Origin of the sequence: Streptomyces sp. NPDC005925 (genome assembly GCF_040638805.1) — a bacterium.
Taxonomy (GTDB): domain Bacteria; phylum Actinomycetota; class Actinomycetes; order Streptomycetales; family Streptomycetaceae; genus Streptomyces.
Genome location: NZ_JBEXVL010000003.1, coordinates 229,616 through 285,030, shown reverse-complemented (window position 1 = coordinate 285,030; position 55,415 = coordinate 229,616). Strand labels below are relative to the sequence as shown.

General features: G+C 70.4%; 55 protein-coding genes, 1 tRNA gene and 1 pseudogene (2 of these 57 running past the window's edge). 36 read left to right on the top strand and 21 right to left on the bottom strand.

The features are described from left to right. From ABZ354_RS06550 to ABZ354_RS06540, 3 genes are all read left to right on the top strand, one after another. On the top strand, nt 1-1,556 hold the 3' portion of the coding sequence (locus ABZ354_RS06550) for a DEAD/DEAH box helicase (protein WP_358653600.1). 250 nt of this gene lie to the left of the window's left edge; the window shows 1,556 of its 1,806 coding nt (coding positions 251-1,806); the start codon falls outside the window, past its left edge; its stop codon occupies nt 1,554-1,556. Between the two features lie 320 nt (nt 1,557-1,876). Then, on the top strand, nt 1,877-2,518 hold the full coding sequence (locus tag ABZ354_RS06545; RefSeq protein WP_358653598.1) for a helix-turn-helix domain-containing protein: 642 nt from the start codon (nt 1,877-1,879) through the stop codon (nt 2,516-2,518). 197 nt (nt 2,519-2,715) lie between these two features. Beyond that, complete coding sequence (locus tag ABZ354_RS06540; RefSeq protein ID WP_358653596.1) at nt 2,716-3,507, top strand: S16 family serine protease; 792 nt, start codon at nt 2,716-2,718, stop codon at nt 3,505-3,507. 192 nt (nt 3,508-3,699) lie between these two features. Here the strand turns inward: ABZ354_RS06540 and ABZ354_RS06535 are convergent, their stop codons facing one another. The 5 genes from ABZ354_RS06535 to ABZ354_RS06515 all read right to left on the bottom strand — a co-directional run bounded on the left by ABZ354_RS06535 (nt 3,700) and on the right by ABZ354_RS06515 (nt 8,008). Continuing rightward, nucleotides 3,700-4,662 carry a glycine betaine ABC transporter substrate-binding protein gene (locus tag ABZ354_RS06535; RefSeq protein WP_358653594.1) on the bottom strand — a complete coding sequence of 321 codons (963 nt, stop codon included), beginning with the start codon at nt 4,660-4,662 and terminating at the stop codon, nt 3,700-3,702. Beyond that, nucleotides 4,659-5,507: an ABC transporter permease gene (locus ABZ354_RS06530; RefSeq protein WP_358653592.1), complete on the bottom strand. Its 849-nt coding sequence runs from the start codon at nt 5,505-5,507 to the stop codon at nt 4,659-4,661. Before ABZ354_RS06530 ends, ABZ354_RS06535 begins: the two co-directional genes overlap by 4 nt. Then, nucleotides 5,504-6,718 carry a betaine/proline/choline family ABC transporter ATP-binding protein gene (locus ABZ354_RS06525; protein WP_358653754.1) on the bottom strand — a complete coding sequence of 405 codons (1,215 nt, stop codon included), beginning with the start codon at nt 6,716-6,718 and terminating at the stop codon, nt 5,504-5,506. The genes ABZ354_RS06530 and ABZ354_RS06525 overlap by 4 nt, the downstream gene beginning before the upstream one ends. A gap of 115 nt (nt 6,719-6,833) precedes the next feature. Beyond that, complete coding sequence (locus ABZ354_RS06520; protein WP_358653590.1) at nt 6,834-7,481, bottom strand: ABC transporter permease; 648 nt, start codon at nt 7,479-7,481, stop codon at nt 6,834-6,836. Between the two features lie 47 nt (nt 7,482-7,528). After that, nucleotides 7,529-8,008 carry an Lrp/AsnC family transcriptional regulator gene (locus ABZ354_RS06515; protein WP_358653588.1) on the bottom strand — a complete coding sequence of 160 codons (480 nt, stop codon included), beginning with the start codon at nt 8,006-8,008 and terminating at the stop codon, nt 7,529-7,531. 122 nt (nt 8,009-8,130) lie between these two features. Here ABZ354_RS06515 and hppD point away from each other — a divergent pair, with 122 nt between their 5' ends. After that, entirely contained in the window at nt 8,131-9,279 is a 1,149-nt protein-coding gene (gene hppD, locus ABZ354_RS06510) for a 4-hydroxyphenylpyruvate dioxygenase (RefSeq protein ID WP_358653586.1), read from the top strand. Nucleotides 9,280-9,794: 515 nt separating this feature from the next. Continuing rightward, a complete protein-coding gene (locus ABZ354_RS06505) occupies nt 9,795-11,210 on the top strand; it encodes an FAD-linked oxidase C-terminal domain-containing protein (RefSeq protein WP_358653585.1) in 1,416 nt (471 codons plus the stop codon). A gap of 79 nt (nt 11,211-11,289) precedes the next feature. Here ABZ354_RS06505 and ABZ354_RS06500 read toward each other — a convergent pair whose 3' ends face one another. Continuing rightward, nucleotides 11,290-11,766, bottom strand: coding sequence for an SsgA family sporulation/cell division regulator (locus tag ABZ354_RS06500; RefSeq protein ID WP_358653583.1), 477 nt, complete (start codon nt 11,764-11,766; stop codon nt 11,290-11,292). Between the two features lie 295 nt (nt 11,767-12,061). On the opposite strand from ABZ354_RS06500, the gene ABZ354_RS06495 reads away from it, so the two are divergent. Continuing rightward, nucleotides 12,062-13,636 carry an RDD family protein gene (locus ABZ354_RS06495; RefSeq protein WP_358653582.1) on the top strand — a complete coding sequence of 525 codons (1,575 nt, stop codon included), beginning with the start codon at nt 12,062-12,064 and terminating at the stop codon, nt 13,634-13,636. A gap of 105 nt (nt 13,637-13,741) precedes the next feature. Further along, nucleotides 13,742-14,428, top strand: a complete 687-nt coding sequence (locus ABZ354_RS06490; protein WP_358653580.1) for an RDD family protein — start codon at nt 13,742-13,744, stop codon at nt 14,426-14,428. Between the two features lie 106 nt (nt 14,429-14,534). Here the strand turns inward: ABZ354_RS06490 and ABZ354_RS06485 are convergent, their stop codons facing one another. Then, nucleotides 14,535-14,792 carry a hypothetical protein gene (locus tag ABZ354_RS06485; RefSeq protein ID WP_358653578.1) on the bottom strand — a complete coding sequence of 86 codons (258 nt, stop codon included), beginning with the start codon at nt 14,790-14,792 and terminating at the stop codon, nt 14,535-14,537. 371 nt (nt 14,793-15,163) lie between these two features. Here ABZ354_RS06485 and ABZ354_RS06480 point away from each other — a divergent pair, with 371 nt between their 5' ends. Continuing rightward, nucleotides 15,164-17,506 carry an immune inhibitor A domain-containing protein gene (locus ABZ354_RS06480; protein ID WP_358653576.1) on the top strand — a complete coding sequence of 781 codons (2,343 nt, stop codon included), beginning with the start codon at nt 15,164-15,166 and terminating at the stop codon, nt 17,504-17,506. 121 nt (nt 17,507-17,627) lie between these two features. Continuing rightward, nucleotides 17,628-17,966 (top strand): annotated as a pseudogene (locus ABZ354_RS06475) (hypothetical protein); the annotation flags it as partial. 146 nt (nt 17,967-18,112) lie between these two features. Here the strand turns inward: ABZ354_RS06475 and ABZ354_RS06470 are convergent. Then, nucleotides 18,113-18,700: a nicotinamidase gene (locus tag ABZ354_RS06470; RefSeq protein ID WP_358653574.1), complete on the bottom strand. Its 588-nt coding sequence runs from the start codon at nt 18,698-18,700 to the stop codon at nt 18,113-18,115. A gap of 154 nt (nt 18,701-18,854) precedes the next feature. After that, nucleotides 18,855-20,201 carry a nicotinate phosphoribosyltransferase gene (locus tag ABZ354_RS06465; protein WP_358653573.1) on the bottom strand — a complete coding sequence of 449 codons (1,347 nt, stop codon included), beginning with the start codon at nt 20,199-20,201 and terminating at the stop codon, nt 18,855-18,857. Nucleotides 20,202-20,333: 132 nt separating this feature from the next. Between ABZ354_RS06465 and clpS the strand changes: the two genes are divergently transcribed. The 7 genes from clpS (at nt 20,334) to ABZ354_RS06430 (ending at nt 25,296) form a co-directional block, all read left to right on the top strand. Further along, a complete protein-coding gene (gene clpS / locus ABZ354_RS06460; RefSeq protein ID WP_358653571.1) occupies nt 20,334-20,651 on the top strand; it encodes an ATP-dependent Clp protease adapter ClpS in 318 nt (105 codons plus the stop codon). Between the two features lie 26 nt (nt 20,652-20,677). Continuing rightward, nucleotides 20,678-21,277 (top strand): DUF2017 domain-containing protein, encoded by a 600-nt coding sequence (locus ABZ354_RS06455; protein WP_358653569.1) that lies wholly within the window; start codon nt 20,678-20,680, stop codon nt 21,275-21,277. Nucleotides 21,278-21,767: 490 nt separating this feature from the next. After that, nucleotides 21,768-23,210, top strand: a complete 1,443-nt coding sequence (locus tag ABZ354_RS06450; protein ID WP_358653567.1) for an amino acid permease — start codon at nt 21,768-21,770, stop codon at nt 23,208-23,210. 105 nt (nt 23,211-23,315) lie between these two features. Continuing rightward, nucleotides 23,316-23,738, top strand: a complete 423-nt coding sequence (locus tag ABZ354_RS06445) for a M67 family metallopeptidase (protein WP_358653565.1) — start codon at nt 23,316-23,318, stop codon at nt 23,736-23,738. 100 nt (nt 23,739-23,838) lie between these two features. Continuing rightward, a complete protein-coding gene (locus tag ABZ354_RS06440; protein WP_324612360.1) occupies nt 23,839-23,934 on the top strand; it encodes a putative leader peptide in 96 nt (31 codons plus the stop codon). A 126-nt stretch (nt 23,935-24,060) separates the two neighbouring features. Further along, nucleotides 24,061-24,339: a MoaD/ThiS family protein gene (locus ABZ354_RS06435; protein ID WP_358653563.1), complete on the top strand. Its 279-nt coding sequence runs from the start codon at nt 24,061-24,063 to the stop codon at nt 24,337-24,339. Between the two features lie 6 nt (nt 24,340-24,345). After that, complete coding sequence (locus tag ABZ354_RS06430) at nt 24,346-25,296, top strand: cysteine synthase (protein WP_358653561.1); 951 nt, start codon at nt 24,346-24,348, stop codon at nt 25,294-25,296. A gap of 37 nt (nt 25,297-25,333) precedes the next feature. Here the strand turns inward: ABZ354_RS06430 and ABZ354_RS06425 are convergent, their stop codons facing one another. Continuing rightward, on the bottom strand, nt 25,334-25,870 hold the full coding sequence (locus ABZ354_RS06425) for a type II toxin-antitoxin system PemK/MazF family toxin (RefSeq protein ID WP_358653559.1): 537 nt from the start codon (nt 25,868-25,870) through the stop codon (nt 25,334-25,336). A gap of 231 nt (nt 25,871-26,101) precedes the next feature. On the opposite strand from ABZ354_RS06425, the gene ABZ354_RS06420 reads away from it, so the two are divergent. Next, nucleotides 26,102-26,854 carry an MBL fold metallo-hydrolase gene (locus ABZ354_RS06420; RefSeq protein ID WP_358653557.1) on the top strand — a complete coding sequence of 251 codons (753 nt, stop codon included), beginning with the start codon at nt 26,102-26,104 and terminating at the stop codon, nt 26,852-26,854. A 91-nt stretch (nt 26,855-26,945) separates the two neighbouring features. Here the strand turns inward: ABZ354_RS06420 and ABZ354_RS06415 are convergent, their stop codons facing one another. Further along, a complete protein-coding gene (locus ABZ354_RS06415; RefSeq protein ID WP_358653555.1) occupies nt 26,946-28,244 on the bottom strand; it encodes a PTS transporter subunit EIIC in 1,299 nt (432 codons plus the stop codon). Between the two features lie 200 nt (nt 28,245-28,444). Here ABZ354_RS06415 and ABZ354_RS06410 point away from each other — a divergent pair, with 200 nt between their 5' ends. The 4 genes from ABZ354_RS06410 to rdgB all read left to right on the top strand — a co-directional run bounded on the left by ABZ354_RS06410 (nt 28,445) and on the right by rdgB (nt 30,709). After that, complete coding sequence (locus tag ABZ354_RS06410; protein ID WP_358653553.1) at nt 28,445-28,678, top strand: PTS glucose/sucrose transporter subunit IIB; 234 nt, start codon at nt 28,445-28,447, stop codon at nt 28,676-28,678. Nucleotides 28,679-28,769: 91 nt separating this feature from the next. Then, nucleotides 28,770-29,507, top strand: coding sequence for a ribonuclease PH (gene rph / locus ABZ354_RS06405; protein ID WP_358653551.1), 738 nt, complete (start codon nt 28,770-28,772; stop codon nt 29,505-29,507). A 135-nt stretch (nt 29,508-29,642) separates the two neighbouring features. Further along, entirely contained in the window at nt 29,643-30,047 is a 405-nt protein-coding gene (locus tag ABZ354_RS06400) for a hypothetical protein (protein WP_358653549.1), read from the top strand. A 59-nt stretch (nt 30,048-30,106) separates the two neighbouring features. Continuing rightward, nucleotides 30,107-30,709: an RdgB/HAM1 family non-canonical purine NTP pyrophosphatase gene (gene rdgB, locus ABZ354_RS06395; RefSeq protein ID WP_358653547.1), complete on the top strand. Its 603-nt coding sequence runs from the start codon at nt 30,107-30,109 to the stop codon at nt 30,707-30,709. Between the two features lie 4 nt (nt 30,710-30,713). Here rdgB and ABZ354_RS06390 read toward each other — a convergent pair. Both ABZ354_RS06390 and bcp read right to left on the bottom strand, forming a co-directional pair. Beyond that, nucleotides 30,714-30,800 (bottom strand) — tRNA-Leu (locus ABZ354_RS06390). Nucleotides 30,801-30,841: 41 nt separating this feature from the next. Then, a complete protein-coding gene (gene bcp, locus ABZ354_RS06385; protein WP_358653545.1) occupies nt 30,842-31,309 on the bottom strand; it encodes a thioredoxin-dependent thiol peroxidase in 468 nt (155 codons plus the stop codon). Between the two features lie 362 nt (nt 31,310-31,671). Here bcp and ABZ354_RS06380 point away from each other — a divergent pair, with 362 nt between their 5' ends. Beyond that, nucleotides 31,672-32,019 (top strand): DUF3618 domain-containing protein, encoded by a 348-nt coding sequence (locus ABZ354_RS06380; protein WP_358653543.1) that lies wholly within the window; start codon nt 31,672-31,674, stop codon nt 32,017-32,019. Between the two features lie 118 nt (nt 32,020-32,137). Beyond that, nucleotides 32,138-32,440 (top strand): co-chaperone GroES, encoded by a 303-nt coding sequence (locus ABZ354_RS06375; RefSeq protein ID WP_358653752.1) that lies wholly within the window; start codon nt 32,138-32,140, stop codon nt 32,438-32,440. 83 nt (nt 32,441-32,523) lie between these two features. Here the strand turns inward: ABZ354_RS06375 and ABZ354_RS06370 are convergent, their stop codons facing one another. Beyond that, nucleotides 32,524-34,983 (bottom strand): transglycosylase domain-containing protein, encoded by a 2,460-nt coding sequence (locus ABZ354_RS06370; protein WP_358653541.1) that lies wholly within the window; start codon nt 34,981-34,983, stop codon nt 32,524-32,526. Between the two features lie 179 nt (nt 34,984-35,162). Here ABZ354_RS06370 and ABZ354_RS06365 point away from each other — a divergent pair, with 179 nt between their 5' ends. From ABZ354_RS06365 to ABZ354_RS06350, 4 genes are all read left to right on the top strand, one after another. Continuing rightward, the gene (locus tag ABZ354_RS06365; RefSeq protein WP_358653539.1) at nt 35,163-35,963 is read left to right on the top strand and encodes an ABC-2 family transporter protein; all 801 of its coding nucleotides are present in this window, start codon (nt 35,163-35,165) and stop codon (nt 35,961-35,963) included. A gap of 121 nt (nt 35,964-36,084) precedes the next feature. Further along, complete coding sequence (locus ABZ354_RS06360; RefSeq protein WP_358653750.1) at nt 36,085-36,849, top strand: ABC transporter permease; 765 nt, start codon at nt 36,085-36,087, stop codon at nt 36,847-36,849. A 65-nt stretch (nt 36,850-36,914) separates the two neighbouring features. Next, complete coding sequence (locus ABZ354_RS06355) at nt 36,915-37,961, top strand: ATP-binding cassette domain-containing protein (protein ID WP_358653748.1); 1,047 nt, start codon at nt 36,915-36,917, stop codon at nt 37,959-37,961. 9 nt (nt 37,962-37,970) lie between these two features. After that, nucleotides 37,971-38,771: a DUF1707 domain-containing protein gene (locus ABZ354_RS06350; RefSeq protein WP_358653537.1), complete on the top strand. Its 801-nt coding sequence runs from the start codon at nt 37,971-37,973 to the stop codon at nt 38,769-38,771. 30 nt (nt 38,772-38,801) lie between these two features. On the opposite strand, the gene ABZ354_RS06345 is transcribed toward ABZ354_RS06350, so the two are convergent. Beyond that, nucleotides 38,802-40,139: an SGNH/GDSL hydrolase family protein gene (locus ABZ354_RS06345; RefSeq protein ID WP_358653535.1), complete on the bottom strand. Its 1,338-nt coding sequence runs from the start codon at nt 40,137-40,139 to the stop codon at nt 38,802-38,804. Between the two features lie 405 nt (nt 40,140-40,544). Here ABZ354_RS06345 and ABZ354_RS06340 point away from each other — a divergent pair, with 405 nt between their 5' ends. Next, nucleotides 40,545-41,807, top strand: coding sequence for a DUF445 domain-containing protein (locus tag ABZ354_RS06340; protein ID WP_358653533.1), 1,263 nt, complete (start codon nt 40,545-40,547; stop codon nt 41,805-41,807). A 130-nt stretch (nt 41,808-41,937) separates the two neighbouring features. Then, complete coding sequence (locus tag ABZ354_RS06335) at nt 41,938-43,473, top strand: MFS transporter (RefSeq protein WP_358653531.1); 1,536 nt, start codon at nt 41,938-41,940, stop codon at nt 43,471-43,473. Nucleotides 43,474-43,611: 138 nt separating this feature from the next. Here the strand turns inward: ABZ354_RS06335 and ABZ354_RS06330 are convergent, their stop codons facing one another. Then, nucleotides 43,612-43,914 (bottom strand): hypothetical protein, encoded by a 303-nt coding sequence (locus ABZ354_RS06330; protein ID WP_358653529.1) that lies wholly within the window; start codon nt 43,912-43,914, stop codon nt 43,612-43,614. Nucleotides 43,915-44,105: 191 nt separating this feature from the next. Between ABZ354_RS06330 and ABZ354_RS06325 the strand changes: the two genes are divergently transcribed. Both ABZ354_RS06325 and ABZ354_RS06320 read left to right on the top strand, forming a co-directional pair. Next, entirely contained in the window at nt 44,106-44,525 is a 420-nt protein-coding gene (locus ABZ354_RS06325; RefSeq protein WP_358653527.1) for an Hsp20/alpha crystallin family protein, read from the top strand. 363 nt (nt 44,526-44,888) lie between these two features. Next, nucleotides 44,889-45,314, top strand: coding sequence for a DUF2267 domain-containing protein (locus ABZ354_RS06320; RefSeq protein WP_358653746.1), 426 nt, complete (start codon nt 44,889-44,891; stop codon nt 45,312-45,314). Nucleotides 45,315-45,451: 137 nt separating this feature from the next. On the opposite strand, the gene ABZ354_RS06315 is transcribed toward ABZ354_RS06320, so the two are convergent. After that, the gene (locus tag ABZ354_RS06315; protein WP_358653525.1) at nt 45,452-45,667 is read right to left on the bottom strand and encodes a DUF397 domain-containing protein; all 216 of its coding nucleotides are present in this window, start codon (nt 45,665-45,667) and stop codon (nt 45,452-45,454) included. Next, nucleotides 45,668-46,513: a helix-turn-helix transcriptional regulator gene (locus tag ABZ354_RS06310; RefSeq protein ID WP_358653523.1), complete on the bottom strand. Its 846-nt coding sequence runs from the start codon at nt 46,511-46,513 to the stop codon at nt 45,668-45,670. It lies immediately after the preceding gene. A gap of 222 nt (nt 46,514-46,735) precedes the next feature. Here ABZ354_RS06310 and ABZ354_RS06305 point away from each other — a divergent pair, with 222 nt between their 5' ends. Beyond that, on the top strand, nt 46,736-47,368 hold the full coding sequence (locus ABZ354_RS06305) for an ATP-binding protein (protein WP_358653521.1): 633 nt from the start codon (nt 46,736-46,738) through the stop codon (nt 47,366-47,368). 50 nt (nt 47,369-47,418) lie between these two features. Here the strand turns inward: ABZ354_RS06305 and ABZ354_RS06300 are convergent, their stop codons facing one another. Continuing rightward, nucleotides 47,419-48,357, bottom strand: a complete 939-nt coding sequence (locus tag ABZ354_RS06300; protein ID WP_358653519.1) for a hypothetical protein — start codon at nt 48,355-48,357, stop codon at nt 47,419-47,421. A 237-nt stretch (nt 48,358-48,594) separates the two neighbouring features. On the opposite strand from ABZ354_RS06300, the gene ABZ354_RS06295 reads away from it, so the two are divergent. The 4 genes from ABZ354_RS06295 (at nt 48,595) to dcm (ending at nt 53,994) form a co-directional block, all read left to right on the top strand. Further along, a complete protein-coding gene (locus tag ABZ354_RS06295; protein ID WP_358653518.1) occupies nt 48,595-49,284 on the top strand; it encodes a hypothetical protein in 690 nt (229 codons plus the stop codon). Between the two features lie 21 nt (nt 49,285-49,305). Next, nucleotides 49,306-50,736: a hypothetical protein gene (locus tag ABZ354_RS06290; protein ID WP_358653517.1), complete on the top strand. Its 1,431-nt coding sequence runs from the start codon at nt 49,306-49,308 to the stop codon at nt 50,734-50,736. Next, entirely contained in the window at nt 50,733-52,550 is a 1,818-nt protein-coding gene (locus ABZ354_RS06285) for a DEAD/DEAH box helicase (protein WP_358653515.1), read from the top strand. The genes ABZ354_RS06290 and ABZ354_RS06285 overlap by 4 nt, the downstream gene beginning before the upstream one ends. A 142-nt stretch (nt 52,551-52,692) precedes the next feature. Continuing rightward, on the top strand, nt 52,693-53,994 hold the full coding sequence (dcm, locus tag ABZ354_RS06280) for a DNA (cytosine-5-)-methyltransferase (protein ID WP_358653513.1): 1,302 nt from the start codon (nt 52,693-52,695) through the stop codon (nt 53,992-53,994). Here the strand turns inward: dcm and ABZ354_RS06275 are convergent. Both ABZ354_RS06275 and ABZ354_RS06270 read right to left on the bottom strand, forming a co-directional pair. Then, the gene (locus ABZ354_RS06275; protein WP_358653511.1) at nt 53,974-54,435 is read right to left on the bottom strand and encodes a very short patch repair endonuclease; all 462 of its coding nucleotides are present in this window, start codon (nt 54,433-54,435) and stop codon (nt 53,974-53,976) included. The two genes, dcm and ABZ354_RS06275, sit on opposite strands and share 21 nt — an antisense overlap. Nucleotides 54,436-54,609: 174 nt before the next feature. Beyond that, nucleotides 54,610-55,415: the 3' portion of an SEC-C domain-containing protein gene (locus ABZ354_RS06270; RefSeq protein WP_358653509.1), read on the bottom strand. It continues 205 nt past the right edge of the window; only the last 806 of its 1,011 coding nucleotides appear in the window; its start codon lies beyond the right edge, outside the window; its stop codon occupies nt 54,610-54,612.

The following is a 55,415-nucleotide window of genomic DNA, read 5'->3' as shown; positions in this document are numbered from 1 at the left end:
TCGCGCCGACCGAGCACCTGAAGAAGCAGTGGGCGGAGGCCGCCGCGCGGATAGGGATCAAGCTGGACCCCGAGTACAGCGCGGGCCCGCTCGGCAGGGAGTACGACGGGGTCGCCGTCACGTACGCAGGTGTCGGCGTGCGCCCGATGCTGCACCGCAACCGCGTGGAACAGCGCAAGACCCTCGTCATCCTGGACGAGATCCACCACGCCGGTGACTCCAAGTCCTGGGGCGAGGCCTGCCTGGAGGCGTTCGAACCGGCGGCCCGCAGGCTCGCCCTGACCGGTACGCCGTTCCGTTCGGACACCAACCCCATCCCGTTCGTCACGTACGCGGAGGGCGACGACGGCATCCGGCGGTCCTCCGCCGACTACACGTACGGCTACGGCTCCGCGCTCGCCGACGGTGTCGTGCGGCCGGTCATCTTCCTCTCCTACAGCGGCAACATGCGCTGGCGGACCAAGGCCGGCGACGAGATCGAGGCCCGGCTCGGCGAACCGATGACCAAGGACGCGGTCAGCCAGGCCTGGCGCACCGCCCTCGACCCGCGCGGCGACTGGATGCCGGCCGTGCTGCGCGCCGCCGACCAGCGGCTCACCGAGGTCAGGAAGGCCGTGCCGGACGCCGGCGCGCTCGTCATCGCCTCCGACCAGGACTCCGCCCGCGCCTACGCCAAGCTCATCCGCGACATCACCGGCCACAGGGCCACGCTCGTCCTGTCCGACGACACGGGCGCGTCGAAGCGGATCGACGACTTCAGCGGCAGCACCGACCGGTGGATGGTCGCCGTCCGCATGGTGTCCGAGGGCGTCGACGTGCCCCGCCTCGCGGTCGGCGTGTACGCCACGACGATCTCCACGCCGCTGTTCTTCGCGCAGGCCGTCGGCCGCTTCGTACGGTCGAGGCGGCGCGGGGAGACCGCGTCCGTGTTCCTGCCGACCATCCCTGACCTGCTCTCCTTCGCCAACGAGATGGAGCGCGAGCGCGACCACGTCCTCGACAAGCCCAAGAAGGAGGGCGAGGAGGACCCGTACGCCGAGTCCGAGAAGGAGATGGAGGAGGCGAACCGGGAGCAGGACGAGGACACCGGCGAGCAGGACATGCTGCCCTTCGAGGCGCTGGAGTCCGACGCCGTCTTCGACCGGGTCATGTACAACGGCGCCGAGTTCGGCATGCAGGCCCACCCCGGCAGCGCCGAGGAGCAGGACTACCTCGGCATCCCCGGGCTGCTGGAGCCCGACCAGGTGCAGATGCTGCTGCAGAAGCGGCAGGCCCGGCAGATCGCGCACAGCCGCAAGAAGCCGGACGAGGAGGCCGACCTGCTCGAACTGCCCGCCGAGCGGCGGCCGGTGGTCTCCCACAAGGAGATGATGGAGCTGCGCAAGAGGCTCAACACGATGGTCGGCGCGTACGTCCACCAGAGCGGCAAGCCGCACGGCGTCATCCACACCGAGCTGCGGCGCGTGTGCGGCGGCCCGCCCAGCGCCGAGGCCACCGCGGGCCAACTGCGGCAGCGCATCGCCAAGGTCCAGGAGTGGGCCACCCGCATGACGTGAGACCCGTACGCCGGGACGGACCGGGGCGCGCGGGTGCGGCGGCCCGGTCCGCCGGATGTTTCGGGAGGAACAGAGCGAGTCCGCCCGTGTACTGACCGGATTCTGGACGGAGCCTTCCGCTGAGCGAACCGGCTCGCTACTGTCCCGCTACGCACACGCCCCGTGGCAGAGCCGCCGCGGAGCGCAGCCGTGAAGCGACCGGGCCGGGGACACGTCCGGGCCGTCGGCCGATCGGCGGCCTCTGTGGCGCGTCACCGACGGGACTCGGTGCCGCCCGCCGGCAGGTGGCCGCCGACCTCACCACCGAAGGAGTGGGCGTCGTGACCGCGGAGACCTCCCAGACGCTCGACAGGGGCCTGCGGGTCCTCAAACTGCTGGCCGACACCGACCACGGGCTGACCGTCACCGAGCTGTCCCAGAAGCTGGGCGTGAACCGGACCGTGGTGTACCGGCTGCTCGCCACGCTGGAACAGCACGCCCTGGTACGCCGGGACCTCGGCGGTCGTGCGCGGGTCGGGCTGGGGGTGCTGCGCCTGGGCCGCCAGGTGCATCCGCTGGTGCGGGAGGCCGCGATGCCGGCGCTGCGGTCGCTGGCCGAGGACATCGGGGCGACGGCCCATCTGACGCTGGTGGACGGTGCGGAGGCGCTGGCCGTGGCCGTGGTGGAGCCGACGTGGACGGACTACCACGTGGCCTACCGCGCGGGTTTCCGGCACCCGCTGGAGCGGGGCGCCGCCGGCAAGGCGATCCTCCAGGGCCGCAGGCAGCCCGCCCCCGACCCCGCCTACACGCTGACGCACGGCGAGTTGGAGGCCGGGGCGAGCGGGGCCGCGGCACCGCTGGTCGGCGTCACGGGCGTCGAGGGCAGCGTGGGCGTGGTGATGCTGGCGGACGCGGTACCGGAGCGGGTGGGCCGGCGGGTCGTGGAGGCGGCGCGGGAGGTCGCGGAGGCGCTGCGCTGACGCCCGCCCCGGCCGGGCGGGTTCCTCGGGCCGGGACGGTGACGTCACCCCGCCGCCCGCGCGCCGCCCGCGCCCGGACGCCGTACCGCGGGCGCCCTTCCGACCCCGGACGCCGTACCGCGGGCGCCCTTCCCGCCGGGACCCGGCACCGTGGACGCGCCCCCTGCCGCGATCGCGCGCCACGTTAGATTGATCCCGTGTTCTCTCGTCTCACGCGCCCCCGGGCCGTCGCCGTCTGTGCCCTGCCCGTCGTGGCTCTGTTCGCCACGGCGGTGTTCGCACCGCTGCCGTTCTCCGTGGCGCAGCCCGGGATGACGGCGGACGTGCTCGGCAAGAACAAGGGCGCGGCCGTGATCACCATCTCGGGCACGCCGACCCGGGACACCCGGGGCGAGCTGCGCATGACGACGATCGAGGCGACCAGCCCGGACACGCGCGTGTCGCTCGCTGACGTGGTCGACGGCTGGTTTGCGACCGACAAGGCGGTCATGCCGCGCGACTCGGTCTACCCGAGCGGCGGCGGCGTCAAGGAGATCGAGCGGCACAACGAGCAGCAGATGCGCGAGTCGCAGAACACGGCGACCCGGGCGGCGCTGACGTATCTGAAGCTGGACGACGACAAGGTGAAGGTCTCCCTGAAGCTCGCCGACGTCGGCGGGCCGAGCGCCGGACTGCTGTTCTCCCTCGGCATCGTCGACACCCTGGACGGCGACGGCAGCGGCGGCGACCTCACGGGCGGCCGGGTGATCGCCGGCACGGGCACCATCGACGCGGACGGCACGGTCGGCGCGGTCGGCGGCGTCGCCCTGAAGACGCGGGCGGCCCACCGGGACGGGGCGACGGTCTTCCTGGTCCCGAAGGCCGAGTGCGCCGACGCACGGACCGAACGCCCGAAGGGCCTGCGCCTGATCCCGGTCACCACGCTGAAGGGGGCCGTGGAGTCCCTGGTCGCGCTGAGCACGGGGAAGGGCCGGGTCCCGGGCTGCTAGAACTAGCCCCCGGATCCCGGGGTGTGAACCGGCGCCGGCAGACGGCCCCCTCCGTCCCTGTCGGGCACCCCCCGCCCGGCAGACGGCCCCCTCCGTCCCTGTCGGGCACCCCCCGTCCGGCAGACGGCCCCCTCCGTCCCTGTCGGGCACCCCCGGCTGACGGGCAGCTCCGCGGTGAGCGGGCCCGTGGGCTCACCCCTTCTTCACGAACCCCTCCTTCACCATCCAGTCCAGCGCCACCTGGTGCGGGTCCTCGCCCTTGACGTCCACCCTGGCGTTCAGGGTTCGGGCCACCGAGTTGTTGAGCTTCTTGGTGATGGGGGCCAGGATGCCGGCGATCTCCGGGTACTTCTTGAGGGTCTTCGTGTGGATCATGGGGGCCGCGTTGTAGTTCGGGAAGAACTTCTTGTCGTCCTCCATCACCACCAGATCCATCGACGTGATGCGGCCGTCGGTGGTGAAGACCTCGCCGTAGGTGCAACTGCCCTTCGCGGCCTGCGTGTAGATGATGCCGGTGTCCATCTGCGTGAGGTTCTTCGCCGGGAGGTCCATGCCGTACTTCTTGGCCATGCCGGGAAACCCGTCCGCGCGGTTGGCGAACTGGCTCTCCACGCACAGCGTCACCGCGCCCGGGTCCCTCTTCGCCAGCGCCGCCACGTCCGACAGGGTCTTCGTGCCGTACTTCTTGTAGTTCTCCCGGTTCATGGCCAGGGCGTACGTGTTGTTCAGGGGGGACGGCTCCAGCCAGGTCACGCCGTTCTTGCGGTCCGCGTCCCGTACCGCCTCCCACTGCTTGCGCGGGTCGGGCAGCGGCTCGGTGTTGCCGAGGTAGTTGATCCACCCGGTGCCCGTGTACTCGTAGTCGGCGTCCGCCGCGCCCTTGCGCACCGCCTCCCGCGAGCCGATCGAGCCCTGGATGCCGGTGCGGTCGAGGACGTTCGCGCCGGCCGCCTCGAAGGCGATGCCCATGATCGCGCCCAGGATCAGCTGCTCGCTGAACTCCTTCGAGGTGACCGTCAGGTCGACGCCCTTCAGCGGCAGGCCACGGCCGATCGTCCCGGGGGAGACGTCGTCGACCATCGGCGAGCCGCTCGTCAGCCCGCACCCGGACGCCAGCAGCAGAACCCCGGTCAGCACCAGGCAGCCGCGCCTCATGTCCCCGCCTCCAGACCCTTGGGCCGCAGCGCCACCTCGGCCAGCGACGCCAGCCAGTCCACCAGCAGCGCCAGGACCACCGTGAGAATCGACCCGAGCATCAGCACCGGCATCCGCTGGTTGGTGATGCCGGTCGTGATCAGCACACCCAGCCCGCCGCCCCCGCCGAACGTCGCCAGCGTCGCCGTCCCGACGTTCAGGACCAGCGCCGTACGGACGCCCGCCAGGATCAGCGGCACCGCCAGCGGGAGTTCGACGCGGGTCAGCACACCCAGCGGGGACATGCCGATCCCGCGCGCGGCCTCCAGCAGCGTCGGATCGTTCGCCTTCAGCCCGGCCATGGTGTTCGACAGCACCGGCAGGACCGCGTACGCGATGATGCCGATCAGGGCTGCCCTCCTGCCCGTGCCGAGCCAGATCACCAGCAGCGCCAGCAGACCGATCGCCGGGGTCGCCTGCCCCATGTTGGCGAGCGCCATGGCCACCGGTGTCGCCTTGCGGAAGGCACGGCGGGTCAGCAGGATGCCCAGCGGGATGGCGATGATCAGCACGAAGAAGGTGGAGATCGCCGTCAGCTCGATGTGCTGCCACAGTGCCTTGGACACCTGCCCGTTCGACAGGGCGTTCTCGGAGATCGCGTCCAGCTCCGCCTGCCGGAACCACAGCCAGGTCACGATCAGCACCACGACCAGCACCGAGGGCAGGAAGGTCAGCTTCTGCCAGGTGATTCGCCGCGCCGGGCGCCGGGGCGGCGCGGTGCGCGGCTCGTCGCCGGACTCGCCGGCCGGCTCGTCGTCGTCCGCGAACGCCTCGGGTTCGGGTTCGGGCCGGAAAGCGGTGCTCATGCCCAGGCCTCCCCGCCGCCCACGCCGCCCTCCTGTTCGACGTGCGTCTGCCGGGCCCTGACCTCCTGCAGCTCGGACTGCGACTCCATGGCCTCCAGCCGGTCGGCCTCCAGCATCTCGTGCACGGAGTTCATCAGCGTCTCCATGTCGACGACGCCCGTGTACTCGCCGCGCCGCCCGGTGACCGCGACCCGGCCCGCGTTGTCGGTGAGCACCGCCTCCAGGGCGTCCCGCAGCGTGGCGTCCCGGGTCACCGTGTCCTGCACGAGCGTCCCGGCCCGCGCCAGCGAACCCTTGGCGCGCATCAGGTCGCCGCGCCTGAGCCACTTGTAGGGCCGGCCGCGCCGGTCGAGCAGCAGGATCTCGTTGTTGCCGCTCGTCCGCAGCACGTTGAAGATCTCCTGGAGCGGGTCCTCGACGGTCACCGTCGGATAGTCGGTGATCTCCACGTCGCGTACCCGGGTCAGGTTCAGCCGCTTCAGGGCCGCACCCGCGCCCACGAAGCCGGAGACGAAGTCGTCCGCCGGGTTGGTGAGGATGGCCTCCGGGGTGTCGAACTGCGCGATGTGCGACTGCTCCCGCAGGACGGCGATCCGGTCGCCGATCTTGATGGCCTCGTCGAAGTCGTGGGTGACGAACACGATCGTCTTGTGCAGCTCGCGCTGGAGCCGGATCAGCTCGTCCTGGAGGTGGTCGCGGGTGATCGGGTCGACCGCGCCGAACGGCTCGTCCATCAGCAGGACCGGCGGATCCGCCGCCAGGGCACGCGCCACGCCCACCCGCTGCTGCTGCCCGCCGGACAGCTGGCGCGGATAGCGGTTGTGGAACTCGCCGGCGTCGAGGCCGACCAGGTCGAGCATCTCCTCCACACGGTCGCGGATGCGCGCCCTGGGCCAGCCCAGCATGCCCGGCACCAGCGCGATGTTCTGGGCGACCGTCATGTGCGGGAAGAGACCGGACGACTGGATCGCGTAGCCGATCTTGCGGCGCAGCTTGACGGGGTCCATGTCGGTGACGTCCTCGCCGCCGATGCGGATCCGGCCGCCCGACGGCTCGATCAGCCGGTTGATCATCTTCAGCGTGGTGGACTTCCCGCAGCCCGACGGCCCGACCAGGACGACCGTCTCGCCCGCGCGGATCTCCATGGTGACGCTCTCCACGGCGGGCCGCGCACTGCCCGGGTAGCGCTTGGTGAGGTTCTCCAGTTCGATCGTGGCCCCGGTGGTGCCACTGCCCCGGGCGGTGCCCGCGGCCCCGGCGCCGCCCCCGGTGCTGCCGGGGGCGACCGTCGCCCCGGTCGCGTCGTTGCTGGTGTCGCTGCTCGGGTCAGGCACGGATCCCCCTGGGGATGGTCAGCCGTCCGATGAGGACGTACGCGGCGTCGAACAACAGGGCCAGGATGATGATCCCCAGGGTCCCCGCGAGCACCTGGTTGAGCGCGTTCTTGCTGCCCAGGGAGCCGATGCCGCGGAAGATCTCGTTGCCGAGGCCGGGTCCGGAGGCGTACGCCGCGATGGCCGCGATGCCCATCAGCATCTGGGTGGAGACCCGGATGCCGGTCAGGATCGGCGGCCAGGCGATCGGCAGCTCCACGCGCAGCAGCCGGGCCACCCGGGACATGCCGATGCCGCGGGCCGCGTCCACCAGCGCCGGGTCGACGCCGCGCAGTCCCACGATCGCGTTGCGCACCACCGGCAGCAGCCCGTACAGCGTCAGCGCCACCACCGTCGGCGCCACGCCGAGGCCCACGATCGGGATCAGCAGACCGATCATGGCGAGGGACGGAACGGTGAGGATCGTCGCGGTGGTCGTCGTGGCGAGGCTGCCCGCCCACTCGCTGCGATAGGTCAGGACACCCAGCAGCACACCCAGCAGCGTCGCCGCCACCATGCACTGGAACACGGCGCTCGCGTGCTGGAAGGCGTCGGTGAGCAACTGCTGGTGCCGGGTGCTCACGTACTCCCAGAAATTCACATCCGCTCACCCCGGATCCGGGCCGCGCCCGGGGGCGGCGGCCTGCGTCAGGTCCGCCGCCGGTCCTCGGCGGCCTGTTCCACCAGCGGGATGATCCGCAGCGGAACGGGGTTCTCCATGACGATCGTCGTAGAGGCCCGGACAATGCCATCAAAGCCAACAACCCGGTCGATCACCCGCTGGAGATCGGCGTTCGACCGGGCCACCAACCGGCACAGCATGTCCCCGCTGCCGGTCGTGGTCAACAGCTCCAGCACCTCCGGAACGGACGCCAAGTGCCCCCGTACAGATGGGCCTTGACCTTGTCTGATCTGAAGTGTTGCGAACGCCGTCACGGGGTAGCCGAGTGCGGCCGGATCGACCTCGGGGCCGAATCCCCGGATGACTCCGTTCGACTGAAGCCGGTCGAGCCGCGCCTGCACCGTGCCCCGCGCGACCCCCAGCCGCCGCGACATCTCCAGCACCCCGATACGCGGCTCCCGCGCCAGCAGCACGATGATCCGGCCGTCCAGTTGATCGATCGCCACGCCCGCCTCCTGTGTGGTCAGCCTGTACATAAAGTCCGCTGGTCCCGCCGCCCTCCTGGGCAGACTGCCCAGTGAATCTGCAAACTATTGCGCACCTTGCGGGTGCGGGAGAACCTGCATTTATGACGCAGACCACACACCACACTCCCGACACGACCGCCCGGCAGGCCGACCCCTTCCCGGTCAAGGGAATGGACGCGGTCGTCTTCGCCGTGGGCAACGCCAAGCAGGCCGCGCACTACTACTCCACCGCCTTCGGCATGAAGCTGGTCGCCTACTCCGGGCCGGAGAACGGCAACCGCGAGACCGCCGCCTACGTGCTGGAGAGCGGCTCCGCCCGCTTCGTCCTCACCTCGGTCGTCAAGCCCACCACCACCTGGGGCCACTTCCTCGCCGAGCACGTGGCCGAGCACGGCGACGGCGTCATCGACCTGGCCATCGAGGTGCCCGACGCCCGTGCCGCGTACACGTACGCCGTCGAGCAGGGTGCCCGTTCGGTGGCCGAGCCGTACGAACTGAAGGACGAGTACGGCACGGTCGTCCTCGCCGCCATCGCCACCTACGGCAAGACCCGCCACACCCTGGTCGACCGCAGCGGCTACGACGGCCCCTACCTGCCCGGCTACGTCGCCGCCGACCCGCTCGTCGAGCCGCCGGCCCAGCGCTCCTTCCAGGCCGTCGACCACTGCGTCGGCAACGTCGAGCTCGGCCGCATGAACGAGTGGGTGACGTTCTACAACCAGGTCATGGGCTTCACGAACATGAAGGAGTTCGTGGGCGACGACATCGCGACCGAGTACAGCGCGCTGATGTCGAAGGTGGTCGCCGACGGCACGCTCAAGGTCAAGTTCCCGATCAACGAGCCCGCCCTCGCCAAGAAGAAGTCCCAGATCGACGAGTACCTGGAGTTCTACGGCGGCGCCGGCGTCCAGCACATCGCCCTGAACACCAACGACATCGTGCAGACCGTCCGCCAGATGCGCGCGGCCGGCGTGCAGTTCCTCGACACCCCGGACTCGTACTACGACACGCTCGGCGAGTGGGTGGGCGAGACGCGGGTGCCGGTCGACACGCTGCGCGAGCTGAAGATCCTCGCCGACCGCGACGAGGACGGCTACCTGTTGCAGATCTTCACCAAGCCGGTCCAGGACCGCCCGACCGTGTTCTTCGAACTCATCGAGCGGCACGGCTCCATGGGCTTCGGCAAGGGCAACTTCAAGGCCCTCTTCGAGGCCATCGAGCGTGAGCAGGCCCGACGCGGCAACCTCTGACCGACGCACGGCCGCGCGGTCACCCGGACCGCCGGCCCCGGACACCACGGCGGTCTCCGACGGCCGGACCCGGGATCACCGCGTGGGCGGGCCCTCCTGCGAGGGCCCGCCCACGCCGGTCCGGCGCCCGTCGTGCCACCGGCACCGGCAGCGGCGGGACGCAGGGGCCGGTCCGCGCGCCTCCCGGAAGTGTCGCGGCGCCACCTCCCGCTCGCCGCGCCCCCACACCGGCTGTCCGCGGCCCACACCGGCTGTCCGCGGCCCGCGCCGGAAACGCGCCCGCTCGCGCGCGTCCCGCCTCCGCTTCTTCGGCCGCTTCCTCCGCCATGTCCGTCTTCCGGCCTGATGACCGACCTTCACCGCCTCCGTGGCCTCCATGGCCCGCACGGCCTCCACGGCCTCCACGGCTTCCACGGCCTCCATGGCCGACACCGTGCGCCCCTGCGACGACCACACCCGGCGCGCGACGGCCGCCGCCGACGGGGTTCACACCGGTGGCCCCCGGGTGCGAACCTGTGATCATGAGCCGTATCGAAGCGCCCCCCGAGGACGGCACGGCAGCGACCGGCGGCCTCGTCGGCCGACTGCTCGCCGGCCTGCCCGCCGAGGCGGTCCTCACCGACCCCGACATCACCGCCGCCTACGCCCACGACATGGCGAGCTTCTGCCCGGCCGGCGTCCCCGCCGCGGTCGTCCTGCCGCGCACCGTCGAACAGGTCCAGCACGTCATGCGCACCGCCACCGAGCTGCGCGTCCCCGTCGTCCCGCAGGGCGCCCGCACGGGCCTGTCCGGCGCGGCCAACGCCTCCGACGGCTGCATCGTGCTGTCCCTGACCAAAATGGACCGCATCCTGGAGATCAACCCGGTCGACCGCATCGCCGTCGTGGAACCGGGCGTCATCAACGCCACGCTCTCCCGCGCCGTGGGAGAACAGGGCCTGTACTACCCGCCGGACCCGTCCAGCTGGGAGATGTGCACCATCGGCGGCAACATCGGCACGGCCTCGGGCGGCCTGTGCTGCGTGAAGTACGGGGTCACCGCCGAGTACGTGCTCGGCCTGGACGTCGTCCTCGCCGACGGCCGCCTGATGTCCACCGGGCGGCGCACCGCCAAGGGCGTCGCCGGGTACGACCTCACCCGGCTCTTCGTCGGCTCCGAGGGCTCCCTCGGCATTGTCGTACGCGCCGTGCTCGCGCTCAGGCCGAAGCCGCCCGAGCAGCTCGTCCTGGCCGCGGAGTTCGCCTCGGCCGCCGAGGCCTGCGACGCGATCTGCCGCATCATGGCCGCCGGGCACGTCCCCTCCCTGCTGGAACTCATGGACCGTACGACGGTCAAGGCCGTCAACGACCTGACGCACATGGGGCTGCCGGAGACCACCGAGGCCCTGCTGCTCGCCGCCTTCGACACCCCCGACCCCGCGGCCGACCTCGCCGCCGTGGGTGAGCTGTGCGAGGCCGCCGGAGCCACCCAGGTGGTCCCCGCGGACGACGCGGCCGAGTCCGAGATGCTCCTCCAGGCACGCCGGCTGTCCCTGACCGCGCTGGAGGCGGTGCGCGGCGTGACGATGATCGACGACGTGTGCGTCCCGCGGTCCAGGCTCGGGGACCTGATCGAGGGCGTCGAGCGGATCGCGGAGAAGCACGGCCTGACCATCGGCGTCGTCGCCCACGCGGGCGACGGCAACACCCACCCCACCGTCTGCTTCGACCCCCAGGACACCGACGAGTCCCGTCGGGCCCGCGCATCCTTCGAGGAGATCATGGCCCTCGGCCTGGAACTCGGAGGCACGATCACCGGCGAGCACGGCGTCGGCGTGCTGAAGAAGGAGTGGATGGCCCGCGAGATCGGCCCGGTGGGCATGGAGATGCAGCGGGCCGTGAAGCACGCCTTCGACCCGCTCGGCATCCTCAACCCGGGCAAACTCTTCTGACCCGGTCTGCGAACAATCTCCGTGGCGGTCCGCGTACCGGCCCCGGTCCGGTGGACGCGGCGACACTCCGCGGGGCGGTTCACTGCCGGCCCGGGGAGTCGTCCGACGGCCACGGGTCGCGTATCCACGGGTCGTCGGCGGAAGCCGGATCGAGCAGCTCGGCCAGGGCGTGGTCCAGGCCGAGCCGCTCGCCCTCGGCTCCCGGGGGCACCGCCCGCAGGGTCCGCTCGACCCAGGCCGACACCGGTGACCCCGGGGCCTCCAGCAGGGCCTCCCCGTCGGGGGAACTCAGCGACATCCGGACGACATCCCGGCCGCCGGCCCTGCTCGGCCACACCCGCACGTCGCCCTGCCCACACGGCCGGAACACCCCCTCCACGAGCAGCTCACGGGCGAACGTCCAGTGCACGGGCACGTCCGAGTCGACGTGGAAGGTGATGTGGACGGCGTACGGGTCGTCGCCGCGGTAGCTCAGCCGGGCCGGGACCGGGACGCTCCGCTCGGGCGACAGAACGAGATGGAGCTGCAGTTCCCGCTCGACGACGGTGGGGCGCATGGCGTGCGTTCCTCTCTCCGAAGGGTCGTGCGACCGCCGGTGGGGGCGCCCGCACAAGGAGAGAGGGGGTCGGGGGGCGGGCATTACGCGGATTCCGGGGAGTTTTCTCTCCGGGTTTCCCGCCACTCCCGCCGGGCACCGCGTCAGCCCGGCCCGGCGCGCCGGCACTCGTGAATTTTCGGTGCGGCAATGCCCGGAAAGGGGTGGGTACGACCGGACGGGCCGTGGGAGTGGCGACGGTCTGATAGATGTGGAGGTTCCCAGACGACCCCCGAGCAGATACGGGACGACGGACATGAGCGCCCCAACCCCGGCACCCGGTGACGACAGACCCCGCGAGGGCTATTACCCGGACCCGTCCATTCCCGGATATGTCCGGTACTGGAACGGAGCCGCCTGGGCACCGGGCACCAGCCGTCCCGCCCCCAAGGACGGCGAGCAGCTCTTCCCGCCGCCCGGGGTGCGCCCGGCACAGCCCGCCGTCGAGGAGACCGGGCCCCACTTCGTCGAGGAGACCGGGCCGCACTTCTTCGACGAGGACCCGGTCGCCGGACTCGGCGCCCCGGCGCCCGCCCCCGAAGACCCGGCCGACGCCGATGACTTCAGCGAGGTACCGGCCTCCGACGACTTCCAGCACGGCGGCCGACCCGAGCCGGCGTCCGCGTGGGGCGCCGACCGCTCCCGCCAGTCCGGCTTCGGCACGGACCAGGACCGCCGCGTCTCGTGGGGTTCCCCGCAGACCGCCGACCCGCAGACCGTCGGCCAGCAGACCGTCGGCCAGCAGACCGTCGGCCAGCAGACCGCCGATCCGCATGCTGCCGACCCGCGCATGACGCACGTGACCGGGGCATCGGCCCCCGACGCCGGATTCCCCCGGGGCGCGGCGGCCGACGGCGAGGGCTCGCAGACCGGCAGTACCGCACAGGGCGGTACGTTCGTCTTCCGCGGTCCGACGTCCGGGGCCGCGGGTGCCACCGACGGCACGGGGGCCGCGCCGGCCGGTGGTCCGACCGCCGCGCACGCCGAGGACGGCACGATGATCTTCCGCTCGGCCGCTCCACGGGTGGGCCGGCAGGGCGGCCGCACGGCGGGCGCCCCGGGCTCGGCCCCGGCCGCCCCGTCGGGCCCGCAGCAGGTGTTCCCGGGCATCCCGCCGCAGTCCGCCGCGCCGCACCACCCCGCACCGCAGCCGGCTTCCCCGCCGACCCAGGCCGCGCCCTCTCCCACATCCGCTTCCGCGCAGACGGCGCTGACCGGCGGCCCCGGTGGCGGCCAGTCGTCCTGGGCGCAGCAGGTGCACCAGCTCGCGAGCGGCGACGAGCAGCACGTGACGCCCTGGCGTCCCCCGGCCGACGACCCGTTCCAGGCGATGGTCAGGCGGCAGACGGCCGCCCGTCCGGCGCCCCTCGGCAAGCGGCTCGCGGCACGCCTGCTGGACACGGTCGTCCTCGGCGCCGTCACCGCGGTGGCCGCCGTACCGCTGGGCACGGCGGCGATCGACCACGTCAACGAGAAGATCGACGCGGCGAAGCTGAGCGGTGAGACCGCCACGGTCTGGCTGCTCGACGGCACCACGTCGGTCCAGCTCGGCATCATCCTCGCGGTCCTGCTGCTGGCCGGCGTCGTCCTGGAGGTGCTGCCCACCGTCAAGTGGGGCCGCACTCTGGGCAAGCGGCTGCTGGGCCTGGACGTGCGGGACATCGAGGGCCACGAGGCCCCCGGGTTCGGCGCTGCGCTGCGCCGCTGGCTGGTCTACTCGGTGCCCGGTCTGCTGGTCGTGGGAGTCGTGGGCGTGCTGTGGTGCCTGTTCGACCAGCCGTGGCGGCAGTGCTGGCACGACAAGGCGGCGCACACGTTCGTCGCGGGCTGACGGCAGACGGCCCTGGTGACGCGGGCTGCCCGTACCCGGCATTCCGGTACTCCGGACGGCCGCCCGCCGGGTGCGGAGCCGGAGGGTTCGCGGTCGACTCGGGCCATGAGCACCGAACCGCCCCCCGGCTCCGGAGGGCAGCCACCGGAGAACGACCCGTTCGGCAAGCAGCCCCCGCCGCCCGGTGACCGGCCCCCGCCCCACCAGGGCGGCGGAAGCCCTTACGGAGGCAACCCGTACGACGCGGCGGGCTCCGGCGCAGGCGGCGGGCCGTACGGGGAGGGCGGTCCTCCCGGAGGCGGTCCGTACGGCGGTGCTGGTCAGTCCGGTGACCCGCTCGCAGGGATGCCCCCGCTCGCGGAGAGCGGCAGACGCACGCTGGCCCGCATCATCGACATGCTCCTCGTCGGCATCGTCGTGTGGCTGATCAGCCTGGCGTTCGGCGTCGGCGAGTACACGATGGACGGTGACGACATCGAGGTCGGCAGGTCGTTCGGGCGGTCCGTCGTCGCGGCCGTGCTCTACATCGCGTACGACACCCTGCTGACCGCCAGGACCGGGCAGACGCTGGGCAAGAGGCTGCTGAAGATGCGGGTGGCCAACCTGGAGAACGGGGCCACGCCCTCCCTGCAGAGCTCGCTGGTGCGGGCGGCGGTGCTGTGGATTCCGTTCGCCTTCTGCTGCGCCTGCGTCTGGACGGCGATCTCGGGCGGCTGGAGCTTCTTCGACAAACCCTATAAACAGGGTCTGCACGACAAGCCGGCCAAAACGGTGGTGGTCAGCACCGGTTGAGCCGGGCGCGGGCGTCGCCGGGCCGCCGGACATGGCAGAGCGGGTGCGGTCGGGAACATGCGACGTGTTCCCGACCGCACCCGCTCTGCCGCGCGTGTGCGATGCGTCAGGCGGCGAGCTGTTCGCGCTCCGGTGACGCCGGCTCGGTCCCGCTCCGGGCCCCGGTGGCGGTCCGGTGGGCCAGGGGTGCGGGCTTCCGCCGCGGAATGATCATGGCCGCGAGCAGCCCGAGCGTGAGCGCCGCGACGGTGACAACCGCGATTGCCGGGGCCGAACTCGCCTGTGACAGCAACAGCAGGGCGAGCGTCGAGACGATCACGGTGCACGAACCGTAGGCGAGCTGTGCGACGGTCGGACGAGGCATGGCAATCGTGTCCTCGGAAGCGGGGATGCGTCGTTTCTCGACTCTATTCGGCTGCATGCCCGAGCAGGGCGGACGGTAAGCGTGACCTGACCAACAGTGCCGGGGCATGGGGGGCGCACGGAGTCATATCGTCCGCGAAGCGGACAGAATCGCGCGCCCGTTCGATGTCGCGTCAAGTCCGGCGCGAGGTTCTCGATAACCGGTTGCCCACCCCGCATAGTGCATTTGAGCTGTCCAAGTCAAGACCTGTCTTTTCTGCTTAACCTCTAGTCAAATGTCGTCACTTGACTACACGCGTTGATCACGCGCCCGCGGAACTTCCACCACCGGATCCTCCCTGCCGCGCGCGCGAACGCGGGGGAGGACATCAAGTGACCAGAAGACCCTGGACGTTCAGAGCTGCCGCGATCGGTGTGGCTATCGCAGCGGCGTCCACCACCCTCTCGGTGTCTGCGGTGGCGCAGGCCGACTCGGCCGCGCGTCCCGCGACTGTGGACCGGCACGACCCGCAGCCGGCCAAGGGGATGGCGGAGCACAACCTCGACGGGCCGCTCAGCAAGACTCAGGCGGCGCAGCGCCAGGAGGCCCTCAACCAGGTCATATCCGGCGATGCCAAGGCGGAGAAGCGCGACGGCTCGAAGGTCGTCAAGCTCAAGAGCCGCAAGGGCGACAGCAAGTACGTCGAGCTGGGCCGGGAGAAGACCGACAAGATCTTCACCATCCTGGTCGAGTTCGGCGACAAGGTGGACAGCCGCTACGGCGGCACCGCCGGCCCGCTGCACAACCAGATCGCCCAGCCGGACCCCGCCAAGGACAACAGCACGGCGTGGAAGTCGGACTACAACCAGGCCCACTTCCAGGACCTGTACTTCGGCACCGGCACCGACTCGATGAAGACGTACTACGAGAAGCAGTCCTCGGGCCGCTACTCCGTCGACGGTGAAGTCTCCGACTGGGTGAAGGTCCCCTACAACGAGGCGCGCTACGGCTCCAACGCGTGCGACCCGGACAACTGCGCGTGGTACGCGGTGCAGGACGGCGTCACCGCCTGGGTCGCGGACCAGAAGGCCGCCGGCAAGACCGACGCCGAGATCAAGGCGCAGCTCGCCGGGTACGACCAGTGGGACCGCTACGACCACGACGGCGACGGCGACTTCAACGAGGCCGACGGCTACATCGACCACTTCCAGATCGTGCACGCGGGCGAGGACGAGTCCGCGGGCGGCGGCGCGGAGGGCGAGGACGCCATCTGGGCGCACCGCTGGTACGCCTTCGGCACCGACGCCGGCGCCACGGGCCCCGAGGGCAACAAGCTCGGCGGCACGCAGATCGGCGACAGTGGCATCTGGGTCGGCGACTACACCATCCAGCCGGAGAACGGCGGGCTCGGTGTCTTCGCCCACGAGTACGGCCACGACCTCGGTCTGCCGGACCACTACGACACCAACGGTGGCGAGAACTCCACCGGGTTCTGGACGCTGATGTCGTCCGGTTCCTGGCTCGGCACCGGTGAGAACGAGATCGGCAACCGCCCCGGCGACATGAACGCCTGGGACAAGCTCCAGCTGGGCTGGCTCGACTACGACGTGGCCAAGGCCGCGACGAAGTCCAGCCACACGCTGGGTGTCGCGGAGTACAACACGAGCAACAAGCAGGGGCTCGTCGTCGAACTCCCGAAGAAGGCCGTCACCACCGAGGTGGTCACCCCCGCCGAGGGGCAGAACCAGTGGTGGAGCGGCAGCGGTGACGATCTGCGCAACACGCTGGCCCGCACGGTCGACCTGACCGGCAAGACGTCCGCCGACCTCACCCTGGACGGCTGGTACGACATCGAGGCCGACTACGACTACCTCTACACCGAGGTGTCCACCGACGGCGGCGCCAACTGGACCGCCCTCGACGGCACGGTCGACGGTCAGCCGATCCCGCGCGACGGCAGCGACAAGCCGGCGCTGACCGGCACGGTCGACGGCTACAAGCCGCTCGCCTTCTCGCTGGACGCCTACGCGGGCAAGAAGATCGACCTGCGCTTCCGCTACCAGACGGACGGCGGTGTCGCGCAGAAGGGCTTCGCGGCCGACCGCATCTCCGTCACCGCCGACGGCACGGCGCTGTTCACGGACAACGCCGAGACCGCCGACGCCGCCTGGACGACGGACGGGTTCTCCCGGATCGGCGCGTCCTTCAGCGACGAGTACGCGCAGTACTACATCGCGGAGAACCGCCAGTACGTCTCGTACGACCAGACCCTCAAGGTCGGCCCGTACAACTTCGGCTTCTCGACGACCCGTCCGGACTGGGTGGAGCACTACCCGTACCAGAACGGCCTGTTGATCTGGAAGTGGGACACCTCGCAGGCGGACAACAACACCAGCCAGCACCCGGGTGCCGGCCTGATCCTGCCGGTCGACGCGCACCCGAACGTGCTGAAGTGGTCCGACGGCACGCTGATGCGCAACCGCGTCCAGGCGTACGACTCGCCCTTCAGCCTGTTCCGTACGGACGGCATCACGCTGCACAACGCGGACGTGGCGACCAGGATCCCGGCGAAGAAGGGTGTGTCGGTCTTCAACGACCACACGCACACCTACTACGACGTGGCGAACAAGACCGCCGGTGTGAAGGTCACTGACACCAACACCACGATCAAGATCGCCAAGGAGGCCTGGAACGGCTCCACGATCTCGGTCCAGGTCGGCCCTGCGGTGAAGTAAACGATATTTCTGCAGGTCACAGCATGATCGGCGGCGACCCCCTGGCGGGTTGCCGCCGATCGTGTTTAGGTGCGTCCTGTGATTCCCTTATTGACACCGGACAGCACGGGGGTGTGACCGCATGGCCGCAGGAGGTTTCTGCAAGCTGCCGAACGGCACGGTGGTGGTGGCGATGAACCTGCCCAGGCCCGCCGCCGACGACCCCGCCCGGGTGCGCGTCCTGGTCCATGCCCACAACCGTTCGCGAGCCCTGACCAGGCTGCGCAACCTGGGTCTGCGTGCCGTCTACCTGCGGGGCAACACCGCCCCGCCCACCCCCGACGAGGTCACGGCCGTCCTGCACCATCCGGACGGCCTGATATGGCGCACGGCGCCCGACGCCGGGGCCGTGCCGCAGCCGGAGGCCGACGCGTCGCCCGAGATGTGGCGCCCGATCCGGGCCCTGTTCCGGGGACCGGCGCGGCAGGCCGAGCCCCGGTCGGAACCGGGGCCCGAGCTGTGCCCCCGGATCTTCCCGCCGGCCCGTCTTCTGCCGCAGGAGTGGCCGGCCGTGGGGCCGGTGTAGGACGCCCGGACGACGACCGGGGCTCCGCCGACCCGCGGGACCTACCGGACGACGGGCTTGCCCGAGAGCTCCACGCCCGCCTCGCGCATCTCCCGCACGGCACGCTCGGTGGTCTGCGCGGCCACCCCGGCGGTCAGGTCCAGCAGGACCCGCGTACGGAAGCCCCCCCGCGCCGCGTCCAGGGCGGTGGCCCGCACACAGTGGTCCGTGGCGATGCCCACCACGTCGACCTCGTCGATCTCCCGGTTCCTGAGCCAGTCGGCCAGCGCCACGCCGTTCTCGTCGGTGCCCTCGAATCCGCTGTACGCGGCCGTGTGGGCGCCCTTGTCGAAGACCGCGTCGACGGCCCCGGAGGCGACTGCGGGCGCGAAGTTCGGGTGGAAGCCCACCCCCTCCGTCCCGGCGACGCAGTGCGCGGGCCAGGAGTGCGCGAAGTCGGGGTCGTCGGAGAAGTGTCCGCCGGGGTCGATGTGGTGGTCGCGCGTGGCGACCACGTGCCGGTAACCGGCGGGCGCCTGCCCGACCAGTTCGGTGATGGCGGCGGCCACGTCGGCGCCGCCGGACACCGCGAGGCTGCCCCCCTCGCAGAAGTCGTTCTGCACGTCTACGACGATCAAGGCGCGGCGCATGGTCGGTGTCCTTCGACTGGAGCGGCTGGGGGATGGGGCGGCCGGAGCTGGCCGGCGAAGCGGGCCGGCGTCCGGTGGTGTTGTGAGCCTATTGATTTCGGGTGGGGGAGGGGAGAGGCCGGGCGCCCGCGAGTCGGCGCCCGGCCCGGCCCCCTCAGCCGTCCGCGGGCCCGTGCGCGTACTCCGTCGGGATGACGGGCTCCCCGCGGGAGAGCTGCGTGGCGGACAGCGGCAGGTCGGCGCGTGCCGCCGCGTGCCGGTCCCGTACGGCGTCCAGCGGCTCGCGGCGGACGACCTCGCCGCCCCGGACCAGCTCGACCAGCAGCTGCCGGCCGGCCAGCTCCTCGGGCACGGGACCGGTGCCGATCACCTCGGCCTGGGCGACGCCGTCCTCGTCGTGCCGCCGCGCGGCCCACTTGCGGCCACCGACGGAGGTCTTGCCGCCGCTGGACTTCTTCGCGACCGGCTCCAGCGGGGCGTCCGGATCGGCGGACGCGGCGCGCGCGACCAGCTTGTAGACCATCGAGGCCGTCGGGTGCCCCGAGCCGGTGACCAGCTGCGTACCGACGCCGTAGGCGTCCACGGGCGCCGCCGCCAGCGAGGCGATGGCGTACTCGTCCAGGTCCGAGGTCACGATGATCTTCGTGTCCCGGGCTCCCAGTTCGTCCAGCTGCTGACGCACCCGGTGCGCGACCAGGAGCAGGTCACCGGAGTCGATGCGTACCGCGCCCAGCTCGGGCCCGGCGATCTCGACGGCCGTCCGGACGGCCTCGGCGACGTCGTACGTGTCGACCAGCAGCGTCGTGCCCCGGCCGAGGGAGTCGACCTGGGCGCGGAAGGCGTCGCGCTCGTTGTCGTGCAGCAGGGTGAAGGCGTGCGCGGCGGTGCCGACGGTGGGGATGTTGTAGCGGAAGCCGGCCGCGAGGTCGGAGGTGGAGGCGAAACCGCCCACGTAGGCGGCGCGGGACGCGGCGACCGCGGCGAGTTCGTGGGTGCGCCGGGCGCCCATCTCGATCAGCGGGCGCCCGGCGGCGGCCGACGCCATCCGGGAGGCGGCGGCGGCGATCGCCGAGTCGTGGTTGAGGATGGACAGGATCACCGTCTCCAGCAGCACGCACTCGGCGAAGGTGCCCTCCACGCGCAGGACGGGCGAGCCCGGGAAGTACACCTCGCCCTCCGGGTAGCCCCAGATGTCGCCGGTGAAGCGGTAGTCCGCGAGCCGGGCGAGCGTCGGTTCGTCCACGACCCGCCGCTCGCGCAGGAAGGTGAGGACGTCCGGGTCGAAGCGGAAGTTCTCGACGGCGTCCAGGACACGCCCGGTGCCCGCGACGACGCCGTAGCGCCGCCCCTCCGGCAGCCGCCGGGCGAAGACCTCGAAGACGCTGCGGCGCTCGGCCGTGCCCGCCTTGAGGGCGGCCTGCACCATCGTCAGCTCGTAGTGGTCGGTGAACAGCGCCGTCGAAGGAACCTCGACGGGCAGCCCCAGGTCCGCTGTGTTCATGACCACGATGCTACCCCCATCTCGTCACTCTGACGATTTCGGTGCGCGTGGTCCCCGTCACCCTCCCCCCGCGTTCCCCGCCGCGTACCCCCGAGCCGCGCGTTTGTGCCCCCACCCCCCTCCGGTGGCAGCATGGGCCCTGTGACGTCACCCGCACCCCTAGAGATCGAACGCACCGAGTCGGTGGAGGAGGAATTCGCCGTACCCGAGCCGGACGTCCCCTGGGTCACCATCGTCCACAACGACCCGGTCAACCTCATGAGCTATGTGACGTACGTGTTCCAGGCGTACTTCGGCTACTCCAAGGACAAGGCCACCAAGCTCATGCTCGACGTCCACCGCAAGGGCCGGGCGGTCGTCTCCAGCGGCAGCCGTGAGGAAATGGAACGCGACGTGCAGGCCATGCACGGCTACGGCCTGTGGGCCACCCTCCAGCAGGACCGCAAGTAGCCCCCGCCCACCAGCGAAAAGACCTCATGCCCGGACAATTCGAACCGCTGCCCGGCGACGGCGCGGCCGTCGCCCTCGACGAGATCGAGATCTCCATCATCCGGTCGCTGGCCGTCCAGCTCCTGGAGCTGATCGGTCCCGGCCCCGCCGAGGACGCGCAGGGCGACCCGCTCGCCGAACTGTTCGCCGAGGGCCCGAGCGAACCGCCCGCCGACCCGGTGCTGCGCAGACTCTTCCCCGACGCCTACAGCGACCCCGAGCAGACCGCCGCCTCACCGCGGGACGCCGAGGAGCGGCGCGCGCACTCCGCCGAGTTCCGCCGCTACACCGAGAACGACCTGCGGGCAGGCAAGCGCGAGAACGCCCTCGCGGTGATCCGCTCCCTGGACGCGCTCGCCGGGGACGGCGGAGCCGTGCTCAAGCTGTCGGCCGAGCAGTCCCGCCAGTGGCTGACCTCCCTCAACGACCTGCGCCTCGCGATCGGCTCCCGTCTGGAGATCGACGACGAGGAGGACACCGAGCTGCTCTACCAACTCCCCGACGAGGACCCGCGCAAGCCGATGGTGATGGCGTACCTGTGGCTGGGCGGCCTCCAGGAGAGCCTCGTGTCCACGCTCATGCCGTGACACGCCGGGGCGTGCGGCGCCCCGCCCGGGCTTCCGCCACCGAACGCGGCCCGGGCCCCCGCGGCTGATCCCGGCCCGGGTTCGGCCGCTGTACTACGCGGTCCGGGCTCGCGCCGCTGACCGGCCCGGTCCGAAGGGGCCGGGCCGGTGATCCCGGCCTCCCCCTCCTCGCGCGCGGAGCGCCCGCTGTTCGCTCAGGGGATCCTCAGATCCGGATAACGATCACGTCACCGCGGCCATCACCTTTGCCGATGGCCGCTCCTTATGTCCGCATCTCCCGGTAATTTGCGCCACAATCGTCCGGAGTGATCATGCTGCGTGCGTGATACACCTTCACGATCGCCCGGCGGACGCCACCCATGTCCGTAAGCCGGGTGCGCCACCGAGCCGACAACCGTCGGCCAGGCAACCACTCCAGCAATCCGGGGGGATCGAGACCCGATCCGGGGGCCGACAAGAGGCCCGGGTCGGCATGGAGAAAGGCGCACACATGACATCGGCGCAGGTCGCCAAGGAGCACGAGGGCGGCGAGGGCAACCGCCCCGAAGAGGGATACGAGCGCGGGCTCGGCAGCCGCCAGGTCCAGATGATCGCGATCGGCGGTGCCATCGGCGTCGGCCTCTTCCTGGGAGCCGGGGCCAACATCGCCAAGGCGGGCCCCAGCCTCATCCTCATGTACGCCCTCGCGGGCGTCATCATCTTCTTCATCATGCGGGCGCTCGGCGAGCTCCTGCTCTACCGCCCGGTCACGGGCTCCTTCGCGGAGTACTCGCGCGAGTTCCTCGGCCCGTTCTTCGGCTACTTCACCGGCTGGACGTACTGGCTGATGTGGGTGGTCACCGGCATGGCCGAGCTGACCGCCGCCGCGATCTACATCAACTACTGGTTCCCGGGCATCCCCCAGTGGGTGACCGCCCTGGTCTTCCTGATCGTGCTGTTCGTGGCCAACCTGATCTCGGTGAAGCTGTTCGGCGAGATCGAGTTCTGGTTCTCGATGGTCAAGGTCACCGCCATCCTCGGCATGATCGTCATCGGGCTCGGCGTGCTCACCCTCGGCTTCAGCCAGGCCGGCGACACCGCCGCCGTCTCCAACCTGTGGGCCTTCGACGGCTTCTTCCCCAAGGGCGTCGGGTCGTCCCTGATGACCCTGCAGGGCGTGATGTTCGCCTACCTCGCCGTCGAACTGGTCGGCGTCACCGCCGGCGAGTCCGACGACCCGGAGAAGACCCTCCCCAAGGCGATCAACACCCTGCCCTGGCGCATCGCCCTGTTCTACGTCGGTGCCCTCACCGTCATCCTGTGCGTGGTGAAGTGGACCGAGTTCGCCGACGAGGGCAGCCCCTTCGTGAAGGCCTTCGAGGTCATCGGCATCCCGGCCGCCGCCGGCATCGTCAACTTCGTCGTCCTGACCGCCGCCCTGTCGTCCTGCAACTCCGGCATGTACTCCACGGGCCGCATGCTGCGCACCCTCGCCGAGAACGGCGAGGCCCCCCGCGTCTTCCGGAAGCTGTCCTCCACCAAGACCCCGGCCCTCGGCACCGGCGTCTCGGTGATCTTCATGGGCATCGGCGTCGTCCTCAACTACACGGTCCCGGAGAAGGCGTTCGGCTACGTCACCTCCGTCGCCACCGCGGCCGGCATCTGGACGTGGCTGATGATCCTCGTCAGCCACGTCAGGTACCGCCGTGCCGTCGTCGCCGGACGGCTGCCCTCCTCGGCCTTCCCGGCCCCGGGCGGCGCGAAGCTCAGCTGGGTCGCCATCGTGTTCCTGCTCTTCGTGACCGGCCTGATCGCGTACGACGCCGACGCCCGCGTCTGCCTGTACGTGATGGGCGGCTGGTACGTGGCCCTGGTCATCGGCTGGTCCGTCCTCAAGCGCCGCGACCCGCAGGTCACCGCACGCCGCCGCGAGCCGGAGTTCGAGAAGCTCTGATCCCGGCTGCCCGGCCCCGACCCGGACAAGCTGGGACATCCCGGTATGTGGGCAGCCTCGTACCACCCCTCGGTACGGGGCTGCCCTTCTGCTTATCCTGACGCCATGCTGACCATCACCCAGGCCCTCCACGACCGGATCGTCGCCCACGCCCGCGAGGACCACCCCGACGAGGCGTGCGGCGTCGTCGCGGGGCCCGTGGGAACCGGCCGCCCCGAACGCTTCATCCCCATGCTCAACGCGGCCCGCTCGCCCACCTTCTACGAGTTCGACTCGCAGGACCTGCTCAAGCTCTACCGCGAGATGGACGACCGCGACGAGGAGCCGGTGATCATCTACCACTCCCACACCGCGACCGAGGCCTACCCCTCCCGCACCGACATCTCCTACGCCAACGAGCCCGGCGCGCACTACGTCCTCGTCTCCACCGCGGACACCGACGGCGCCGGCGACTTCCAGTTCCGCTCCTTCCGGATCGTGGAGGGCAAGGTCAGGGAGGAGGAGGTCAAGATCGTCGAGGCCCACTGAGCTCTCCGCCGGACCCATCCATCTCATGATGCGAACGAAAGCCGTCCGGACAGCGGGATCACACTCGGGAACCGGCACCGGGAATCGATACGATGTGCGCATGGTTTCCCACGACGTGAGCGAAAAGACGCCGGGCACGCTGCTCGTGGCGCGGCTGCACGTCGACCTGTGCAGGCTCGCCAGCGCCATCTGTTGACGCCGCCCCCTGCCGCCGCACGGCCGTGAGCCGCGGCGCCCACCTGCGTACGGGCACCCGTACGACCACGCACGTCCGCGCCGCCGCGCGCCCCGATCATTCACCTCCCGACAGGAGCCCCGAGTCATGGCCATCGAGGTCCGCATCCCGACCATCCTCCGCCAGTACACCGACGGTCAGAAGGCGGTGGAGGGCAACGGTGACACCCTCGCCGCGCTGTTCGCCGACCTCGAGACCCGGTACGCGGGCATCCAGGCCCGCATCGTGGACGGCGACCAGCTGCGCCGCTTCGTCAACGTCTACCTGAACGACGAGGACGTCCGCTTCCTCGACGGCATCACCACCAAGGTCTCCGACGGGGACAGCATCACGATCCTGCCGGCCGTAGCCGGCGGTATGGCCTGATCGGCGATGCGGTACGACTCCCCGCTGGCCGCGGTCGGCAACACCCCCCTGGTGCGGCTGCCGCGGCTGTCGCCGTCCGCCGACGTCCGCATCTGGGCGAAGCTGGAGGACCGCAACCCGACCGGTTCGATCAAGGACCGTCCGGCCCTGCACATGATCGAGCAGGCCGAGAAGGACGGCCGCCTCACCCCGGGCTGCACCATCCTCGAGCCCACCAGCGGCAACACCGGTATCTCGCTGGCCATGGCGGCCAGGCTCAAGGGCTACCGCATCGTGTGCGTGATGCCCGAGAACACCTCTCGGGAACGCCGCGACCTGCTCGCCATGTGGGGCGCGGAGATCATCTCCTCCCCGGCCGCGGGCGGCTCCAACACCGCCGTGCGCGTCGCCAAGGAACTCGCCGCCGAGCACCCCGACTGGGTGATGCTCTACCAGTACGGCAACCCGGACAACGCCGGCGCCCACTACGCCACCACCGGTCCCGAGGTCCTCGCCGACCTCCCCTCCATCACGCACTTCGTCGCCGGCCTCGGCACCACCGGCACGCTCATGGGCGTCGGCCGCTACCTGCGGGAGCACAAGCCGGACGTGCGGATCGTCGCCGCCGAACCGCGCTACGACGACCTCGTGTACGGCCTGCGCAACCTCGACGAGGGCTTCGTACCCGAGCTGTACGACGCCTCCGTCCTCACCACCCGCTTCTCCGTCGGCTCCGCCGACGCCGTCACCCGCACCCGTGAACTCCTCCAGCAGGAGGGCATCTTCGCGGGCGTCTCCACCGGGGCCGCCCTGCACGCCGCGATCGGCGTCGGCAAGAAGGCCCTCAAGGCGGGGGAGAGCGCGGACATCGTGTTCGTCGTCGCCGACGGAGGCTGGAAGTACCTCTCCACCGGCGTCTACACCGCCGCCACCACCGAAGAGGCCATCGAGACCCTCCAGGGCCAGCTCTGGGCATGAGCCCCGGGGCCGGCTCCGGGCGCGGATCCTTCGGCCGTCACGTCGCGAGGTGACGGACCTGGTCCCACAGGACCGGGTCCATCACCCCGACCCGCCGGCTGAAGTCCCGCACCGGCACGTCCCGCAGCGCGTCCGTCTCCAGGTAGCTCGCCCGGCCCTGCGCCCCGCCGACCGAACCCGGCGGCAGGGGAATCACCCCCGCTTGCTCGTCGCGGTACGTGCTGGTGATCTCGGCGACCACCGCGTGCCGACCGTGCACCGCCAGCACCAGACACGGCCGGTCCTCACCGCGCGGCCCCACCGCGTCCACCGGCCCCAGCGGCTCACCGCCCTCACCGGACGGCACCCGCGCCCACCAGATCTCCGCCGGCCGGGGCCGGGACGACCCCGCCCGCAATCCTCGCTGCCGGGGCGCCCCGGGCCGGGACGACGCAGGCCGTGACGGCGCAGAGCCGGCCGCCCCGGGCCGCGCGCGGCCCCGTCCGCGCCACCCCCGGCCCCCTCCTTCGACGAGCGCGGCGGCCAGCGCGAGCAGCACCACCGCCGCCAGCACCGGCCACCAGGACGCGTCCATACCGACGACGGTACCGGCGTAGTCCCACTCCCGCGCGCCTCCAATTCACCTCAAGCGCCCCGTTGCCAGCCGAACCGGTGACACCGCAGGTGAGTTCCCCCACAACCGCCCTTGGCGGAGGAGCGACAGGACGTTTTGCGCCTTACGCTCGACGGACCGCACACTGCACGACCCCCTGTCGCTCCCCCATCAGGATTTCCTGTCGTTCCCGTCAGCGGAGGTTTCTGCTTCATGAAGCTCACCGTCGTCGGCTGCTCGGGGTCGTTCCCGTCCGCGGAATCGACCTGCTCGAGCTACCTCCTCGAGGCCGACGACTTCCGGCTGCTCCTCGACATGGGCAACGGCGCCCTCGGCGAGCTGCAGCGTCACTGCGGTCTCTACGACCTCGACGCGATCTACCTCAGCCACCTGCACGCGGACCACTGCATCGACATGTGCGCGTACTTCGTGGCCCGCTACTACCGGCACGACGGCGGCCGCTGCGCCCCCATCCCGGTCTACGGCCCCGAGGGTACGGAACACCGTCTGACCACCGCCTACGGCGACACCCCCTCCGCCTCCTCGATGAGCGAGGTCTTCGACTTCCACACGGTGAAGCCCGGCACCTTCGACATCGGCCCGTTCACGGTCCACACCGAGCAGGTCGCCCATCCCGTCGAGGCCTACGGCATCCGGGTCGAGCACGGCGGCAGGACGCTGACGTACTCCGGCGACACCGGCGTGACCCCGGTGCTGGACGAACTCGCCCGGGACGCCGACCTGTTCCTGTGCGAGGCCGCCTTCACGCACGGCAAGGAAGACATCCCCGACCTGCACCTCAACGGCCGCGAGGCGGGTGAGACCGCCGCCCGCGCCGGCGCCCGGCGCCTCGTCCTCACCCACATCCCCCCGTGGACCGACCCGCAGGTCAACCTCACCGACGCCCGCGCCGCCTTCGACGGTCCGGTGGAACTGGCGACGCCGAGAGTCTCGTACGAGATCTAGGCCCCGCCCGCGACGGACGAGGCCCCCGACGGACGAGGCCCACGGCCCCGAAGACGCCGGGCTTCTCCCACGGCGGCCGGGCCGCCGCGCGCTACACCTTCGTGACGTCCTCGACCTCCTCCGCCGGCTCCCGCCCCGGCGTCTTCAGATCGAACGTCGTGATCGCGAACCGGAAAATCACGTAGTACACCGCCGCGAAGACCAGACCGATCGGAAGGATCAGCCACGGTCGCGTCGCCAGGTTCCAGTTGATGACGTAGTCGATCAGTCCCGCCGAGAAGCTGAACCCGTCATGCACGCCCAGCCCCCACGTCACCGCCATCGACACACCGGTCAGGACGGCGTGGACGGCGTACAGCGCCGGTGCGATGAACAGGAACGAGTACTCGATCGGCTCGGTGATGCCCGTCACGAACGACGTCAGCGCCACCGACAGCATCAGACCGCCGACCTCCTTGCGCCGCTCCGGCCGCGCGCAGTGCGTGATCGCGAGCGCCGCCGCCGGCAGCGCGAACATCATGATCGGGAAGAAACCCGAGGTGAACTGACCCGCGTCCGGGTCGCCCGCCAGGAACATGTTGACGTCGCCGTGCACCGTCGAACCGTCCGGCTTGGTGAACGTCCCGAACTGGAACCAGATGGGCACGTTCAGGAACTGGTGCAGCCCGATCACCAGCAGCGCGCGGTTCGCGACACCGAACACCCCGGCGCCCCAGGAGCCCGAGTCGCTCAGCCAGTCGCTGAAACCCTCCAGCGCGTCACCGATCGGGGGCCACACCCACAGACACAGCGCCGCGAACGCGATCGCCACGAACGCCATGATGATCGGCACCAGACGCCGCCCGTTGAAGAAGCCCAGCCAGTCCACCAGTCGCGTCCGGTGGAACCGCTGCCAGAAGTACGCCGCGAGCAACCCGATCACGATGCCCCCGAACACCCCCGGATTCTGGTACGTGAACACGCTCACCGTGCCGTCCGCCGCCTGGCAGCCGACGCCCGACGCCGGCTTCGCCCCGCTCGGGCAGTCCTCCGGGAACTGGCGCAGCACGTTGTAGTAGACGAGGAACCCCACCACCGCCGCGAGCGCCGTCGAGCCGTCCGCCTTCTTCGCCATCCCGATGGCCACACCCACACAGAACAGGAGGGGGAGCCCCAGCGAACCGTCCAGCAGCGCGCCGCCCGCGCCCGCCATCACCTTCGAGACGTTCGTCCAGCCCAGCCCGTCGTCCCCGAACACGTCCGGCTGCCCCAGCCGGTTGAGGATGCCCGCCGCCGGCAGCACCGCGATCGGCAGCTGAAGGCTGCGCCCCATCTTCTGCAGCCCCTGGAACAGGCTGTGGCGGCGGTCACGGGCCGGGCGGGCCGGGCGGGGCGCGCTGTCGGTGCTCATCCGGGCCCCCTTGCTGGGAATCGCTCGAAGGCGGGTGCGGCGGCCGTCCGGCCCGTGCTGTGGACCCGTCGCGGACGGCTCCGTCGGCGGGACGCCCTCATGTCCGTACGTACGTTTCCGCACGGACAGAATCACCGCTCGCGAAGCTGGGCCAACTGTGGGTTACTGCGACAAAGCGGCTCGCATCAGGGAGAAGGAACATGGCCAGCAAGGCTGAGAAGATCGTTGCCGGGCTCGGCGGCCTCGACAACATCGAAGAAGTCGAGGGCTGCATCACCCGCCTCCGCACCGAGGTCGTCGACCCCTCCAAGGTCGACGAGGCCGCGCTGAAGGCCGCCGGCGCGCACGGCGTCGTCACGATGGGCAACGCCGTCCAGGTCGTCATCGGCACCGACGCCGACCCCCTCGCCGCGGAGATCGAAGACCTGATGTGAGGGCCCCGCGCCGCACACCCGCCTCACCCGTGAGGGGCCCGTTCCCCTCGCCGGAACGGGCCCCCCGGCACGTGCGGCTAGGCTCGACCGCATGTCACGCATCGACGGCCGCACCCCCGAACAGCTCCGCCCCGTCACCATCGAACGCGGCTGGAGCAAGCACGCCGAAGGCTCCGTCCTCGTCTCCTTCGGCGACACCAGAGTCCTCTGCACCGCCTCCGTCACCGAGGGCGTCCCCCGCTGGCGCAAGGGCAGCGGCGAGGGCTGGGTCACCGCCGAGTACGCCATGCTCCCCCGCGCCACCAACACCCGCGGCGACCGCGAATCCGTCCGCGGCAAGATCGGCGGACGCACCCACGAGATCAGCCGCCTCATCGGCCGTTCCCTGCGCGCCGTCGTCGACTACAAGGCCCTCGGCGAGAACACCGTCGTCCTCGACTGCGACGTCCTCCAGGCCGACGGCGGCACCCGCACCGCCGCCATCACCGGCGCCTACGTCGCCCTCGCCGACGCCGTCTCCTGGGCCCAGGGCAGGAAGCTGATCCGCGCCGGCCGCAAGCCCATCACGGGCACCGTCTCCGCCGTCTCGGTGGGCATCGTCGCCGGAGTCCCCCTCCTCGACCTCCGCTACGAGGAGGACGTCAAGGCGGACACCGACATGAACGTCGTCTGCACCGGCGACGGCCGCTTCGTCGAGGTCCAGGGCACCGCCGAGGCCGAGCCCTTCGCCCGCGACGAACTCAACACCCTGCTCGACCTGGCCGTTTCCGGCTGCACCGAACTGGCCGCCCTCCAGCAGAAGGCACTTGATACGGTCGCCGGAAAGTAAAGGGCGCCCCAAGACGGGGCGGCGGAGGAAGCAACCGGGCCACCCGCCCCGGCGTCCTATCCGACGGGCGTACGGCTCACCGCCGTGCGCCCGCCCACGGGCCGCCGGGCCCACACCGAGGGAGGGATCGCATCCATGGCCGCGAGCCGACGCCGCCGTAGCCGTATCGCCATCGCCACCGCAGCGATGGCCGCCGCCGCACTGACGGCAGGCCTGACCACCGGCTGCGACGCTGTCGGCAAGGCGCTGGACTGCGTGCAGACCGCCGACGCCATCGCCGACAGCGTCACCGGCCTCCAGCAGGCCGTGGAGAACGCCTCCAACGACCCGACCCAGCTCGAGGAATCCCTCGACTCCATCGAGAAGGACCTCGGCGACATCGGCGACAAGACCGACGACGCCGACGTCACCAAGGCGGTCGACGACCTCCAGAAGGCCGTCGAAAACGTCCGCACCTCCGTGAAGAACGGCGACGAGACCCCTGACATCAGCCCCGTCACCGACGCCGCGGGCGAACTGACGAAGGTCTGCACGCCGTAACCCCCGGGCCTGGCAAGGGTGGCGAGACACGAGTGACGGAGGGCAGGGATACTGCCCCCATGACCCGCTTGATCCTCGCCACCCGCAACGCCGGAAAGCTCGTCGAACTCCGCGAGATCCTCGCCGAGGCCCGACTGCCCCACGAACTCGTCGGCGCCGAGGCCTATCCCGAGGTGCCCGACGTGAAGGAGACCGGCGTCACCTTCGCCGAGAACGCCCTCCTCAAGGCCCACGCCCTGGCCCGTGCCACCGGCCTGCCGGCCGTCGCCGACGACTCGGGCCTGTGCGTCGACGTCCTCGGCGGTGCCCCCGGCATCTTCTCCGCCCGCTGGTCCGGCCGGCACGGCGACGACAGGGCCAACCTGAACCTGCTCCTGGCCCAACTGTCGGACATCGCCGACCCGCACAGGTCCGCGCACTTCGCCTGCGCGGCGGCGCTGGCTCTTCCGGACGGCACGGAAAGGGTGGTCGAGGGCCGGCTGAGGGGCACCCTCCGCCACACCCCGACCGGCACGAAGGGCTTCGGCTACGACCCGATCCTCCAGCCCGAGGGAGACACGAGGACCTGCGCGGAACTCGCCCCGGCGGAGAAGAACGCGATCAGCCACCGGGGGAAGGCGTTCAGGGCGCTGACGCCGGTGCTGCGGGAGTTGCTCGGTTAGAGCTTGGTGCGGCCGGAGGGACTCGAACCCTCACGGGAGTTACCCCACTGGGACCTAAACCCAGCGTGACTGCCAGTTCCACCACGGCCGCCTGCTGTGCTGCCCGGCCATGTTACTGGCCGGGCAGGGCGCTCAGATCCCCAGATCCTTGATGATCTTGGCCACGTGGCCCGTCGCGCGGACGTTGTAGAGGGCGCGTTCCACCTTGCCCTGCTCGTCCACCACGATCGTGGAGCGGATGACGCCCATGTAGGTCCTGCCGTAGTTCTTCTTCTCGCCGAAGGCGCCGTACGCGTTCAGAACCTCTTTGTCCGGGTCGGCGAGGAGGGTGACCTTCAGGGACTCCTTGTCGCGGAACGTGGCGAGCTTCTCCGGCCGGTCCGGGGAGATGCCGAGGACGTCGTAGCCGGCGGTGGCCAGGACGTCGAGGCTGTCCGTGAAGTCGCAGGCCTGCTTCGTGCAGCCGGGGGTGAGGGCGGCCGGGTAGAAGTACACGATGACCTTGCGGCCCTTGTGGTCGGCCAGCGACACCTCGTTGCCGTCGGCGTCGGGCAGGGTGAAGGCGGGGGCCACGTCCCCGGGCTGGAGGCGCTCGGTCATCGGTCTCGACTCCTCATGCGTGCGTCAAAGGGTGGTGCCGGTCCGAGCCTAGGCCCTCTCGTTGGGATCAGCCCGGTCGTGGGGCGCGGTGCGTCCTGGCCGGCCCGAACGGGGCCCGGTGCGTGCGGCCGCGGGGGCGGCGAAGGGAGCCGACGCGACGGCGGCCCGGGCCGCCCGCGTGGGCGGCGTGGAGCCGCGGGGCGGAGCCCGTGAGCGAGCCGACGCCGGGGATGCGCGCGCCGGGCGCCCGCGCCCCGGGACGATCCGAACGAGGGGCACAACCGGGGGGTACTGACCGTGCGGCGGGGGGCGAAGCTGACAGACTGTGGGCAACAGCGTCACAAGACTTCGGAGGCCGTACGGTGGCGGACACGTCGGACACCAGAACCCCGGCGCAGATCGAGGCGGACATCAGGCGTCGCCGCGAGGTGCTGGCCGAGACCCTCGACGAGATCGGGGTGCGGGTGCACCCCAGGACGATCGTGGGTGACGCGAGGGCCAAGGTCGCAGCGAGTGTCGACCACACCTTTGGACGGGCGTACGTCGGTGTGAACCGTGTCGTCAGTGATGTGCGGTCGCGGTTCACGGACGACGAGGGTGTGCCCCGGCTGGAGCGTGTGGTGCCGGCGGCGCTGGTCGTGGCCGGTGTCGTCGGGCTCGTGGTCGTGGGTGCGCGGCGGCGTGGCCGGAGCGGCCGGCGGCGGCGCTGAGGCTCGGTACCGAGTCGGCGGGTGGGCTACCCGGCGGCGCGGCTTCGTGCCGCGGGCAGGTAGGTTCTTGGGTGTGAGCGCCAACGAACATCAGACCCCCGACAAGCTGCCCATCCGGATGCTGCACGACCGTGTGCTCGTGCGGCAGGACAACTCCGAGGGCGAGCGGCGTTCCGGGGGCGGCATCCTGATTCCCGCGACCGCGGCGGTCGGACGCCGGCTGGCCTGGGCCAATGTCGTCGCCGTGGGGCAGAACGTACGGACCGTGGAGCCGGGCGACCGGGTGCTGTACGACCCGGAGGACCGGGCCGAGGTCGAGGTGCGGGGCATCCCGTACGTGCTGATGCGTGAGCGGGACCTGCACGCCGTGGCCGCGGACCGGTTCGAGGGGTCCGAGGACTCCACGGGGCTCTATCTCTGAGGCAGACACTGCCGTAGTCCGGCAGTGGAGTGGCCCGAGGGCCGGTGACGACCGTTGACCAGCGGTCGTCACCGGCCCTCTTCTCAGTCTCCGGACGTGAGTTGGCTCTCGCCCCCCGGGCCTCCCGTGGCGGGTGTCCCCGTGGTGGCGCCGCCGTCCGTCGCGCCGCCGTCCGTCGGTCCGCCGTCGGTGGTGCCGCCCCCGTCGGTGGTCCCGCCGTCCGTCGTCGGGCCGCCGTCCGTCGTGCCGCCGGAACCGGCCGTGGTGCCTCCGTCGGTCGTTCCGCCGTCGATGCCGCCCGGGCCGCCCGTGGTGGCTCCGCCGTTGGGGGTGCCGGTGGTCTGGCCCGGGGTCTCGCCCGGGGTCTGACTGCCGGCGGTGGCGCCGTTCGTCGGCGTGCCGCCGGTGTCTCCCGTGCCGGGGTCGGTCGGGGCGCCGGTCGTCGGGGGGCGGGTGGCGCCGGTGTCCTTCTGGACGTCGAGGTCGAAGTCGGTGACCGGCCTGCCCTTCAGCGCGTCGGCGGTGTACTGGCCCCAGATCTCCGCGGGGGCGCCGCCGCCGTTGATGCGGGGCAGCCCCAGCGCGCCGTACAGCGACTTGTGTTCGGCGGTCACCGGGTCCTGGCCCATGACGGCGACCACGGTGGCGAGTTCGGGCGTGTAGCCGGCGAACCAGGCTGCCGTGTCCTCCTCGGCGGTGCCGGTCTTGCCGGCGGCGGGGCGGCCGGCGGCCTGGGCGGCGGTGGCGGTGCCCTTCTGCACGACGCTCCGCAGGACGGACGTGGTGGTGTCGGCGGCCTTGCGGCTGACGGCCTGACGGGTGTTCCGCTCGGGCAGGTCGAGGACGTTCCGGCCGTCCTTGGTGACCTTCTCGACCATCGTGTACGTGCCGTGCTTGCCGTGGTTGGCGAGCGTGGCGTAGGCCTGCGTCATGTCGAGGACGCTGGCGGTGGCCACGCCGAGCGCGATGGACGGGGTCGGGGTGAGGTCGGGGGTGGTGCCGGGCAGGCCGAGGTCGACGGCGGTCTGGCGGACCTTGTCGGAGCCGACGTCGACGGCCATCTGCGCGTACACGGCGTTGACGGACTTGTCGGTGGCTTCGCTGACGCTGATGTCGCCGTAGTCGACGTGGTCCTCGTTCTCGGGGGCGTAGTGGCCGCCGGACCAGCCCTGTACGGGGCGCTGGTCGCTGCCGTCGTAGACGGTGCTCGGGGTGATGGGGCGGCTGTCCTGGGTGACGGAGTCGTTCTCGACGGCGGAGGTGAACACGAACGGCTTGAAGGTGGAGCCGACCTGGAAGTCGCGGCGGGTCGCGTTGGGCGTGTACTGCTTGACGTAGTCGATGCCGTTGTACATCGCGACGACCTTGCCGCTCTTCGGGTCGATGGAGGCACCGCCCGCGCGGACGTACCGGTCGGCCTCGTGGTTCTTCCTGTCGAGCTTGTTCATCACCTTGTCGTCGACGGCCTTCACGAAGGCGTCCTGCTTGTCCTTGTGGAGGGTGGTGGTGATGCGGTAGCCGCCGCCGTCGAGGGAGGCCTCTTCGACGATCTTGTTTTTGATCAGGTAGTCGCGGACGACGCGGACGACGTAGCCACGCTGTCCGGACAGGCCGGCGGAGACGGTGGTCTCCTTCGGCACGGGGAACTTCATGGCGGCGCGCTCGGTGGCGGTGAGCCAGCCCTCCTTCGCCATGCCGTCCAGGACGTACTTCCAGCGGGACTCGGCGGCGGGCCTGTTCTCGGGGTGGGCGACGACGTCGTACTCGCTGGGAGCGTTGAGCAGTGCCGCGAGGTAGGCGCCGCGGGCCGGGTCGAGGTCCTTGGCGTCCACGCCGTAGTAGGCCTGGGCGGCGGCCTGGATGCCGTACGCGTTGCGGCCGAAGTAGCTGGTGTTGAGGTAGCCCTCGAGGATCTGCGCCTTGCTCTCGGTGCGGTCCAGCTTGATGGAGATGAAGAATTCCTTCGCCTTGCGGGTCACGGTCTGTTCCTGCGCGAGGTAGTAGTTCTTCACGTACTGCTGGGTGATCGTCGAGCCGGACTGCTTGCCCTTGCCGGTGGCGGTGTTCCAGGCGGCGCGCAGCATCGCCTTGGGGTCGACGGCCGACTCGGAGTAGAAGTCGCGGTCCTCGGCGGCGAGTACGGCCAGCTGGGCGTCCTTGGAGATCTGGGCGAGGGTGACGTTCTCGCGGTTGATCTCGCCGTCCCGGGCGAGCTGGCTGCCGTCGGCGTAGAGGTAGACGTTGGACTGCTTGGTGGCGAGGGCGTTGGCCGGGGGGATCTTCACCATGGAGTAGCCGGCGAAGAAGGCGCCCATGAGGAGCAGGACGGCGACGAGGAAGGTGCCGAGGACCATGCGCCAGGTGGGGATCAGCCGTCGCCAGCCGGTGCGCCGGGGCCGCTTGGGCCGCTTGGTCCCTTCCGGTGAGGGGGCGTCCGACTCGCCGCCCGTCACGAGGGCGGCCGTCCCGGGGCCGGCTGCCGGGGGGTCCGGCCGGTTCGCCGGACCCTCGTTCGGCTGCTGTGGCTGCGACTCGTCGCTCATGTCGTGCATGGACTCCTGTTTCGCGTCGTGCGCCCCGCTGGGCGCCCGTCTGGAGAAGACTCTCGCACCGGGCGTTCCGTTCCCGGCCGGGGGTACAGGCGGAAAATCCGTGGCCCGCCCGGTCGCCGGGGGCCTAGGCTCATCCGCTTGTGTGCCGTTCGGCGAAGAAGGTGACGGGTGTGGGCTCGGGACGGTTGTACGCGGCCGTCGCGGCGGGGGGTTTTCGACGGTACGCGACGTATCGCGCCGCCACGGCGGCGGGGGTGTTCACCAACACCGTTTTCGGGCTGATCCTCGTGTACACGTACCTCGCGCTGTGGGACGAGAAGCCGCATCTCGGCGGCTACGACCAGGCGCAGGCGGTCACGTACGTGTGGCTGGGGCAGGCGCTGTTCGCGGGGCTGGCCCTCCAGGGCGGTGGTTTCGAGACGGAGCTGATGGAGCGCATCCGCACCGGTGACGTCGCGGTCGACCTGTACCGGCCGGCCGATCTGCAGCTGTGGTGGCTGGCGTCGGACGTGGGCCGGGCGCTGTTCCAGCTGCTGGGCCGGGGCGCGGTCCCGTTCGCGGTGGGGGCGCTGCTGTTTCCGACGGCGCTGCCGGACGATCCGGTGACGTGGCTGTCGTTCGGGGTGGCGGTGCTGCTGGCGGCGCTGGTCAGTTTCGGGATCCGGTATCTGGCGGCGCTGAGCGCGTTCTGGCTGCTGGACGGGACGGGCACGATGCAACTGCTGCTGGTGGTGGGGATGTTCAGCTCGGGGATGCTGCTGCCGCTGACGGTGTTCCCGGGCGTGCTGGGCGAGGTCGTACGGGCGCTGCCCTGGTCGTCGCTGCTCCAGGCGCCCGCCGATGTGCTGCTGGGGGAGGCCGATCCGGTGGGCACGTTCGCCTTCCAGGCGGGCTGGGCGGCGGCGCTGCTGGTGGCGGGGCGGCTGGTGCAGGCGGCGGCGACCCGGCGGGTGGTGGTGCAGGGTGGCTGAGGGGCGGGTGGCCGATCGCCGGATTCCCGGAAACCGGCCGGGCGAGGGCCGGACGGCCGGGGGCGGGACGGCCGCGGGCCGGGCGTGGGAGGGCCTGCGGGCCTACCGGCTGATCGCGGGGATGTGGATGCGCTCCACGATGACGTACCGCGCGTCGTTCGCGCTGACCGTGCTCGGCAGTCTGCTGGTGTCGGGGCTGGACTTCGTCGGGATCATGCTGATGTTCTCGCAGGTCGACGCGCTCGGCGGCTACACGCTGCCCGAGGTGGCGTTCGTGTACGGCCTGTCGGCGACGTCGTTCGGGCTGGCCGACCTGCTGTTCGGTTCGATGAGCCGGCTGGGCAGCCGGGTGCGGGACGGCACCCTGGACACGCTGCTGGTACGGCCGGTGCCGGTGCTCGCGCAGGTCGCCGCGGACCGGTTCGCGCCGCGCCGCGTCGGCCGGATCGTGCAGGGCGCGCTGGTCCTCGGCTACGCGGTGACGAGCCTCGACGTGGACTGGTCGGCGGGCAGGCTGCTGCTGATGCCGGTGACGCTGGTGTGCGGAGCGGGGATCTTCGCGGCGGTGTTCGTGGCGGGCGCGGCCTTCCAGTTCGTGGCGCAGGACGCGTCCGAGGTGCAGAACGCCTTCACGTACGGCGGGACGACGCTGCTGCAGTATCCGCCGACGGTGTTCGGGCCCGAGTTGCTGCGCTCGGTGACGTTCGTGCTGCCGCTGGCGTTCGTGAACTGGCTGCCCGCCTCCTATGTGCTGGGGCGGCCGTATCCGCTGGATCTGCCGGGCTGGGTGGCCTTCATGCCGCCGGTGGCCGCTGTCGCGTGCTGCGCGCTCGCGGCGGCGGCGTGGCGGGCGGGGCTGCGGTCGTATCGGAGTACGGGGAGCTGAGGGGCGTGGACGTGGACGAGGCGCGGGCGGACGCCGGGACGGGCGGCGGGGCCGACAGCGGGGCGGTGAGCGGTCCGGACGGCGGTTTCATCGAACTGGACGGTGTCGAGAAGGTCTTCGACGTCCGGAAGAAGACGGGGTTCCTGAGCTGGGAGCGGCGGCGGGTGCGCGCGGTCGACGCGCTGTCCTTCACGGTGGCGCGCGGCGAGATGGTCGGCTACATCGGCCCGAACGGCGCCGGGAAGTCCACCACGATCAAGATGCTGACGGGCATTCTCATGCCGAGCGCGGGCCGGCTGCGCGTCGCGGGCATCGACCCCACGCGGGAGCGGACGCGGCTCGCGCACCGCATCGGGGTGGTGTTCGGGCAGCGTACGACGCTGTGGTGGGACCTGCCGCTCATCGACTCGTACCGTCTCGCGCACCGCATGTACCGCATCCCGCGGGCGCGTTACCGCGAGAACCTCGACCGGTGCGTGGAACTCCTCGATCTGGCCGGACTGCTGGACGTGCCGGTCCGGCAGTTGTCGCTGGGGCAGCGGATGCGGGGCGACATCGCCGCGGCGCTGCTGCACGACCCGGAGGTGCTGTACCTGGACGAGCCGACGATCGGCCTGGACGTCGTCTCCAAGGCCAAGGTGCGGGGCTTCCTGCGGGAGCTGAACACCGAGAGCGGTACGACCGTGCTGCTGACCACGCACGACCTGCAGGACATCGAGCAGTTGTGCTCCCGGGTGATGGTCATCGACCACGGGCGTCTGATGTACGACGGTCCGCTCACCGGGCTGCACGAGGTGGGCGGCAGTGAGCGGACGCTGGTCGTGGACCTGGAGCGGGAGGTGCCGCCCGTGGAGGTGCCGGCGCCCGCCCGCGTCGTACGGGTGGAAGGCCCGCGGCAGTGGCTGGCGTTCCCGGCGTCCGGGTCGGCGGCGCCGCTGGTGGCCGGGATCGCGGCGCGTTACCCGCTGGTCGACCTGTCCGTGCGGGAACCCGGCATCGAGGCGGTGATCGCCAGGATGTACGCGGAGCACGCCGGGCAGGCGGGCAGGGCGGAGCGTGCGGGCCGGACCGGCCGGGAGGACCGCGTAGTACCGGGGGCGGGGACCTCGTAGGCTGCTGTCATGAGTGACGATGCCCCCCAGCTGCGCGCCTCCGACGCCGACCGTGAACGGGTCGCCGAGATCCTGCGGGACGCCCTCGCGGAGGGCCGTCTCGACATGGAGGAGTTCGAAGAACGGCTGGAGACGACGTACACGGCGCGCACCTACGCGGAGCTGGCGCCCGTCACGCGCGATCTGCCGGCCCCGGGTGTCGCACCGCCGCCGTCCTCGCTCTCGCTGCGCAAGAGCCCTGGCGACGGGGGGAGCTGGGCGGACCGGTTCGTCACCCGCGACGATCCGGGCTCGTCCGGTACGGCCATCGGCGTGCTGTCCGGTTTCCAGCGCAGGGGCCGTTGGACGGTGCCGAGGCGGATGACCTGCTTCGCCTTCTGGGGCGGCGGCGAGCTCGATCTGCGCGAGGCGAACTTCGCGGACCGCGAGGTCGTCGTCACCTGTGTGACGATCATGGGCGGCGTGCATGTGATCGTGCCGCCCGGTGTCGAGGTCGTGGTGCGCGGCATCGGCCTCATGGGCGGCTTCGACCAGCGCGAGTCGGGCGTGGCCGGTGACCCCGGGGCGCCGCGCGTGATCATCAAGGGCTTCGCGTTCTGGGGCGGCGTGGGCGTGGACCGCAAGGTCACGAAGGGCGAACGGCAGCGCCTGAAGGAGGAGCGCCGTCAGGAGCGGCTGGAGCGCGAGCAGGAGCGCAGGGAACTGCGGGGAGCGGCCCGCGAGGACGCGCGGGACCGGCAGGCCGCGGACGACGCGCGTGCTGCCGGTGCCCACGAGGCGCACCGCTCCGAGGAGCGCGGGGACCGCTGACCCCGGCGGGGAGGCGCCCCTCCCCGTGGCTCACAGCTCGGCGGGTGCCGCGCCCTTCAGTGCGTCCAGGTCGAAGTACTCGCCCATGCGGGCGTAGCCGTGGTCGCTCGGGTGGAGGTGGTCGCCGGAGTCGTAGTCGGGACGCAGCCGCCGAGGGGCGTACGGGTCGCGCAGCGCCGCGTCGAAGTCGACGACGGTGTCGAACACGCGGCCCGCGCGGATCGCGGCGTTGACCTGCTGCCGCACGGCCTCCCGCTGGGGAGTGAAACCGCGGTGCCCCGTGAACGGCATCAGCGTCGCCCCGACGACCTTGACCCCGCGCGCGTGGGCCTGCCCGACCAGGGTGCGCAGCCCTTCGAGGATCTCGTGCGGGTCGGCGAGCCGCGGGTTGCGCAGGATGTCGTTGACGCCGAGGTCGATGACGACGACCTTGACGTTGGTGCGGCCCAGCACGTCGCGGCTGAAGCGGTTCAGGGCACTGGGGTTGTCCGCGGGGCGGCCGAGGCCGTCGGCGAGGACGCGGTTGCCGCTGATGCCCTGGTTGACGATGCCGTAGCGCGGCACGTCCGCCCCGGCCGCGGCGGCCTCGCGCAGCCGGTCGGCGAGGACGTCCGTCCAGCGGGCGTTGGTGTTCGGGGTGGAGCTGATGCCGTCGGTGAGGGAGTCGCCGAGGACGACGACCGTCCCGCCGGCCTCGTTGCTGAGGACGTCCAGTGCCGTCAGGTAGCGCCAGGCCGGCGACTGTTCGGTGAACGGGGTGCCGGTCGCGTCCTCGGTGCGGTCGCCCACGGCGGCGTAGGAGGTCTGCCGGGCGTGCGGGTGGTAGGTGACCGGGCCGCCCGGAGTGGGGGAGTACGTGGTGACGAGCATGTCCGCGTCGTGCGGGACGGCGAGGCGGACGGCGTCGCTCATCACCTGCCCGCCGGCCGGGACGACCACCGGGACGGTGCCGCCCCCGAAGGTGAGCCGGCGCATCGTGCCGGCCACGGCGGCCGGGGTGTTCGGCCCGGCGGCGACGGCGATCGAGGCGTGCGCGATGGTCAGCGGCGACTGGCCGTAGAGGTTGGAGAGGGTGATGCGGGCGCCGGTGCCGCCGACGGTCGTGTGCACGACGTTGCGTACCGAGCGGCCCGCGAGGCCCGTGGTCTCCGTGCCCGGCTCGGCGCCGGCGGGCGACGCGGACCAGGTGCCCACCCAGGAGCCGGTGGAGGCGGGTGCGGCGGAGTTGTGCGGGGGGCGGCCGTCGGCGACGTCGCCGCGCGGGTCGCCGCCGTCGTCGGACGCGACCCCGACGTATATGGCGGCGGAAAGAGCCACGATCAGGGCGACGATCGCGGCGAGCAGGGCGTGTCCGTGACGCCGGGTCATGCTGGTGCTGTTCTCCTCGGGCGACGGGAGCCCGAGGCTCCGATCTGATGTGCCCATGATGCGACATGGGCGCGCAGGGAGTTGACGGCACCCCGCCCCGATTCCCCCCTCCGAACAGACGCCGGGAACTCCTGTTCCGTTCCGGGAGTCGGTCAGGAAGGGACAATTGTGTGCGGGATCACCGGAGGGGTGGAGCGGATGGAGTGGATGGAACGGGCGAAAAGGAAGGTACGGGGCGCGTCGGGTGGCCCTCCGGCGGACGGCTCCCCGACGGACGGTGCTCCGGCGGGTGACCGCCCGGCAGGCCGTCCTCCGGCCGGTGGCCCCTCGCCCGCCGGCTCCCCCGGGAGTCGTCCGCCGGGGGAGGGCGAGGGCCGTGGCGTCCCCGCTGCCGCCGTGCGCGCGATGACGACGTTCAGCGCGGCCGACGAGGAGAAGCAGCGCGGCGTGCGCCGTATGAAACTCACGGCGGCCGGCCTGCTGCTGGTCGTCGCCGTCGTGTACGTCCTCGCCGAGTGGGCCGCGCACGCGGGCGCCGGTCCCTGGGCGGGATACGTCGCGGCGGCGGCCGAGGCGGGCATGGTCGGCGCGCTCGCCGACTGGTTCGCGGTCACCGCCCTGTTCCGCCACCCTCTCGGCCTGCCCATCCCGCACACCGCGATCATCCCCACCAAGAAGGATCAACTGGGCGTCTCCCTGGGCGAGTTCGTCGGCGAGAACTTCCTCTCCCAGGACGTCGTACGGCAGCGGCTGCGCGCCGTCGGCATCGGCGGCCGGCTGGGCGCCTGGCTGGCCCGGCCGGAGCACGCCGACCGCGTCACGGCCGAGCTGTCCACCGCGCTGCGGGGCGCGCTGACCGTGCTGCGCGACTCCGACGTGCAGGCGGTGGTCGGCGAGGCGATCACGCGCCGCGCGGGTGCCCAGGAGATCGCGCCCGGCCTCGGCGGGATGCTGGAGAGGATCGTCACCGACGGCGGCCACAAACGCGCCGTCGACCTGGTCGTCACCCGCGCCCACGACTGGCTCGTCGTGCACGGCGACTCCGTGATGGACGCCGTGCAGGGCGGGGCGCCCGGCTGGACGCCGAGGTTCGTGGACAGGAAGGTCGGAGAGCGCGTCTACAAGGAACTCCTGCGCTTCGTCACCGAGATGCGCGACATGCCCGCCCACCCGGCGCGCGGCGCCCTGGACCGGTTCCTGACGGACTTCGCCGCCGACCTCCAGTCCGACACGGACACCCGCGCGCGGGTCGAACGCCTCAAGGGCGAGGTGCTGGGCCGCGGCGAGGTCCAGGATCTGATCGCGTCCGCCTGGACCGCCGTACGGTCCATGATCGTCGCGGCGGCGGAGGACGAGCGCAGCGAGCTGCGGCTGCGTGTGCGGGCGTCCCTGCTGTCGCTCGGCTCCCGCATGGCCACCGATCCGAAGGTGCAGGGCAAGGTCGACGGTTGGGCGGAGGGCGCCGCGGCGTACGTCGTGACGACCTACCGCCGCGAGATCACGTCCCTGATCACGGACACGGTGGCCGGCTGGGACGCCGAGCACACCACGCGCAAGATCGAGGCCAACATCGGCCGTGACCTGCAGTTCATCAGGATCAACGGCACGGTGGTGGGGTCGCTGGCGGGGCTGGCGATCTACACGCTGGCGCGGGCGGCGGGGGCGTAGGCCATCCCGCGCGGTTCCGCGCCCGCCCCTCGCGCCCGCCCGTCGCCCGTCCCGTCCCACGGGTGGCGGGCATGAAATCTCCGGGGCGGGGGCACCCGATGCGAGCTTTCGCTCGCTGAGGAGGGAGCCCATGAGCAGCCCAGCCGCCCCTGCTGCCGAAACCGGCCGTACGGTCACCACGGCCATCCCCGCCCGCCTGGACCGCCTGCCCTGGTCCCGCTGGCACTGGTCGGTCGTCATCGGCCTCGGCACCGTATGGATCCTGGACGGCCTGGAGGTCACGGTCGTCGGCAACATCGCGGGCCGTCTGTCCGAACCCGGCAGCGGGCTGCCGATCTCCTCGGGCCAGATCACCGGTATGGCGGCCGCGCTGTACGTGGCCGGCGCATGCCTGGGCGCCCTGTTCTGGGGCCGCCTGACCGACGTGTACGGCCGCAAGAACCTCTTCATGATCACGCTGGTGGTCTATCTCGCGGCGACCGCCCTCACGGCGCTGTCCTTCAACCCCTGGTGGTTCTTCGTCTGCCGCTTCCTCACCGGCTTCGGCATCGGCGGCGAGTACGCGGCGATCAACTCCGCGATCGACGAACTGATCCCGGCGGAGTACCGGGGCCGCGTCGACCTGATCATCAACGGGAGCTTCTGGCTGGGCGCGGTCGCCGGCTCGCTCCTGTCGATCGTCGCGCTGAACACGGCCGTCCTGCCCAAGGACGTGGGCTGGCGGCTGACGTTCGCGCTGGGCGCCGTACTGGCCGTGGTGATCCTCCTCGTACGGCGGCACGTCCCGGAGAGTCCGCGCTGGCTGCTGATCCACGGCCGCGACGACGAGGCGGAACGCATCGTGACCTCCATCGAGCGGCGCGTCGAGGCGGAGAAGGGCGAGCAACTGCCGCAGCCACACGGCGAAATCACGATCCATCAGCGCAAGAGCGTCAGCTTCCTGGAGATCGGCCGCACGGTGTTCTCCGCATACCGGCGGCGCGCGATCCTCGGTTTCTCCCTCTTCATCGGCCAGGCGTTCCTCTACAACGCGATCACCTTCGGCTTCGGCGCGATCCTGACCCGCTTCTTCGACGTGCCGACCGGCAACACCGGCTACTACTTCGCCGTCATCGCCGTCGGCAACTTCTTCGGCCCGCTGCTGCTGGGCAAGCTGTTCGACACGGTGGGCCGCCGGGTGATGATCTCCTCCACCTACCTGCTGTCCGGGCTGCTGCTGTTCGGCACGGCCTGGCTGTTCGACCGGGGCTCGCTGAGCGCGGTGACGATGACGGCGTGCTGGTGCGCGGTGCTGTTCTTCGCGTCGGCCGGCGCGTCCAGCGCGTACCTCACGGTGTCCGAGGTGTTCCCGATGGAGACCCGCGCGATGTCCATCGCCTTCTTCTACGCCCTCGGCACGGCGACGGGCGGCATCAGCGGACCGCTGCTGTTCGCCGACCTCACCGGCACGGGCAAGGTCGGCGACACGGTGCTCGCGTTCCAGATCGGCGCGGGTCTGATGTGCGCGGCGGGACTGGTGGCGGCGGCCCTGGCGGTGAAGGCGGAACGCCGCTCGCTGGAGGACATCGCGAAGCCGCTGACGGCCGCGGCGCCGAAGGGGACGGCGCCCGCGAAGGGGGCCGGGCCGGGCCCGACGGGGACGGGGGCGCCCGGGGCGCCGGCCTGACGGGGCCGGTCTGCTACGAGGCTCTCGTGACGGCCGACCGCGTGTGCCCCGTCCCGCGCGCGGGACGGGGCACACGCGGCCTCGCGGCGTAGACGCCCCGGTCAAGCTGTGCCGCGGGTGGGCGGGGCGCGAGGAGTCTCAGCCCTGCCGGTCGGCGAACGTCCAGGAGGCGAGTGCGACGGCGCCCGCGACGGAGAAGACGGCGGGCCAGGCGCCGACCTTCCTGGCGAGGGGGTGCGATCCGGCGAACGCGGTGACGTACGCGGCCGACAGGGCCACCGCCGCCGCACCACCCGCCCGCTGCCGCCACTGCTGCGCCGCCGCCACCCCGGCGGCGGCGAGGACGACCCCGCCGAGCTGCCGCTTCCCGGTCCAGCGGGCCAGGCCGTACCCGCCGATGAGACCACCCGCGGCGACCACCGCGCCGGGAACCTTCGCCATGCCTGCCTCCTGCGACCACTGCCGGGACTGTCGACCGAGACTAACGCCAGGGGCGGAGCGGGGACGGCGCCAGGGCCGTCCGGCCGTCAGCTTGAGTCGACCCTTGTCAATTTTCCTTGCTCTGAGCTATATAGATAGAGCAACCCGTAGGGCATCGCACAGAACGCCTCATGAAGGGAGTGAGACCCGTGATGCTCATGCGTACCGACCCCTTCCGGGAACTCGACCGACTCGCGCAGCAGGTCTCCGACTCGTCGCATCCGGCCGCGATGGCCATGGACGCCTACCGCCACGGGGACGACGTGGTCATCCACTTCGACCTCCCGGGCGTCGAACCGGAGTCCATCGAGCTGGACGTCGAACGCAACGTCCTGAACGTCCGTGCCGAGCGCGGATCACCCGCCCCCGACGGCGCGGAGACGATCGTCGCCGAACGCCTCACGGGTACGTTCACCCGGCAGCTCTTCCTCGGCGACACCCTCGACACGGAACGCATCGACGCCTCGTACGACGCCGGCGTCCTGACACTGCGCATCCCGGTGGCCGAGCAGGCCAAGCCGCGCCGGATCCCGATCAGCGGCGGGAGCAGGCCCCAGCAACTGAGCGGATGAGCGAGGGGCGCCGCGCCCGAGCCGCCGGACACCGGCGCCTGGCGGCTGACGCCGCACGACCGGCCCGCCGGACGGCTGAGTCGGGCGGCGGCTCGGGCGTCCGCCCCACGTGAGCGAGCCCCTTTCCTTTTACGTTCCCAGGAGAAACCCACCATGAGTGCCACGACGGTGCCGAGCGTGACGGTGCCGATCAGCAAGGTGAGCCACCGGCCGGCGGCGGAGAAGCCGGTGGAGTCGGCGAATTCGGTGAAGCCGGTCACCACGGCGAGCCCGTCCAGGACAGGCCGCACCACGGCGACGTACGACCGGCCGGCGGCGCGCGACCGGCCGGAGACGTACGACCGGCCGGAGACGTACGACCGGCTGGCGGCGCGCGACCGGCCGGAGAGGTACGACTGGTCGGACCTGATCGCCGAGGTCCAGGACGCCGGCCAGTACCCGACGGCGGCGGAGGCGGAACGGGTCACCCGCATCGTCCTGGCGGCCCTCGGCGGCCACGTCGTAGGAGACGAACGCGTCGACCTCGCCCGCAGACTCCCCCCGGAGGCGGCCCGGGTGGTCGCGGACCGGATCCCGGCGACGCGCAGGCTCACGGCCGCGGAGTTCGTGGACTCGGTCGCCGTCCGCGTCGCGGGAGCGACCCTGGCGACGGCCCGCTGGGACGTCAGCTCGGTCCTGAGCGTCCTGCCGCCCCTGCTGGGAGACGCCCTGACCACCCGCATCCTGGCCCAGCTCCCGCCGGGCTACGCGCTGCTCTTCGGCAGAGCGGACCTGAGCCGGACGGCGTAGCGCGCCGACGGGGCGGCCCCGCCCGGGAAACCGAACCCGCCGCCTCGTTGGGTGGGATGACTCGAAACGCCCCCTTCACGCCGGCGGGCGCCTCCACGCTGGGGTGCTCGCCGACGTGAAGGGACGCCGAGACGAAGCTAGTCGGCCGAGGCTATGTGCCGTGCTCTCATCAGAAAGCAGGTCCACGCACCCGCGGACACCGCGAGACGCGGGCCCGTGGGCCGCTTGGAGTCCCGTACGAGAATCCCGGCCGGTACGAACGCGGCCTCGACGCACTCGGTGGCGTTGCCGCCGCTGTAGGACGACTTGAACCAGGCTGGCCCTGACGCTGATCCGGTGGTGTGGGCGGTCATCTAGAGCTCCTTGTACGCGCGGTGAATCACGGCAGATGAAGCCTCGATGTTCAAGGCTTGCGCGCGCAGGTAGTCGAACGCAAGTCCGTATCTGTCCAGTTCTTCGTCCTTCTCCAGGAAGAGCGAGCCGGTGTGGAAGTCGACGTACACCACGTCAAGGGCAGATTCGGGGCCTCCCACAATGACGAAGCTGCCGAGTGCGGCGGTGTGAGCCCCCTGCGAGAAGGGGAGGACCTGAAGAGTGATGTGAGGCGACTCATTGGCCTCAAGCAGCCGGTGGAGCTGCTCCTTCATGATCTGCGGCGAGCCGACGATCCGGCGGATCACGGATTCGTCGAGGATCGCCCACAGCCGCAGCGGCTTTGGGCGGTCGAGGATCTCCTGCCGCTTCATACGGATGTCGACCAAGCGCTCGATCTCGTCTTTGTTCAGTGGCACTTCGTTGGCCTTCTGGAGTGCCGTGCTGTAGGAGCGGGTCTGGAGAAGGCCGGGTACGTACACGCAGGAAAAGTGGCTCTCGTACTTCGCCTCGTCCTCCAGCGTGAGCAGCAGGTTCATGCTCTCGGGGATCGAGTCGGCGAAGGAACTCCACCAGCCCTGCTGCTTGGCGTCCTTGGCGAGGCCGACGAGTGCCCGGCGCTCGGCGTCGCTCGCTCCGTACTCGCGGCACAGTGGGTCCACGACAATCCACTTGACCGGTCCGGCCTGGGTCTCGTACCGGCTGACGGTCGCCTTGGACACGCCGACCAGCCGTCCCGCTTCCTCGAGTGTCATCCCTTTGCGGGCGCGCAACTTGCGCATCATCGCGCCCAGTTGCCGGCGGCGGGTGGTGGTGCGCTCGGACATGAAACTCCTTCGCCGTACGACGGGCAGCGGGCTGCCCGGAGGCCGTGTTCAGGCTAGGCGCCCGCCGAGCCCGTCCTCCATCGGATTCACCCGATGGAGATGCGTGAGAAGTTACACAGCGAGAAGTCTCCGTGTCATGCTGGTCTGGCGGTTGGCTACGCGGCGCGGTCGTACCGACACGACGGCGCGGGATCGGGCGTAGCCCCGGAGGGAGGAACAGCCTTGACCGGTTACGGCATCAACGAGCCTCTGCTTCGCTGTGTACTGCCTTTCGCGGCAGTACCGGCCGAGGTCGGCCTCCTGCGCAGAGCGGCTGCCAAGCAGCTCAGCGGGTGGGGCATGCCCTGGGCGACCAGTCAAGCGGAACTGCTGGTCACCGAGTTGGCGACGAACGTCGTGAAACACGTGGGCGAGGGCGCGGTGGCAACGCTGATCCTTGAATGCGAAAGGGCGCGCCTCCGGATCGAAGTCCATGACAAGAGCACGGAGCTGCCGTCAGCCAGGACGGCCCGCTGCGAAGAGGAGTGCGGCCGGGGCCTCCATCTCGTCGCCTCCCTGGCCGAGGACTGGGGCACGGTCCTGACGGCGGCGGGCAAGGCCGTGTGGTGCGAGTTCCCGATCGGCGAGGGTCAGGTGTGCCGGCACGTCGCGCGGGCGGTCGAGGCGCTCGAGGGTTACCAGTCGGCCAATGGCGGGGCCCGGCTGTGCGGAGCCGGCCGTGACACGGAACTCAGTGAGTCGGCAGTGGCCCTGATCTCCGACCTGCTCCACTGGTCCACCGCCCGCGGACAAGATCCGGACGACATCCTCGACCGGGCGCAGATGCACTTCGAGGCCGCGGTTCGCGCCGCTTAGGCATCGGTTGGCTGGTCTTCAAGGGGCGGTACGGACATGGTGCCTGCGAATCAGCCCACTGCGGCGCGCAGCAACTTGCCGGCGTCGTTGGGCAGGCCGTGCTCATGGAGTGTCAGGGCTGCGTGGATGACGTGCTCGGCCTCGCTGTCCCGGCCGTAGACGTGGAGCAGATTGTCGGCGAGTTCGTGCTGTTGTTGCTGCCGGAGAAGAACTAGCAGCCCGGCCGTTTCCAGTGGGCTGAGTGCCTCGGTTGTCTGACTCAGTACCTTGATCGCCAGGCCATGAGGGCTGGAACTCTGTAGTTGTCCGGCCTGAATGGCCAGTTGATGTACGGCCGCCGTGTCGTTACGCATCCGCCGCCGGTCCCCCTTGTTGCGGCGGACCGGCGGCGGAGGGGGAGGCGTTCGGGCAGCCAGTCGGGCTGGCAGGCCGGCCCGCGATGCCTTCAGACCGGCCATGGCCGCTCGCAGCATCGCCACCTCTTCCCGGAGTGTCTCGACCTTCACCTCTTCGGCGTCCTCATCCTTCCCTTCTTCATCTCCGTCGTCTCCTCGCTGGGGAGGGGCCGCCTCGCTGAACTGCGGCAGAAGTGACTCCGTCTGCCCCCGCCGGACCTTGCAGTTAGCGCAGCGTCGTTCCGCTTCGGCCCTGCTGTGCATCATCGTCAGCTCTTCGAGGGAGATGCCGACACGGTCCCCGCCACCGGCGGCAGCGCAAGCGACGTCGTAGAGGTGCTGGGTAATCCGCAGGCTGGGGACGGTCTTGGCATTCAGGAACCGAGAGAGGCAGCTCGACGCAGTGTTGAGTTGCCTTGCGGCTTTCTCCTGAGTAAATGGCGTATATGTCGATCCGGATGAATTGTCCAGGGAAAGGTGCTGGCAGAGCCCCTGCAGTGCCTGAGCGAAGGCTCGCCAACCGGGAGGAACGTCGCTGCTCAGCGTCTTGATTGCCCACTGGTTCGGCATCCTGGCGTCCCCGTGCTGACTCATTCCTGTTTCCCCTTCCGCACCCTCGCCCCCTGCCAGAGTCCTGCAATTCTGCCCGCAGGGAGGACACTTGGGCCTTGCTGTTTTCTGAGCAAGCGTTTCTTGGTGGACTTTCAATTGCCTTCCGGTGCAAGACTTGAGGACCGCCCGAGGGGTGGGGGCGTGGCCAGAACGGACGGTCTTCGGTCTGTTCGTGAGGCCGCGGAGTGGTGTGCTGTTCGAGGGGACCGGAGGCGCTACATGACGCTGCCGTCGTGGCAGGACAAGAAGCTAGGGGGCAAGGCGCGGGCCGCGCTGTGGCTCGTGACCGTGGTCGGGGAAGGCAACATCTTCACGAAGAGCGACCTCCGGAACGCGATTCCGGACGCTCAGATCGACAGGCGGGTCAGGGAGCTTCGGCCGCACGGCTGGAAGATCGCTACCAGCCGCGAGGACCCGAGCCTGAAGCAGGAGGAGCAGCGCTTCGTAGCGCGAGGGGCGGACGTCTGGATTCCTGGCAAGGCGAAGGAAGCCAAGCACAAGAACAGCCTTACGTCGGCTCAGCGCGCGAAGGTGTTCCAGCGGGACAACCACCTCTGCCGGACGTGCGGCATCGGCAGCGGCGAAGCGTACGAGGACGGCATCGAGCTCGCTGTGCTGAATGTTGCTCGCCGCAAGGTCCTACACGAGGACGGGATGGTCGAGCACCAGTTCATCACGGAGTGCAAGAAGTGCGTCACGGGGGGCGGCGCCGACAGGGAGGTGGATCTCAGTGCTCTGCTGGAGCTCATCGAGAACCTTGGGCCGATGGAACGGCGCGTTTTCGCCGGGTGGATCGCCGCCGACCAGCGCACGCTGACGCCACTCGACAAGGTGTGGGGCCTTTACAGGACCCTGCCGGCGGCGTCCCGTACTGCCGTGGCTGAGGCGATCAACGAGATGGACAGCTAGGAAAGAGGACGGGGAAACCCCATGCTGCGAGAGTTCCCGCCGCCCCCGCGCGCGGCTGAGTTCAGCGAACTGATCAAAAAGCGACTGGAAGAGGTGCGAGCGGCCGGCGGTACACGGGAGACCGTCACCGTCGACTGGAACAGCCAGCAGGCGCACGTGGAGGTCATCGACCTTCCGCTCAGCGGTCTCTATCTCAACCCGGGTACGCATCGGATCCGTGCCCAGCGGAGCCACGATCCGGCCCGCGACGAGACCCTGGAGAAGGACCCCTGGAGTGCCGAGAGCCAGGACTACCTGAGGCACCTGCTCCAGGCCCGGCCCACGAATCCTGATGTCCGGGACGTCGAGTTCGACAACCTGAAGAACGACCTTCAGACGTTCGGGCAGAACGAGCCGGGACTCGTCACGCACGACGGCGTGCTGGTCAACGGCAACACCCGGGCCGTCGCACTGGTGGAACTCGGCGCGCAGTCGATGCGTGTGGGGGTGCTGCCCGAGTCCTTCACGTGGGCGGACGTCTACGCCGTGGAACTGTCCCTGCAGCTTCGACAGGACCAGAAGCGGGACTACACGTTCATCAACCGGCTACTGGCGATGGAGGAACAGGCGTCGCTCGGCAAGACACCCGAGCAGATCGCCAAGGAGTTCCGGATCAAGACGACCACCTATCATCAGGCTCGGTGGATTCTCAGCACGATTCAGGACCTGAACGAGCGGAGCAAGAGCGGTGGCGGCGCAGCATTGCGCCTCGTCGACTGGGAGGCGGCCCAGGAGAGCCTGAAGGAACTGCAGCGCCTTTACGTCAAGCTCCAGAACCTTGACCGCGACCAAGCGGAGATCCTGAAGGAATGGCGGCTCGCCGCCATTCTGCTGGACTTCTCGAAGACGGACATCCGGCATATCGACGAGGAGTTCCTGAAGCAGGACTACCTGGCCCAGACCCTGCCGACGGGCCTTGCGGAAGCTGGAGCAGCCGCCGCGCAGCCGCAGGCGGTGGCCGTGCCGGGGCTTGGTCTTCACGTGCCCACCGCCTCCTCTGGTGTCTCCGCGGCGAGGGCGCTGAACGACCAGATTCTCCGCTCCGCGGCTGTCCGGAACGCGCCGGACTTGCCGGACAGCGAAAAGGCGAAGGCGCAGCAGCTCTTCGATGACGCTAAGGACGCCTTTGACAAGGCCATTGAACAGGCAGGCCGTGACGGCCGCGTACGCAAGCGCAAGCAACTGGCACCCGCTCGTCTCGCAGACGCCTGCGCCAGCATCGACCAGTGCGTGATGGAGCTGGTCCAGGCGCGTACGTCGCAGAGCTTCGACGAGGAGGCTTTCGACGAGGCTGTCCTCAAGCTGCGAGGCAGTCTCCGGAAGCTCGCTCAGCAGGCGGGCCGGGGAATTCCGAACCCCGGCGACGGTGTGTCCTGGCTGCTTGCTGCGGCAGCAGCGGAGGGATCCCAGTGACTCAGGGCAACCTCGAGGCGTCTCTGCGCCTCGGGTTTGACGAGACCCGGACGCGCGTTGTTCTGAGGACGTCGGACCGGTACCGGCACAATCTTGTTCAGCTGGCCGCCCGGTTCCGTACCGGCGGCCAGCTGGGCCCGCTCGCCGCCTCGGTCGCGCTGGATGAGCTGCTCGCGGATCTGGGCGTTCTCCGCCACTGGCCGGATCACGCTGGCGTCGAGTGGGCTTCCGAACTCCGCGATCTCGTGGCCGGCGTCGTGCAGGACGCCAATACGGTCCAGGGACGCCTGTCGGGCTCGGCGACCTCCGAAGAGGTCGGCCCTGACGATGTGGCTGGTCTGCTCGGCGAGACGTGGGAAGCAGAACTCAGCACATTTCAGCGACGGGATATCGGAAAGCTTCTCTCTCTGCGTCACGGCGCTAACTTCAGCGTCCCGGGCGCCGGGAAGACACGTGTCGCCCTTGCCGTGTACGCGGCACAGAAAGCCCAGGGCAAGGTCAGCAGGGTGCTGGTGGTCTGCCCTAAGTCGGCGTACGAGTCGTGGCGTTACGAGACGGCCGTGTGCTTCAGCTACCCCCTCCGCACGCACGTTCTCGACGGCTCCATGGACCAGTGGGCTGAGGTGCTGATCGTCAACTACGAGCGACTGGACCGTTCCCTCCCGACGCTGGCAGCGTGGCTGAAATCGGGATCCTCAATGATCATCCTGGATGAGGCGCACAGGATGAAGCTCGGAGCCCGTGGTACGTACGGTGCCGCGTGCATGGCACTTGGTCCGCTCGCGGAGCGCCGTCTGATCCTGACCGGGACACCAGCTCCGAACGGCGCGAAAGACCTGGAGAATCTGCTCGGCTTCGTCTGGCCTGGGCATGGCCAGCGCGCGGTGGTCCAGGCGGTGGCAGGCGGCGATCTGGCTTACGCGAGCACTGTCCTGAGGCCACTGTTCACGAGGACGACCAAGCAGGAGCTGGGACTCCCCCCGATGCAACTGCGCATGCGGTACGTCGATATGCCTCCGCTGCACAGCGAGATCTACAGCTCGCTGGTCGGCGGCATGCGGACCGGTGCGGCGCGGGAAGACCTGAGCGCGTTGGGAAAGACCGCTCTGCGCCTCCTCATGGCGGCGACGAGCCCGGCCTTGCTGATGGAAGGGGCGAGTAGGTACGAGCCGCTGGCGTACCAACTGCCCCCGCTGGAAATCCCCCGGGGTACCTCCCTGTATTCGCTGATGCGGGACCTGCCTGACTACGAGCTGTCTCCCAAGTACAAGGAGGCGGTGGCGATAGTCGCCGGGAACGCCCAGCGGGGACGGAAGACACTGGTGTGGACGACATTCGTCCGTAGTCTGACAACGCTGGCCCAGATGCTGGAGAAGTACAGCCCCGCGGTCGTATACGGCGGCACACCGGACCGGGATGAACAGCTGCGGCGCTTCCGCGATGACCCTGCCTGCATGGTGCTCATCTCGAACCCCGCCACCCTCGGCGAGGGCATCAGCCTCCATCACCACTGCCATGACGCGGTGTACGTGGACAGGGATTTCATGGCGGGCAGGTTCCTCCAGAGCCTGGACCGCATCCATCGCCTGGGCCTGGCTCCGGGCACCGACACCCGCGTCACGGTGCTGGCAGCCCGGGACACCATTGACGAGGTAGTGGAGATACGGCTCGACCAGAAGCTCGAATTCATGGGGAAGATCCTGGACGACCCCACGGTGCAGCAGCTCGCGGATCTGGAAGAGGAGCCGGCGGTGGCGGCTGGGTTGGCGCCGAGCGATATGGAAGCCCTGCTCAGCCACATAGGCACTCGCTAGCTTCCAAGGGCGCCCGCACCAGCGGGACTGGGAACGCTGGGCAATGGGAGACTCTTGGGTGTCAAGGTGCCGAGAGCCTGTACGTACACGTGGCTCTGGAAGCACTGGACGTCGGTTTTGAGTCACTTCCGGGAGGAGCGCCATGCGCCCCAGCGGCCGCGAGCGTCCGCAGTTCACCTCGCCACTGACCTCCGTCGAGATCTGCGCGGGGGCAGGAGGGCAAGCTGTTGGGCTGCACCACGCAGGGTTTGATCACTCGGCTCTGGTCGAGTGGGACGCGTATGCGGTTGAAACCCTCAAGGCGAACGTCGGGGGGTGGCCGGGATGGAGCGAGGAACGCGCCAAGTCCCTGAATCCTATGGACGTCAAGGATTTCCTTGACTCTCCTGAGCGTAAAGGGCTGGGCATCCCCAGCGGCGAGCTAGACTTGCTTGCCGGCGGCGTTCCCTGCCCCCCGTTCTCCCTCGCAGGGAAAAGGCTGGGGGAGGATGATGAGCGAGATCTTTTCCCCGCAGCGCTGAAGATCATCGAGAAAATGCGCCCAAGAGCTGTGATGATCGAGAATGTGCGAGGCATTCTTGAGCCGCCTGAGGTGTTCATTGACTACCGCAGGAGGATCCTTGGCACCCTTCGTGACTATGGCTACCTTGTGCCGAGGATCGAGGATCACTGGTCGGCTGAGAAGCAAGATTATGTGATGCGTAGTGTCTGGCGAAGGGTGGACGCGAAATTCTTCGGAGTTCCGCAGCTCCGACCGAGGGCTATTCTTGTGGCGATCCGTAGGGACGCGGTGGAAGGTGGGCCAGCGGAATTCCAGTGGCCCCTCCGAGTCGCTGGAAGAGGCTCCGCCGTGGTTGACGTCCTGGCCGAAAGCATGGAAAAGCGATGCCGAGATTACTGGGATAAGAATAAGCGCGGAAGGCGAGCCCGGCAGCGAGAGCGCACGGGTGAGGCTGTCTACCGCGACTGGCATCGGGCCGCTCTGCAAGCCAAGGAGGCCGGCCGGGGGATCGCCCCGACCCTGGTTGGCGGATCGCGCAAGCACGGCGGTGCCGACCTTGGCCCTACCAGGGCTAAGCGTGCATGGGAGGCGCTGGGCGTGGATGCCATGGGCGTCGCCAACGATCCGGACGCATGCGATCCCGAGCGTGATCTCTTCAGGCCGGCGGGGCCGATGCTGACGGTCCAGCAGACGGCCATGATTCAGGGATTCCCGCCGGACTGGGACTTCCAGGGCAAGAAGACGGCACGGTACCGCCAGGTGGGGAACGCGTTTCCCCCACCGGTTGCTGAAGCGGTTGGCAGGGCAATCGCTGCGGTACTGCGCCCCGAGCATCGGAAAGACTTGCTCGACGGGTATGTGATGGACACCGGTGAAGACGAAGCACCGGAGGCCCGGGCCGAGCAAATGTCATTTTCGGTGTCAGGGTTTACGCGAGCCTGACCGGCGTTCAGCAATAGTCGCTGCGATGTGCTGGGCACATATTTCAGATGGCTCGTGCTCCCAGAACCGGAGTGCGAGCCATCCCGCGTCCTTGAGGCGCTGATCAGTGTCGCGATCCCTCTGGACGTTACGCAGCACCTTCTCCGACCAGTAGCCCGGGTTTGTTCTCGGCGGCACATAGTGTTCCGGGCAGCCATGCCAATAGCAGCCATCGATGAAAACTGCCACTTTCGCAGGTCGGAATACCATGTCTGCCGTGCGGCGCAGGTCAGAAATCGGACGCGCCGATACGCGGTAGCGCAGGCCCTGGGCGTGCACGAGCCGACGAATCAGGATCTCGGGCTTCGTGTCACGGCTGCGAATCGCCTGCATATTGCGTCGGCGGGCCGCTGATGAGGCCCAGGAACCCACTGGAGCGTTCCACTCGAGGTCTTCAGACACACCACAGAGCGTAGTCCTTGCCCGCGACGGACTGGCACAGGAGCTCTGGAGGCAGGGCCTTTCCCAGGGTCCCGTGATATCGGACTTCAGCTCTCCCGGCGTGCGCGACGCTAGCGGGCGTCCGCCCACGCCGGGAGTGCCCAGCGGCTGCCCGCGAAGAGGCAATGTTCGGGGCTAAGCCCCATGGCAGAAGCCGTACGCCCGCCCCGACCCGCACCAGCACTCCGCCCCCCGCTGCGGCGGCCACGGCGTTGCGCGACCGCGGGCCGCCAGAGTCGTCGCGTACTGCGGGAGCAGCGCCGTGTCCGTGGGGGAGGCGCCCTCCGAGGCTGCGAAGGCCTCGTAGGAGGGGACCGTGCCCGTGACGATGCCCAGGTTGGGGGTGCCGGAGGCGGCGAGTTCGCGCAGGGACTGTTCTATGGCCGCCAGGTGGGACGCGTGGGACGGGTACTCCGCCGACAGAGCCGGGTACGCCTCCAGGAGTTCACTCAGTTCGTCCGCCGGCCAGTGCAGGACGGCGACCGGGAACGGACGGGAGAGGGCCTCGCGGTAGGCGCCCAGTTCCGCGCGCAGGCGCAAGATCTCCGCCCGCAGCTCCGCCGGGTTCTCCGAGCCCAGGGACCAGACGCGCTTCGGATCGTGTAGCTCGTCCAGGGACACCGGGAGCGTGTGCAGGGTGTCCGCGAGGGCGTCCCACTCGTCGTGGGTCACGCCCAGCATGCGGCGGACGCGGTGGCGGCCGAAGAGGAGGGCGTGCGTCGGCCGCGGGGGTTCCGCGGCGTCCGCCAGGAGCAGCTTCGCGCCCTCCGTGAACGTCTCGTGCGCCGCCTCCAGCTCGTCGTGCGACTCCAGGGCCTCCGCGACGATCACCCACGCCGCCGGGTCCCGCGGGGACGCCGAGCGGACGCCCGCGATGATCGCCCTGGCCTCCGCCTCGTGGCCGTACTCCCACAGGTTCGACGCCTTCAGCGCCCGCACCA

What these genes read in the sequence shown, in the direction of transcription:
- ABZ354_RS06535 (WP_358653594.1), bottom strand. Translation starts at nt 4,662, where the DNA reads ATGAGGCGCGGCTGCCTGGTGCTGACCGGGGTTCTGCTGCTGGCGTCC.
- ABZ354_RS06530 (WP_358653592.1), bottom strand. Translation starts at nt 5,507, where the DNA reads ATGAGCACCGCTTTCCGGCCCGAACCCGAACCCGAGGCGTTCGCGGAC.
- hppD (WP_358653586.1), top strand. Translation starts at nt 8,131, where the DNA reads ATGACGCAGACCACACACCACACTCCCGACACGACCGCCCGGCAGGCC.
- ABZ354_RS06500 (WP_358653583.1), bottom strand. Translation starts at nt 11,766, where the DNA reads ATGCGCCCCACCGTCGTCGAGCGGGAACTGCAGCTCCATCTCGTTCTG.
- ABZ354_RS06495 (WP_358653582.1), top strand. Translation starts at nt 12,062, where the DNA reads ATGAGCGCCCCAACCCCGGCACCCGGTGACGACAGACCCCGCGAGGGC.
- ABZ354_RS06490 (WP_358653580.1), top strand. Translation starts at nt 13,742, where the DNA reads ATGAGCACCGAACCGCCCCCCGGCTCCGGAGGGCAGCCACCGGAGAAC.
- ABZ354_RS06485 (WP_358653578.1), bottom strand. Translation starts at nt 14,792, where the DNA reads ATGCCTCGTCCGACCGTCGCACAGCTCGCCTACGGTTCGTGCACCGTG.
- ABZ354_RS06470 (WP_358653574.1), bottom strand. Translation starts at nt 18,700, where the DNA reads ATGCGCCGCGCCTTGATCGTCGTAGACGTGCAGAACGACTTCTGCGAG.
- ABZ354_RS06465 (WP_358653573.1), bottom strand. Translation starts at nt 20,201, where the DNA reads ATGAACACAGCGGACCTGGGGCTGCCCGTCGAGGTTCCTTCGACGGCG.
- clpS (WP_358653571.1), top strand. Translation starts at nt 20,334, where the DNA reads ATGGGCCCTGTGACGTCACCCGCACCCCTAGAGATCGAACGCACCGAG.
- ABZ354_RS06455 (WP_358653569.1), top strand. Translation starts at nt 20,678, where the DNA reads ATGCCCGGACAATTCGAACCGCTGCCCGGCGACGGCGCGGCCGTCGCC.
- ABZ354_RS06450 (WP_358653567.1), top strand. Translation starts at nt 21,768, where the DNA reads ATGACATCGGCGCAGGTCGCCAAGGAGCACGAGGGCGGCGAGGGCAAC.
- ABZ354_RS06445 (WP_358653565.1), top strand. Translation starts at nt 23,316, where the DNA reads ATGCTGACCATCACCCAGGCCCTCCACGACCGGATCGTCGCCCACGCC.
- ABZ354_RS06440 (WP_324612360.1), top strand. Translation starts at nt 23,839, where the DNA reads ATGGTTTCCCACGACGTGAGCGAAAAGACGCCGGGCACGCTGCTCGTG.
- ABZ354_RS06435 (WP_358653563.1), top strand. Translation starts at nt 24,061, where the DNA reads ATGGCCATCGAGGTCCGCATCCCGACCATCCTCCGCCAGTACACCGAC.
- ABZ354_RS06430 (WP_358653561.1), top strand. Translation starts at nt 24,346, where the DNA reads ATGCGGTACGACTCCCCGCTGGCCGCGGTCGGCAACACCCCCCTGGTG.
- ABZ354_RS06425 (WP_358653559.1), bottom strand. Translation starts at nt 25,870, where the DNA reads ATGGACGCGTCCTGGTGGCCGGTGCTGGCGGCGGTGGTGCTGCTCGCG.
- ABZ354_RS06420 (WP_358653557.1), top strand. Translation starts at nt 26,102, where the DNA reads ATGAAGCTCACCGTCGTCGGCTGCTCGGGGTCGTTCCCGTCCGCGGAA.
- ABZ354_RS06415 (WP_358653555.1), bottom strand. Translation starts at nt 28,244, where the DNA reads ATGAGCACCGACAGCGCGCCCCGCCCGGCCCGCCCGGCCCGTGACCGC.
- ABZ354_RS06410 (WP_358653553.1), top strand. Translation starts at nt 28,445, where the DNA reads ATGGCCAGCAAGGCTGAGAAGATCGTTGCCGGGCTCGGCGGCCTCGAC.
- rph (WP_358653551.1), top strand. Translation starts at nt 28,770, where the DNA reads ATGTCACGCATCGACGGCCGCACCCCCGAACAGCTCCGCCCCGTCACC.
- ABZ354_RS06400 (WP_358653549.1), top strand. Translation starts at nt 29,643, where the DNA reads ATGGCCGCGAGCCGACGCCGCCGTAGCCGTATCGCCATCGCCACCGCA.
- rdgB (WP_358653547.1), top strand. Translation starts at nt 30,107, where the DNA reads ATGACCCGCTTGATCCTCGCCACCCGCAACGCCGGAAAGCTCGTCGAA.
- bcp (WP_358653545.1), bottom strand. Translation starts at nt 31,309, where the DNA reads ATGACCGAGCGCCTCCAGCCCGGGGACGTGGCCCCCGCCTTCACCCTG.
- ABZ354_RS06375 (WP_358653752.1), top strand. Translation starts at nt 32,138, where the DNA reads ATGCTGCACGACCGTGTGCTCGTGCGGCAGGACAACTCCGAGGGCGAG.
- ABZ354_RS06370 (WP_358653541.1), bottom strand. Translation starts at nt 34,983, where the DNA reads ATGAGCGACGAGTCGCAGCCACAGCAGCCGAACGAGGGTCCGGCGAAC.
- ABZ354_RS06360 (WP_358653750.1), top strand. Translation starts at nt 36,085, where the DNA reads ATGTGGATGCGCTCCACGATGACGTACCGCGCGTCGTTCGCGCTGACC.
- ABZ354_RS06350 (WP_358653537.1), top strand. Translation starts at nt 37,971, where the DNA reads ATGAGTGACGATGCCCCCCAGCTGCGCGCCTCCGACGCCGACCGTGAA.
- ABZ354_RS06345 (WP_358653535.1), bottom strand. Translation starts at nt 40,139, where the DNA reads ATGACCCGGCGTCACGGACACGCCCTGCTCGCCGCGATCGTCGCCCTG.
- ABZ354_RS06340 (WP_358653533.1), top strand. Translation starts at nt 40,545, where the DNA reads ATGACGACGTTCAGCGCGGCCGACGAGGAGAAGCAGCGCGGCGTGCGC.
- ABZ354_RS06335 (WP_358653531.1), top strand. Translation starts at nt 41,938, where the DNA reads ATGAGCAGCCCAGCCGCCCCTGCTGCCGAAACCGGCCGTACGGTCACC.
- ABZ354_RS06330 (WP_358653529.1), bottom strand. Translation starts at nt 43,914, where the DNA reads ATGGCGAAGGTTCCCGGCGCGGTGGTCGCCGCGGGTGGTCTCATCGGC.
- ABZ354_RS06325 (WP_358653527.1), top strand. Translation starts at nt 44,106, where the DNA reads ATGCTCATGCGTACCGACCCCTTCCGGGAACTCGACCGACTCGCGCAG.
- ABZ354_RS06315 (WP_358653525.1), bottom strand. Translation starts at nt 45,667, where the DNA reads ATGACCGCCCACACCACCGGATCAGCGTCAGGGCCAGCCTGGTTCAAG.
- ABZ354_RS06310 (WP_358653523.1), bottom strand. Translation starts at nt 46,513, where the DNA reads ATGTCCGAGCGCACCACCACCCGCCGCCGGCAACTGGGCGCGATGATG.
- ABZ354_RS06300 (WP_358653519.1), bottom strand. Translation starts at nt 48,357, where the DNA reads ATGAGTCAGCACGGGGACGCCAGGATGCCGAACCAGTGGGCAATCAAG.
- ABZ354_RS06295 (WP_358653518.1), top strand. Translation starts at nt 48,595, where the DNA reads ATGACGCTGCCGTCGTGGCAGGACAAGAAGCTAGGGGGCAAGGCGCGG.
- ABZ354_RS06290 (WP_358653517.1), top strand. Translation starts at nt 49,306, where the DNA reads ATGCTGCGAGAGTTCCCGCCGCCCCCGCGCGCGGCTGAGTTCAGCGAA.
- dcm (WP_358653513.1), top strand. Translation starts at nt 52,693, where the DNA reads ATGCGCCCCAGCGGCCGCGAGCGTCCGCAGTTCACCTCGCCACTGACC.